At 55.5% G+C, this 57,671-nt stretch carries 51 protein-coding genes, 1 tRNA gene and 2 pseudogenes (1 of these 54 running past the window's edge); 26 read left to right on the plus strand and 28 right to left on the minus strand.

The genetic code is table 11. The features are described 5' to 3' along the window. Positions 1-564: pseudogene (gene gcvT / locus ACTG39_RS03840) on the minus strand (glycine cleavage system aminomethyltransferase GcvT); the annotation flags it as partial. A gap of 115 nt (positions 565-679) precedes the next feature. On the opposite strand from gcvT, the gene ACTG39_RS03845 reads away from it, so the two are divergent. After that, a complete protein-coding gene (locus tag ACTG39_RS03845) occupies positions 680-1,198 on the plus strand; it encodes a shikimate kinase (protein ID WP_439106212.1) in 519 nt (172 codons plus the stop codon). A gap of 415 nt (positions 1,199-1,613) precedes the next feature. Next, positions 1,614-1,832 (plus strand): PA3496 family putative envelope integrity protein, encoded by a 219-nt coding sequence (locus tag ACTG39_RS03850; protein ID WP_439106213.1) that lies wholly within the window; start codon positions 1,614-1,616, stop codon positions 1,830-1,832. Positions 1,833-1,913: 81 nt separating this feature from the next. Here the strand turns inward: ACTG39_RS03850 and ACTG39_RS03855 are convergent, their stop codons facing one another. Continuing rightward, complete coding sequence (locus ACTG39_RS03855; RefSeq protein ID WP_439106214.1) at positions 1,914-2,762, minus strand: hypothetical protein; 849 nt, start codon at positions 2,760-2,762, stop codon at positions 1,914-1,916. 4 nt (positions 2,763-2,766) lie between these two features. Next, positions 2,767-4,113 carry a glutamine synthetase family protein gene (locus ACTG39_RS03860; RefSeq protein ID WP_439106215.1) on the minus strand — a complete coding sequence of 449 codons (1,347 nt, stop codon included), beginning with the start codon at positions 4,111-4,113 and terminating at the stop codon, positions 2,767-2,769. A gap of 162 nt (positions 4,114-4,275) precedes the next feature. On the opposite strand from ACTG39_RS03860, the gene ACTG39_RS03865 reads away from it, so the two are divergent. The 5 genes from ACTG39_RS03865 to ACTG39_RS03885 all read left to right on the plus strand — a co-directional run bounded on the left by ACTG39_RS03865 (position 4,276) and on the right by ACTG39_RS03885 (position 9,124). After that, positions 4,276-5,556 carry an NAD(P)/FAD-dependent oxidoreductase gene (locus ACTG39_RS03865; RefSeq protein ID WP_439106216.1) on the plus strand — a complete coding sequence of 427 codons (1,281 nt, stop codon included), beginning with the start codon at positions 4,276-4,278 and terminating at the stop codon, positions 5,554-5,556. Further along, a complete protein-coding gene (gene epmB / locus ACTG39_RS03870) occupies positions 5,553-6,584 on the plus strand; it encodes an EF-P beta-lysylation protein EpmB (protein WP_439106217.1) in 1,032 nt (343 codons plus the stop codon). The genes ACTG39_RS03865 and epmB overlap by 4 nt, the downstream gene beginning before the upstream one ends. 126 nt (positions 6,585-6,710) lie before the next feature. After that, on the plus strand, positions 6,711-7,154 hold the full coding sequence (locus ACTG39_RS03875) for a hypothetical protein (RefSeq protein WP_439106218.1): 444 nt from the start codon (positions 6,711-6,713) through the stop codon (positions 7,152-7,154). An 18-nt stretch (positions 7,155-7,172) separates the two neighbouring features. Further along, on the plus strand, positions 7,173-7,544 hold the full coding sequence (locus ACTG39_RS03880; protein ID WP_439106219.1) for a hypothetical protein: 372 nt from the start codon (positions 7,173-7,175) through the stop codon (positions 7,542-7,544). Between the two features lie 26 nt (positions 7,545-7,570). Further along, positions 7,571-9,124 (plus strand): tetratricopeptide repeat protein, encoded by a 1,554-nt coding sequence (locus ACTG39_RS03885; protein ID WP_439106220.1) that lies wholly within the window; start codon positions 7,571-7,573, stop codon positions 9,122-9,124. A 221-nt stretch (positions 9,125-9,345) separates the two neighbouring features. Here ACTG39_RS03885 and ACTG39_RS03890 read toward each other — a convergent pair whose 3' ends face one another. After that, entirely contained in the window at positions 9,346-10,950 is a 1,605-nt protein-coding gene (locus tag ACTG39_RS03890; protein WP_439106221.1) for a SulP family inorganic anion transporter, read from the minus strand. A 148-nt stretch (positions 10,951-11,098) separates the two neighbouring features. Here ACTG39_RS03890 and ACTG39_RS03895 point away from each other — a divergent pair, with 148 nt between their 5' ends. From ACTG39_RS03895 to ACTG39_RS03915, 5 genes are all read left to right on the plus strand, one after another. Further along, complete coding sequence (locus ACTG39_RS03895; protein WP_439106222.1) at positions 11,099-12,028, plus strand: hydrogen peroxide-inducible genes activator; 930 nt, start codon at positions 11,099-11,101, stop codon at positions 12,026-12,028. Between the two features lie 129 nt (positions 12,029-12,157). Beyond that, complete coding sequence (locus ACTG39_RS03900) at positions 12,158-12,697, plus strand: hypothetical protein (RefSeq protein ID WP_439106223.1); 540 nt, start codon at positions 12,158-12,160, stop codon at positions 12,695-12,697. 63 nt (positions 12,698-12,760) lie between these two features. Beyond that, entirely contained in the window at positions 12,761-13,471 is a 711-nt protein-coding gene (locus tag ACTG39_RS03905; protein ID WP_439106224.1) for a crotonase/enoyl-CoA hydratase family protein, read from the plus strand. Beyond that, positions 13,471-14,082 (plus strand): tRNA-(ms[2]io[6]A)-hydroxylase, encoded by a 612-nt coding sequence (locus ACTG39_RS03910; RefSeq protein WP_439106225.1) that lies wholly within the window; start codon positions 13,471-13,473, stop codon positions 14,080-14,082. The genes ACTG39_RS03905 and ACTG39_RS03910 overlap by 1 nt, the downstream gene beginning before the upstream one ends. Beyond that, entirely contained in the window at positions 14,079-15,320 is a 1,242-nt protein-coding gene (locus ACTG39_RS03915) for a hypothetical protein (protein WP_439106226.1), read from the plus strand. Before ACTG39_RS03910 ends, ACTG39_RS03915 begins: the two co-directional genes overlap by 4 nt. Here the strand turns inward: ACTG39_RS03915 and ACTG39_RS03920 are convergent. The 10 genes from ACTG39_RS03920 to bioB form a co-directional block, all read right to left on the minus strand. After that, positions 15,311-16,417: a zinc-binding dehydrogenase gene (locus ACTG39_RS03920; RefSeq protein ID WP_439106227.1), complete on the minus strand. Its 1,107-nt coding sequence runs from the start codon at positions 16,415-16,417 to the stop codon at positions 15,311-15,313. The two genes, ACTG39_RS03915 and ACTG39_RS03920, sit on opposite strands and share 10 nt — an antisense overlap. Before the next feature lie 142 nt (positions 16,418-16,559). Next, a complete protein-coding gene (locus tag ACTG39_RS03925) occupies positions 16,560-17,186 on the minus strand; it encodes a LysE/ArgO family amino acid transporter (protein ID WP_439106228.1) in 627 nt (208 codons plus the stop codon). Positions 17,187-17,232: 46 nt separating this feature from the next. Next, positions 17,233-17,601, minus strand: a complete 369-nt coding sequence (locus ACTG39_RS03930) for a VOC family protein (RefSeq protein WP_439106229.1) — start codon at positions 17,599-17,601, stop codon at positions 17,233-17,235. A 124-nt stretch (positions 17,602-17,725) separates the two neighbouring features. Then, positions 17,726-18,202 (minus strand): arsenic resistance N-acetyltransferase ArsN2, encoded by a 477-nt coding sequence (gene arsN2, locus ACTG39_RS03935; protein ID WP_439106230.1) that lies wholly within the window; start codon positions 18,200-18,202, stop codon positions 17,726-17,728. A 45-nt stretch (positions 18,203-18,247) separates the two neighbouring features. Further along, a complete protein-coding gene (locus tag ACTG39_RS03940; protein WP_439106231.1) occupies positions 18,248-18,676 on the minus strand; it encodes an MAPEG family protein in 429 nt (142 codons plus the stop codon). A 101-nt stretch (positions 18,677-18,777) separates the two neighbouring features. After that, positions 18,778-19,143: a cupin domain-containing protein gene (locus tag ACTG39_RS03945; protein WP_439106232.1), complete on the minus strand. Its 366-nt coding sequence runs from the start codon at positions 19,141-19,143 to the stop codon at positions 18,778-18,780. Between the two features lie 165 nt (positions 19,144-19,308). Continuing rightward, positions 19,309-19,385 (minus strand) — tRNA-Pro (locus ACTG39_RS03950). A 43-nt stretch (positions 19,386-19,428) separates the two neighbouring features. Beyond that, on the minus strand, positions 19,429-19,662 hold the full coding sequence (locus ACTG39_RS03955) for a DUF3094 family protein (protein ID WP_439106233.1): 234 nt from the start codon (positions 19,660-19,662) through the stop codon (positions 19,429-19,431). 105 nt (positions 19,663-19,767) lie between these two features. Beyond that, positions 19,768-21,561, minus strand: coding sequence for an acyl-CoA dehydrogenase C-terminal domain-containing protein (locus tag ACTG39_RS03960; protein ID WP_439106234.1), 1,794 nt, complete (start codon positions 21,559-21,561; stop codon positions 19,768-19,770). A gap of 260 nt (positions 21,562-21,821) precedes the next feature. Next, positions 21,822-22,925: a biotin synthase BioB gene (gene bioB / locus ACTG39_RS03965; RefSeq protein WP_439106235.1), complete on the minus strand. Its 1,104-nt coding sequence runs from the start codon at positions 22,923-22,925 to the stop codon at positions 21,822-21,824. 60 nt (positions 22,926-22,985) lie between these two features. On the opposite strand from bioB, the pseudogene ACTG39_RS03970 reads away from it, so the two are divergent. The 6 genes and pseudogenes from ACTG39_RS03970 to ACTG39_RS03995 all read left to right on the plus strand — a co-directional run. Then, a pseudogene (locus ACTG39_RS03970) lies at positions 22,986-23,183 on the plus strand (double zinc ribbon domain-containing protein); the annotation flags it as partial. Positions 23,184-23,219: 36 nt separating this feature from the next. Continuing rightward, on the plus strand, positions 23,220-23,714 hold the full coding sequence (locus tag ACTG39_RS03975) for a ComF family protein (protein WP_439106331.1): 495 nt from the start codon (positions 23,220-23,222) through the stop codon (positions 23,712-23,714). 80 nt (positions 23,715-23,794) lie between these two features. Next, complete coding sequence (gene modA / locus ACTG39_RS03980) at positions 23,795-24,532, plus strand: molybdate ABC transporter substrate-binding protein (RefSeq protein WP_439106236.1); 738 nt, start codon at positions 23,795-23,797, stop codon at positions 24,530-24,532. Continuing rightward, positions 24,523-25,200, plus strand: a complete 678-nt coding sequence (gene modB / locus ACTG39_RS03985; protein WP_439106237.1) for a molybdate ABC transporter permease subunit — start codon at positions 24,523-24,525, stop codon at positions 25,198-25,200. The genes modA and modB overlap by 10 nt, the downstream gene beginning before the upstream one ends. Beyond that, positions 25,197-26,270 (plus strand): molybdenum ABC transporter ATP-binding protein, encoded by a 1,074-nt coding sequence (modC, locus tag ACTG39_RS03990; RefSeq protein ID WP_439106238.1) that lies wholly within the window; start codon positions 25,197-25,199, stop codon positions 26,268-26,270. Before modB ends, modC begins: the two co-directional genes overlap by 4 nt. Then, positions 26,267-27,247 (plus strand): serine/threonine protein kinase, encoded by a 981-nt coding sequence (locus ACTG39_RS03995; RefSeq protein ID WP_439106239.1) that lies wholly within the window; start codon positions 26,267-26,269, stop codon positions 27,245-27,247. Before modC ends, ACTG39_RS03995 begins: the two co-directional genes overlap by 4 nt. A 13-nt stretch (positions 27,248-27,260) precedes the next feature. On the opposite strand, the gene ACTG39_RS04000 is transcribed toward ACTG39_RS03995, so the two are convergent. Continuing rightward, complete coding sequence (locus ACTG39_RS04000; protein ID WP_439106240.1) at positions 27,261-27,986, minus strand: acyltransferase; 726 nt, start codon at positions 27,984-27,986, stop codon at positions 27,261-27,263. Positions 27,987-28,064: 78 nt separating this feature from the next. On the opposite strand from ACTG39_RS04000, the gene ACTG39_RS04005 reads away from it, so the two are divergent. Beyond that, positions 28,065-28,754, plus strand: coding sequence for an SAM-dependent methyltransferase (locus ACTG39_RS04005; protein ID WP_439106241.1), 690 nt, complete (start codon positions 28,065-28,067; stop codon positions 28,752-28,754). Between the two features lie 55 nt (positions 28,755-28,809). After that, positions 28,810-29,604, plus strand: coding sequence for a serine O-acetyltransferase (cysE, locus tag ACTG39_RS04010; RefSeq protein WP_439106332.1), 795 nt, complete (start codon positions 28,810-28,812; stop codon positions 29,602-29,604). 35 nt (positions 29,605-29,639) lie between these two features. Here the strand turns inward: cysE and hemE are convergent, their stop codons facing one another. The 10 genes from hemE to ACTG39_RS04060 form a co-directional block, all read right to left on the minus strand. Beyond that, complete coding sequence (gene hemE / locus ACTG39_RS04015) at positions 29,640-30,707, minus strand: uroporphyrinogen decarboxylase (protein WP_439106242.1); 1,068 nt, start codon at positions 30,705-30,707, stop codon at positions 29,640-29,642. An 82-nt stretch (positions 30,708-30,789) separates the two neighbouring features. Beyond that, positions 30,790-32,211: an FAD-dependent oxidoreductase gene (locus tag ACTG39_RS04020; RefSeq protein ID WP_439106243.1), complete on the minus strand. Its 1,422-nt coding sequence runs from the start codon at positions 32,209-32,211 to the stop codon at positions 30,790-30,792. A gap of 22 nt (positions 32,212-32,233) precedes the next feature. Beyond that, a complete protein-coding gene (gltB, locus tag ACTG39_RS04025) occupies positions 32,234-36,676 on the minus strand; it encodes a glutamate synthase large subunit (RefSeq protein WP_439106244.1) in 4,443 nt (1,480 codons plus the stop codon). A 144-nt stretch (positions 36,677-36,820) separates the two neighbouring features. Further along, positions 36,821-37,918, minus strand: a complete 1,098-nt coding sequence (gene aroB / locus ACTG39_RS04030; RefSeq protein WP_439106245.1) for a 3-dehydroquinate synthase — start codon at positions 37,916-37,918, stop codon at positions 36,821-36,823. A 33-nt stretch (positions 37,919-37,951) separates the two neighbouring features. Then, entirely contained in the window at positions 37,952-38,464 is a 513-nt protein-coding gene (gene aroK, locus ACTG39_RS04035; protein ID WP_439106246.1) for a shikimate kinase AroK, read from the minus strand. Positions 38,465-38,518: 54 nt separating this feature from the next. Continuing rightward, a complete protein-coding gene (pilQ, locus tag ACTG39_RS04040) occupies positions 38,519-40,705 on the minus strand; it encodes a type IV pilus secretin PilQ (protein ID WP_439106247.1) in 2,187 nt (728 codons plus the stop codon). 19 nt (positions 40,706-40,724) lie between these two features. Beyond that, positions 40,725-41,249 carry a pilus assembly protein PilP gene (locus tag ACTG39_RS04045; RefSeq protein WP_439106333.1) on the minus strand — a complete coding sequence of 175 codons (525 nt, stop codon included), beginning with the start codon at positions 41,247-41,249 and terminating at the stop codon, positions 40,725-40,727. 2 nt (positions 41,250-41,251) lie between these two features. After that, entirely contained in the window at positions 41,252-41,866 is a 615-nt protein-coding gene (locus ACTG39_RS04050; RefSeq protein WP_439106248.1) for a type 4a pilus biogenesis protein PilO, read from the minus strand. Positions 41,867-41,869: 3 nt separating this feature from the next. Then, positions 41,870-42,436 carry a PilN domain-containing protein gene (locus tag ACTG39_RS04055; protein WP_439106249.1) on the minus strand — a complete coding sequence of 189 codons (567 nt, stop codon included), beginning with the start codon at positions 42,434-42,436 and terminating at the stop codon, positions 41,870-41,872. Beyond that, the gene (locus tag ACTG39_RS04060; protein WP_439106250.1) at positions 42,436-43,500 is read right to left on the minus strand and encodes a pilus assembly protein PilM; all 1,065 of its coding nucleotides are present in this window, start codon (positions 43,498-43,500) and stop codon (positions 42,436-42,438) included. The genes ACTG39_RS04055 and ACTG39_RS04060 overlap by 1 nt, the downstream gene beginning before the upstream one ends. Positions 43,501-43,716: 216 nt before the next feature. Here ACTG39_RS04060 and ACTG39_RS04065 point away from each other — a divergent pair, with 216 nt between their 5' ends. Next, complete coding sequence (locus ACTG39_RS04065; RefSeq protein ID WP_439106251.1) at positions 43,717-46,146, plus strand: penicillin-binding protein 1A; 2,430 nt, start codon at positions 43,717-43,719, stop codon at positions 46,144-46,146. Here ACTG39_RS04065 and ACTG39_RS04070 read toward each other — a convergent pair. Together ACTG39_RS04070 and ACTG39_RS04075 are read right to left on the minus strand one after the other, a co-directional pair. After that, positions 46,131-49,259: an efflux RND transporter permease subunit gene (locus tag ACTG39_RS04070; RefSeq protein WP_439106252.1), complete on the minus strand. Its 3,129-nt coding sequence runs from the start codon at positions 49,257-49,259 to the stop codon at positions 46,131-46,133. The genes ACTG39_RS04065 and ACTG39_RS04070 overlap by 16 nt on opposite strands. A 4-nt stretch (positions 49,260-49,263) precedes the next feature. Next, positions 49,264-50,337, minus strand: a complete 1,074-nt coding sequence (locus ACTG39_RS04075; protein ID WP_439106253.1) for an efflux RND transporter periplasmic adaptor subunit — start codon at positions 50,335-50,337, stop codon at positions 49,264-49,266. 235 nt (positions 50,338-50,572) lie between these two features. Between ACTG39_RS04075 and ggt the strand changes: the two genes are divergently transcribed. Next, on the plus strand, positions 50,573-52,255 hold the full coding sequence (ggt, locus tag ACTG39_RS04080) for a gamma-glutamyltransferase (protein ID WP_439106254.1): 1,683 nt from the start codon (positions 50,573-50,575) through the stop codon (positions 52,253-52,255). A gap of 75 nt (positions 52,256-52,330) precedes the next feature. Here ggt and rpmE read toward each other — a convergent pair whose 3' ends face one another. Then, positions 52,331-52,546: a 50S ribosomal protein L31 gene (rpmE, locus tag ACTG39_RS04085; protein ID WP_439106255.1), complete on the minus strand. Its 216-nt coding sequence runs from the start codon at positions 52,544-52,546 to the stop codon at positions 52,331-52,333. Between the two features lie 244 nt (positions 52,547-52,790). Between rpmE and ACTG39_RS04090 the strand changes: the two genes are divergently transcribed. The 4 genes from ACTG39_RS04090 to hslV form a co-directional block, all read left to right on the plus strand. Continuing rightward, complete coding sequence (locus ACTG39_RS04090) at positions 52,791-54,983, plus strand: primosomal protein N' (RefSeq protein ID WP_439106256.1); 2,193 nt, start codon at positions 52,791-52,793, stop codon at positions 54,981-54,983. 131 nt (positions 54,984-55,114) lie between these two features. Beyond that, positions 55,115-56,797, plus strand: a complete 1,683-nt coding sequence (gene argS / locus ACTG39_RS04095; protein WP_439106258.1) for an arginine--tRNA ligase — start codon at positions 55,115-55,117, stop codon at positions 56,795-56,797. 6 nt (positions 56,798-56,803) lie between these two features. Beyond that, the gene (locus ACTG39_RS04100) at positions 56,804-57,355 is read left to right on the plus strand and encodes an SPOR domain-containing protein (protein ID WP_439106259.1); all 552 of its coding nucleotides are present in this window, start codon (positions 56,804-56,806) and stop codon (positions 57,353-57,355) included. A 104-nt stretch (positions 57,356-57,459) separates the two neighbouring features. After that, on the plus strand, positions 57,460-57,671 hold the start of the coding sequence (hslV, locus tag ACTG39_RS04105) for an ATP-dependent protease subunit HslV (protein ID WP_439106260.1). Its footprint extends 328 nt past the window's final position; only the first 212 of its 540 coding nucleotides appear in the window; its start codon is at positions 57,460-57,462; the stop codon falls past the right edge of the window.

Consider the following 57,671-nt stretch of genomic DNA (forward strand, 5'->3'; position numbering starts at 1 on the left):
GTACCCAGAGCATGTCACGTACAAAGGAATGCCATCCAATTCGCAATGCACACCCTGGAGAAACACCAGGTCTGCGGCCTCGGGCAGCAACTCGCCCAATACTTCTCTGGCCTGCGGGCCCTGTAGGGCCAACAGCCCCTGACCCTGAAGCTCCCGCAGGCTTTGGTCAGCTGTAAGCTTCGATTCGATCCATGCGCGGTCCTCGACCTTGCAGGACGCATTAACGACCAAAAAGAACTGCTCCGGACCCCAGCGGGTAATGATCAAATCATCTCGTACGCCGCCTTCATCATTGGTCAGCAGCGCATAGCTCTGGCGGTGCTCTCCCAGGACCTCAAGATCGACAGGGACCAGAGACTCCAGGGTTGCTGTGATTCCCGGACCTTCAAGAATCAGCTGCCCCATGTGTGACACATCAAAAAGTCCCGCGTGTTCACGGGTATGTCGGTGCTCCGCAATAATGCCGTCGCTGTATTGCACGGGCATGTCATAGCCCGCGAAGGGCACCATGCGGGCGCCCAGTTCTCGGTGCAGGGCATCCAGAGGCGTATGTTTGAGGCTCATTTCAATTCTTCCATATTTTTGCTGCCGACGCGGGGCGGAACTTTAACATGGGCTCAAAGAGCATTGAGCCTTTGCCAGAAGTCAGGATAATGCACTGCTGCAACAGGGACACACCATGAGCAATATCCGCACACAGTTTCAAACCATCAGCCTCATTGGCATGCCCGGCGTCGGCAAAAGCACCGTGGGCGTCATATTGGCAAAACTCATTGGTCTGGAGTTTACCGACACTGATCTGTCGATTCAGGCCCGTGAAGGTCGGACCCTGCAGCAGGTCATCGACACTGACGGCCATTTACAGCTTCGCGATATTGAAGAAGCCGTGCTGCTGAATGAGCCTTTGGACGGCCGGGTTCTGGCGACGGGTGGCAGCGTAATCTACAGCGGCGCGATTATGGCGCGTCTGCGCGCAGCAGGACCGGTGGTTTATCTTCGCGCAGACGTGGCAACCCTGATACAGCGCGTCTCGGCCAACCCCGACCGGGGCATTGCCAGCAGTGCCGATCAGACCTTCGAAGACATCTACAATGAGCGAACTCCCCTGTATGAACGCTTCGCATCCCACAGCGTCGATGCCGTTGGAGGCAGCGCAGACGCCGTGGCCTCGCTTATTGTGCAAGAGCTCTATTCCTGAGCGGCAACTTCACACTATCTGAGAGCGAACACGTTCGCGATACAGCTCGGTCCATGTTCACAGGCAAACTAGAACAATAGAGAGCGCTGAATCAGGCATCAAAAGCCCCGCTTTTCCGCTAAAAAACGCTTTTACTCACCCCAAAGGCCACTGGCACAGCCTTTGCAAAGTACAGAACGCGACCTCTTTAGGACGCACGACGAGGCTCCCGGACACGCGACCTGCAGGCTTGGCACATGGATGTGCCGCGTGAATTCATGGATGAAATCCGGGTTTGCCCGTCAATTTTTCATAAAAAATTGTGCATTTTGATCGTAATTTTTCATGTAAATCAGACATATAAACATATTGACTCGCTCACAAGGCTGCCCGATATTGGGAGCGTTGATGGCCCGTAATCATCAGGAGGTGGTTTGTGGGAGATCGCAATCAGGAAGCCGTCACTGACGGCATGGACGAAATGTTCGAGCCTGTAATCGGAGAGTTCTCAGAAGAGACCTATGAAGGTCTTAGTACGGAGTCCTCGGATAAGCACCAACTGGCAGAAAAACGCCGGCGTGCTGAACAGAGAATCGAGGAGCTTAGGCTCCGAGAGGAGCTCGGCGACTACGACCTGGAGTACGACGACTACTAAGCTAGCGTCTGGCGCTAGCTACGGTAACCGTCACCCCGTTCCGCGGTGTTTACGCGCGGCCTCAGTATTGCGCTGAAATACTCAAATCTGCACTCCGCTCTCCACAGAACCCTGTGTCTCACGCTGCCAGTCGAACACATTTAATTCGATGAAGATAAACGCGAATAGCCACAGACTCGCGTCATAGAAATCCAGAAACTTGCCCTCAAAACCCCAATACACTGCCGCGATAAACAGCGTGGAATACAGGCAGTATTTGAGATAACGCGTGCCGTCCAAAACTGCATTCGTAAGATTTCCCCGTAACTGCAATCGCACTTCAATTTCCAGTACCACGACGACCAGTATCCAGGCTGCAGCATTGATGACATCGGTCCAGGCCAGATAGCGCGTCGCGCGTAAAGTGTCCGCATCTGAGACGATATTGAAGTCACTGATGCGCAGCGCCGCATCGGCAACCACGAAGCAATTTTGAACACTCAGTGGCTCGTATTCATCCAAAGTCAGTAACAGCGACCAATCGTCAGCAAGTTGCGCACAACCGTTCCAAGCTTCCATGGGAGTCACTTTGTATAGAGTGATGAGCTCGGCGCAGTAACCTGTAAAAGCCCAAACGATGGCGCCACCGCAAAGGAGACGAATTCCGTGGAGTCCTAGCTTCACCCGGCCGCGAATTTTCTCGTCATCCAGCACCGAGGTCTCAAGCTCGAAGAGCAGCAGCAACACCACCCAAGCCGCCGTATCCAGCGTCGCCGCGAATACCTGAACGAACTGGTTAAGAGACATAGCGCCTGTAAAGGTATGCTCGAGGGAGCTCGTCTCCTCCTGCAGAAACAGGTAGACGTTACCCAAGAGCAACAGGTAAGTCAGATACTTAACCGCGGTAAAGACGCGCCCCCGCAGGCTCGACCCAAAAAACTCGCTGGTCATGCCCCTAAACCTGCAAGAGCAAGTGCTCTCGCTCCCAGGAACTGATTACCCGATTGAACTCCTCAAACTCATCAAGCTTCACCGCCGCATAGGCACGCAAAAACAGATCGCCAAAGAGCTCACGCAGCGCGGGGGTGCTTCCAAGGTTTCGCAAGCCTTCTTCCAAGGTTCGCGCCACCTCCACACTGTCCTCATTAGCCGTGCCCATGTGCGGAGCGGTGGGCGTCAGCTGCGCCTGCATGCCTACCAGACCACTCGCCAGGGATGCCGCAATTGCGAGATAAGGGTTGGCGTCCGCACCGGGAAAACGGTTCTCGACGCGCGTGGCCGCCAGGTCGCTGTGGGGCACGCGGAATGCGCAGGTTCGGTTATCCAGACCCCAGTTCAGATTGATGGGCGCAGATATATCAGGGGCCAATCGACGATAGGAGTTCACATTCGGGGCGTAGAGACTAATCAGCTCCGGAGTGTATTTCTGGAGACCCGCGATGTAGCTCAGGAAGGCCGGCGAGTGCTCGCCGTTTGCGTCTACGAAGATATTGTTACCCGATGCATCGAGGAGGCTTTGGTGAATGTGCATGGCACTGCCCGGTTCGTTCTTCATGGGCTTAGCCATAAAGGTCGCGTACATATTGTACTTATGCGCGGTCTCGCGCACGGTGCGCTTAAACACAAACACCTGATCGGCAAGCGACAAAGGGTCGCCGTGACGAAAGTTAATCTCCATCTGCGCAGCGCCGTTTTCGTGGATAAGCGTGTCCACATCGAGAGACTGGGCGTCGGCGTAGTCGTACATGTCCTCCACAAAATCTTCAAACTCCGCAACGGCATCAATACTGTAGGAAAGTCGCGCTGTTTCCCGGCGGCCGCTGCGCCCCAAGGGAGGAACCAGCTCGTTGTCCGCATCCTCGTTGCGCGCTACCAGATAGAACTCCATCTCTGGTGCGATCACTGGCTGGATTCCTGCCTCCTGGTAGGCATCGAGCACCTTACGCAGCACCGTACGGGACGCGAGGGGATGGAGCTCCCCCGCCTGGGTATAGCAGTCATGGATTATCTGCGCGGTAGGCTCTCGCGCCCAGGGCACGAGACGCATGGTTGACTCATCCGGGCGGAGCAACATGTCCGTATCTGTGGGCTCCACAAAATCCCAGTGCTCATCGCTGTACTCGCCCGTCACCGTCTGCACCAGAATGCTCTCTGGGAGCCGGGGGTCTCCATGAGAAATGAACTGATGCGCGGGAATAAATTTGCCTCGAGCATTGCCGGTCATGTCGGGCACCAGACATTCAATCTCGGATATCTGCTGCTGCTTGAGCCAGTCTGTGATGGTCTTGTGATTCGCTGTCATGCGATGTTTCCCTCGATTTGTAAAAGAGTATCGCAGTAGCCCCTTAGACCTCGCAATACCCATTAAAGGCTAGCTCAGGTCCGCGCTACTATTCGCGGGCGCAAGGGGGCTGCGCTACTATGCTCAGCTACAAAATCTTGGTTCGAGTCCATTCTTAGCGATATGAGTGAAGCACACGTCAATTCCTGGTACGCGGCAACAGCCAACTATCACGATAGCTTTCCAGCCCTTGCGGGAGACGAACGCTGCGACGTGTGCATTGTCGGCGGTGGCTATACGGGGCTGTCTGCCGCTATACATCTTCGCAAGCGCGGCTATAGCGTTACAGTACTCGAGGCCAACCATCTGGGATGGGGCGCGTCAGGTCGCAATGGCGGACATGTGGGCACAGGACAGCGCGCCGATCAGGACGCTCTGGAACGGCTGGTCGGTAAGCGCCACGCCAGAGCGCTTTGGGACCTGGGGCTCGAAGGCGTTGCCACGGTTTGCGAGCTCATAAAAGAGTTTGATATTCACTGCGAGCTAAAAGAAGGCAATCTCCACACCGCCTGCACAAAAAAAGCAGCACAAGAGCTACAGAGCGAAGTCGATCATCTTCAAGCGGTGTACGACTACGAAGACATCCGATATGTGGACGCCGGTGAGTTAAAGGCAATGACCTCGGCTCAGGGTTTTCATGGGGCCATGCTCGATACAGCTTCCCGTCACCTTCATCCGCTCAATTACTGCCTTGGTCTGGCGCGCGCCGCGCAAACGCTTGGTGTGGTCATGCACGAAGCTAGTCGCGTAACTCACTACGATGAAAGAACCCATGTGCATGTGCACACAGAAAACGGACAGGTAGAGTGCGAGCATCTGCTCCTCGCCTGCAACGGCTATCTCGGCAAACTCGAATCCCGAGTTGCTGGCCAGATCATGCCTATCAATAACTATGTTGTGGCCACCGAGCCCCTCAGTGAAGAAACCGCCAGGCGTTTGATTCGCGACGACACTTCCATGTCGGACTCACGCTTTGTCATCAATTATTGGAAGCTGTCGGCGGACAATCGACTGTTATTTGGCGGCGGCGAGTCCTACACCTCACGTTTTCCCAAGGATATACCCGCCTTTGTGCGGCCCCATATGCTGAGTATCTACCCGGAACTGGCCGACACCAGGATTGAGTATGGCTGGGGCGGAACCCTGGCGATCACCCTCAACCGCATGCCAGCGCTGGGACATGTGTCGCCTCGGGTTTTGTATGCGCACGGCTACTCTGGACATGGCGTTCCCATCGCTACTCTCGCCGGCAAACTAGTGGCAGAAAGCATTGCCGGCACGGCAGAACGCTTCGATGTGATGGCAAACGTTCCCACACCCCGGTTTCCCGGCGGCACATTACTTCGCTGGCCCGGCCTCGTAGCAGGAATGCTCTACTACAGTCTCCGAGACCGCCTGGGATGAGCGACGGTACAACATTACTCCGCGTGCAGCACATAGAGAGCTGGCAGGAGCAGTTACAGAATGCTCTGCGCTCACCTGACGAGCTTGCTGCTGCGGTGGGACTGGCTCTTGAGGACCTGCCGTATTCGACAGCCGCCGATGCGGACTTTCCGCTGCTCGTGCCCGAGGCTTTTGTCGCGCGGATGCAAAAAGGAAACCCCAAGGATCCTCTCTTGCGTCAAGTTTTGGCTGCAGAAGAAGAGACGCGGCAAGTCGAGGGATTCACCGATGATCCCAACGCAGAAACCAGCCTTTATGCGGGTGCGCCCGGTGTCATACAAAAATATCGTGGTCGAGCACTCTTGGTCGCAACCGGGCAGTGTGCGGTTAACTGTCGCTACTGTTTTCGCCGCAGCTATCCCTACGGCGACAATGCCCAGTCAAGCAAAGACCGTCTCGCCTCTATTGATCAACTCCTGAAAGATGCATCCATAGGCGAAGTGATCTTAAGTGGCGGGGACCCGCTGCTCCTGCCCGACGCGACCCTCGCTACCATTGCCCAGCGAATTCGCCAAAGCGACCGCGACGTCACACTGCGTATCCATACGCGACTGCCCATCGTCATCCCCGACCGAGTGACGTCTCAATTCATCGATGCGCTGACGCCAACACAGATGCGGGTCGTTGTAATCGTGCACAGTAATCACCCCAATGAAATTGATCATACAACCGCCAGCGCGCTGGACCGTTTACGCAGTGCGGGCATAACGGTACTCAATCAATCCGTGCTGCTCCGAGGCGTCAATGATGATGCCGAGGTCCTTGGGCAGCTAAGTGATCGACTCTTTGCTGCAGGCACCCTGCCCTATTACATCCATATGCTCGATAAAGTGACAGGTAGCGCCCATTTCGAAGTCGCGGAGTCTGAGGCGAAGCGGATACTGGGACAACTCGCAGGCATACGGCCGGGCTATCTGGTGCCAAAACTCGCTGCTGAGATACCAGGCGCAGACAGCAAGCGGGAGATCTCTCCAGCCTATGCAGCATAGGCGCGCACCGGAAGAGCCATAGAAAGCCATACCCCGAAGGACAGCTGAGCGCTCGCGACGGGCGTATACTGTAAAATGATGCAAGGCGAGCTTATCTGCCTGCTGGTTTCGAGGAATCCGATAATAATGATCTCAAGAATCTCCCTGTTTTGTTTGCTCAGTTCCGCCATTGGCGTGGGAACTGTGCACGCCGATGACACGTCAAGCGGCGGCGGAAGACACATAGATGATAAGCACAAAATCTCCGTCGGGATGACAAAGCAGTCCACCCAGATGACCATCGGTGCAACAACGGAGAATTTTGATCCGACGCCCATATCTCTTGACGATTTGGGTGTGGACACAAGCGATTACTCCTACTTTGTTGATTACCGCTATCGATTCAAGCCTCGCTGGTCGATGTTTGCGGGCGCATATTCGTTTTCCGGTGCGGGTGAGCGAATCAGTACGCGAGACTTCAACTTCGATGGCCAGGAATTTACCGCCCAGACGCGCATCGCTGCCAATCTTGATATTGATACCTACATACTGGATGTTTTGTATGCGGTACATCGCAGCGACAAGCTATAGGTACTCATTGGCGGTGGTTTGCATGCACTGGACTTTGGCGTCGGCCTCTCTGGCAGAATCGAAGTGGATGGCGACGACCGCGAAGCCGCGGCAGCCGGTACAACGCTACTTGCACCGGTGCCAAATTTACGCGGCTCAGCCAGCTGGGCAATGAACGACCGCGTATTTTTTACTTTGGTCGGGGGCTGGTTATCTGCAAACGTCGACGAATATGAGGGTAATTTCCGCTACGCTCACCTACGGGGTTTTTATCGAATGGGAAAGCAATTCGGCGTATCTCTCGGCTATCAGATCACGGACATAGACATCAAACAAACGCGGGCCCGCAGCACTATCGATCTTAACGCCCAGCTCGATGGACCCACAGTCACACTCACCTACAGTTTTTAAGCGGCACTACTAAGGCAATTAATCCCATGGCAAGACAGATAACTCGCGCTGAAGCGATGGACCAGGCGGCGCAGTTCGAAAAAATTGGCAACCTGGATGAAGCCAAACGCCTGTACGCACAGGTGCTCAGCGTTGAACCCGGGAATAAAAAAGCTAAAAAGGCACTGAAGGCGCTAACGGGCGATAGCAAGTCACCCCTAACACAGGCAGATTTTGAGCGGGTAGCGGGACTTGCCAATGCGGGCAAGCTTGACGCTGCACGCGCAGACATCAACAAGCTATGCCGACTTCACCCGGAGCAGCCGGCCCTACACAACCTTCGCGGCGTCGTGCTGAGTCGTCTATCAGAGCCAGAACACGCCATCGAGGCATACAAGAAGGCTCTGACCTTAGAGCCCGATTTTTCGGAAGCACTCAACAATCTCGCCACAGCCTTTACAGAACTAAAGCACTACAAAGAAGCTTTGGGCTGCTATCAGCAGTTAGTGAATCGCGGCGCTGCGGATGCTGAGGTTTATGCAAATCTCGCGAGAGCTCTTCGGGGTGCTGGGCAGCAGGACAATGCTCTGGAAGCGCTTCGACGGGCTTTGAAGCTCAATCCTCTTTACACCGATGCCTTTAACGACATCGGCAACTTGCTCAATGAGATGGGTCAGCACAGCGAAGCTGTAAAAGCCTACGAAAGCGCCTTAAACCTTGAGCCCACCCATCAAAAGGCTATGCTCAATCTGGCACAAAGCATGAGCGCTATGAATAAACCCGCGGCGGCTCTTGAGGTCTATCGCGAACTACTCGAGTTGACGCCAAACGATGAACGAGTGCTACGCGGTAGCGCCAATACCCTCCTTGCCCTTGGGCGTGATGAAGAAGCGGCCATACATCTTGAACATTTATTGAAACTTCTGCCAAACGACAAGCCCACACAACACCTGTTAGCCGCCGCAACCGGGGTAAATCTGACCCGCGGAGACGCCGCCTATGCTCGCGCAGTGTTTGAAGCCTATGCAGCAAACTTTGAAAAGCACCTCACTGAGGCGCTGGAGTACTCGGTCCCCGAGAAGATCCCCACGGTTCTGCAAAAGCTGGACGGCGAAAACGCCTGGTACAAAAACGCCCTGGATCTTGGCTGCGGAACGGGGCTCGTTGGCCTGCAGATTCGAAGCTACTGCGATCAACTAACCGGTGTAGACGTTGCATCTGCGATGCTCGATAAAGCGACCGAGAAAGCGGTCTACGATGAGTTGCTCTTAGGCGAGGTCGCCGCAATGTTACGCGATGCAGAGTCTAGCTATGACCTCATCGTCTGTGCGGACGTGCTCATTTACATCGGCGCCCTTGAGGAAGTATTCCATGGCGTCGCGAAGCGCTCCAACCCGGGCGCACGCTTCGTTCTCAGCACCGAAAAACTTGAGGGCGAAGATCTTAAACTCCAGAAATCGGGACGCTTTGCGCACTCTAGCGATTATGTTTTGCGCTGCGCAGGTGACGCGGGACTCACCCTGGTGCATCAAGAGGACATTCCGCTGCGTAAAGAGCGCGGTGACTGGCTGCCCGGTGAGTTTTTTGTATTCACTCTGTAAGTCACACTAAACTGAGCAAACCAACAGCGTAAGCATGCGACATTGTTGGGGTTACCCCGTGGCTAAGGCTGCATTCCATTGATCAAACAGCACCAGCATCTGTGAATCACTCACGTAGCTGCCGTTGTAGCGTAGTGTCAATCTAAGACCGCGACGGAATTCTAGCTCGCTGCCTGAGCATGCATTTAGGGTGTCGACATGGATGGATCATCGCTGCTGCTTTAGCGTTTCATAATCTCCTGCAACGCTTCGATTCGGGTATCAAAGTGTGCATCCTCGTGCAGGCTTCCGTCGGACCCAAGACTGCTCAGTGTGTTCCTTATCTCCTGAGCCATACCTGTAATGTAAACGCGCTTGCCTGCTTTATGGGCATCGTCAGCAATTGTCTCTACCGCTCGCGCTGCGGACACATCTAGAAAGGGAACGCGGTTAAAATCGAGGATGATGGAGTGGGTGGCTTTCTTGTACCGCTCTCTAACATGGTGACCCACGTCAGCGGCCGCCCCAAAACTCAAGGGCCCACCAAACTCAAATATGGTGACCTGAGTGCCGAGGGCCTCCAACAATGCCCTCTCCTCGTCTGAGGTTTGGGCATAGGGCCGAGAGGCTAGCTCTTCCAACTGGATCTTTGCGACCTGCTGTACATACGCCAAGGCGGCAAGAACAACGCCGGCGCCTACCGCAGTAATCAGATCTACAAACACTGTCAGGCCCAACACTAAAGCCATCAATGCCAGATCCCAACGAGGACCGCGATGGGCGCGCTTAAGATAGCTAAAGTCGATGATATCCATGCCCACTTTGACCAACACTCCCGCCAGCGCTGCGTGAGGAATGACTGATGCCACGGAACCGACACCCAGAACGACGGCGATCAACACCACAGAATGAATCATGCCAGAGAGGCGTGTAACACCGCCGGAGCGAATGTTAATCACCGTGCGCATAGTCGCGCCGGCACCCGCGATACCACCAAATAAACCTGCTACTGCATTACCAACACCCTGACCAATGAGCTCTTTGTTTGAGTTATGTCGGGTCCGCGTCATGTTGTCTGCGACCAGGGATGTCAGGAGGCTGTCAATGGAGCCCAGGACAGCCAGAATGAACGCCGCTTCGATCATCAGCATCATGGCCGATTGATCAAAGACTGGCATGTGGAAAGCGGGCAGACCCGACGGGATGTCGCCCAGAATCGGCATAGCAGGCATAAACAAGCTGAGTACCGTGCCTATCGCCAGCGCAGCAAGAGCGCCGGGGACGTACACGCCCCACTTTGTTGGCCACTTGTACGCGATGAATAAGGTCACGACACCCACAACTAGCGCGGAGTAATTGATATCCGAAAGTACCGTCGGCAGATGTGCCAAGGCATTCAAAGTACCCGACGGCGAGTCGTGACCAAAGAATGCATCGGCTTGAAGAATGATAATGATCACCCCGATGCCACTCATAAACCCTGAAACCACGGGATAAGGCACCAATCGAATGTAGTTACCGAACCCGATGGCCCCAAAAACAATCTGGAAGACCCCGGCAAGCACCACCGCGGTAAAGATAAGGCTTACATCGCCAGAGAGGCTGGCAAAGAGTCCCGCCAGTACCACCACCATAGGGCCCGTGGGTCCGGAAACGTTGGTGGGAGTCCCACCGAACATTGCCGCAAAAAATCCGACAATAATGGCACCGTACATGCCCGCGATGGGTCCCAAACCAGATGCAACGCCAAACGCCAGCGCAAGCGGTATGGCAACTACACCCGCCGTCAAACCGCCGTAGATGTCTCCGCGGAGGTGACTCAAATCAAACTTAAACAAAGACTTCATTTTTGGCCTTTTCCACCGCAATCGGGGAATTTCTACAATAGGTAGCAACTATGGCGCTTGCTAAACACAAAAGACATACAAGCTTTCGTTTTCTGTTATAGTTATTACCTATATACAACGCCTATATATTACGCGGACAGAGGCTTCAATGGCGACTATCAAGCAAGTGCAGTATTTTCAGGCGGTCGCAGAGTCGCAGTCCATCCGACGCGCCGCCGATCGTCTGGGTATCGCTCAGCCGACGCTCTCGACGCAGTTGGCGGCTTTAGAGAAGAGCCTGGGGGTCACCCTTTTTGAGCGCAGCCGACGGGTAACCCAGCTGACGCCAGCGGGGCGCCAGCTGTTGCCGGTCGCCAAACAGTTGATCGCCCAATGGCATGAAATGCAGGAGTTGGCACATACGCTGTCGGACATCGCAGCCTCCACGCACCGCATGGGCGTACCGCCAACACTGGGCCCCTATCTCTTGCCCAATATCGTGCCCGCAATCCACAAGCAGTTCGATCGCCTAAAGCTATATGTTCGCGAAGAACCTCCCAGTCAATTAGAAGCCGGCGTCAAAGAAGGCCGTCATGATCTGGCTCTAGTTCCTTTGCCGCTGCGATCAAGTAGCCTCGCTATCGACGTACTGTTCAGGGAGCCTCTACTGCTAGTCGCGTCAAAAGAGGCGGGGCTAGCGGTGGACGGCGTGCTTCAAGAGCAGGAGCTGGCTGGGATGAGTATTCTGGGCCTCGATGAACGCCATCAACTTCATCAGGAGGTGCAACGGATTTGCGAGCGCACGGGCGCGGTGCTCAATCGAGACTACGAAGGCACCAGCCTCGATACGCTGCGCCAAATGGTCGTCATGGGCATGGGCGTAGCTTTTCTACCAGCGCTCTACATACGATCAGAAATACATCGTCCGGAAGAGCTGGATGTAATCCGCATCGAAGGAGCACGACTGTATCGTGAGCACGCGTTGGTTTATCGAAGCGGCAGCCCGGTGCGTGACCTCTACCAGGCGCTGGCATCTCTCATTCGCGAGCGAATGACCGAATCCTTTAGCGATGTGGTGACACCCATTTTCGACCGCTGAATACCGAATGCCAAAACGCATCGCTTTCTACGCTTGCACAGAAGCAACATCCAACTTTTCCCCAGCCCCGATATCGCGTAGCATCGCGCTCCAAATACACAGCAAGTCCTTGTTTTGGAGTCGTTTTTCATGAGCCGCAGTTTGTTTATTTCTATCCACCTCTATCTCTCGTCATTCTTTGCAGCGGTTGTCGTGCTGGTCGCTTTTTCTGGTGGGATGTACCTGCTGGGTGTCAAAGGCTCCCTCGAGACGACAGAAGTGGGCAAAACAGGCGGCGGCGTTGCACTCATGGCGGACCCCAGCAAAGCAGCCGTGCTGGCAGCCCTTGCCACCACAGGCATCGAAGACTTCAGCTTTGATTACGTTATCACCCGTGGCGATACGCTCTACACCCGACCCACATCACGCACCTACTACGGTTTGACTGTGGATGGTGACAGCGTAACAGTGAGCCGCAACGAGCCCAGCTTCCAAAAGCGCATGCAGGAGCTGCACTTTGGTCACGGCCCGTCCATGTATCGAGAATTTCAGAAAGTCTTTGCCGCTGGCATGTTGTTTATTATCTTGAGTGGCGTGTGGCTCGGGCTCTCATCCTCGCGCCTGCGTGTAAGAACGCTCATAGCGGCGGGGAGTGGGCTGATTGTTTTTCTGGGTTTGGTGATGTCCTAAAGTAAAGCCCTTTGGTACTGCAAAGTACTGCAAACCCACGATACTTTTAGAGGGACATACACAATGACAGAACTCGTCACTGTTCAAGAGAGCGATGCCTATACGCTGCTCACCATGGATGATGGCAAAGCAAATGCATTGTCATTTGCGATGTTCGATGCCATCAACGCCGGTCTGGACACCGCCGAAGCAGCTGGCAAAGTAGTCATCATCGCCGGTCGACCGGGTAAATTCTCCGCGGGTTTTGACCTGTCAGTTATGGCAGCTGGCGGCGAGCCGATGATTAAACTGCTGCGCTGCGGTGCAGACCTGTCTAAGCGGTTTCTGACTTTCAGCACCCCCATAGTCCTTGCGGTGAGCGGCCATGCTCTGGCAATGGGCGCACTCCTATGTCTATCCGCCGACTATCGCATTGGCATAAAAGGTAATTTTAAGCTCGGCCTCAACGAAGTCGCTATTGGCATGACCCTGCCCTGGTTTGGTATCGAACTGGCACGAGCTCGCATTGCCAACGGTCAGATAAATGATGCCGTAGGCCTGGCTCATATTTATGATGCAGAGGGCGCAGTAAGTGCCGGATATCTTGACGAGGCGGTGGAGGGCGAACAGTTACTGGATCGCGCGGTGGAGCTGGCAACCGGCCTGAGTGCACTGAACATGGAAGCTCACAAAGCAACCAAGGCTCGGATTCGCGAGCCAATGCTTGAGAGACTGGAAGAAGCCCTACGCCGGGATTTTCAAGCGGGCGACTACGCCATCGCAGCCAGCAGTTAGTGGCATCATCACAAGCACAGCAACCCGAGTGCCCGCCTGGCAGCCCCCTATTGTGTGCAACGCCCGCCGAATGGGTTGAGCTTGTCCTCGGGGATTTTGATCGCTTTTTACTAGACCACGCCGCTGCCGAGAAAAAAGCCTCGGGAATGGCCATCTCTATGCTGTCCCATTACCCCGACCGCGTTGAGCTGGTTGAGGCAATGGCGGATCTCGCTATCGAAGAGCTATCCCACTACCGCGAAGTCGTGAAGTGGATACATCAACGGGGTGGACGCACCGGTGCTGACGAGAAAGATGCCTATGTCGGTCGGTTTCGTAAGTCGATTCGCGACGGCAAGGAGGCCTACCTTCTCGACCGTTTACTCACGGCAGGCATTATTGAGGCCCGGGGAGCCGAGCGATTTGCGCTCATCGCAGATGCTTTAGAGCCCGGTCCTCTGCACAAGTTTTATAGAGCGATAGCGCGGTCAGAAGAACGGCATTTTGAGCTGTTTCGCGAACTGGCTGAGCTCTACTTTGCAAAGGACGTTGTCGCTCAGCGCTGGCAGGAGTTACTGGAGGACGAGGCTGCCATAGTGCGCTCGCTACCTCTGCGCGCCGCACTGCATTGAAAGGTTTTGAGCAATACCTGCAGCGTTATGCCGTCGCGGAGGCGCGCGAGTTCAGAAAGCCCCTTCAGCTTAAGGACGACTGCCTGCGATTAGGCCGCTGGCATCGCGTGTTGGTCATCCCCGCCTACAATGAATCGCCCGCGCTCCTGGAAAACCTCAAGCGATACACAGATACGCTGCTAATCCTCGTACTGAACCGCCCTGACAACGACAGCGACTCGCAATGTAATGACGAACTTCGCAGCCACGTTCACGGCCTCACAGAGGAATTCTGTTATCCGAGCGCACACAGCACGCTAAGGCGCGCCGATAGTGGCAGCAGTAACCACATACTCCTCATCGAACGCCCCGATCCACTGCCCCATAAGGAGGCCGTAGGTTTAGCCCGTAAGATGGGCTGCGACCTTGCCTTAGCGTTGATCACAAACGGAGTTGTCGATAACTCCTGGATTCACTGCAGCGATGCGGACGCGACGCTGCCACCGGATTATTTTACCGCCAGTGAAAATTGCGATTCAGCCGCGGCCTTAACCTACCCCTTTGAACATGCCCCACCCGCCAACCCCCGCGAAAAAATCGCGATAGAGCTCTACCAAGATTACTTGCACGCGTATGTCGATGGGCTTGCGCGCGCGAGGTCACCCTATGCCTTTCACACCATTGGCAGCTGCATCGCGGTCAAAGCGGATGCTTATGCTGCAGTGAGAGGATATCCACGCCGCGCAGCGGGTGAAGATTTCTACCTCCTCAATAAGATCGCCAAACAGGGTGATGTGCAAGCGCCGAGGTGTGCGCCCATTTTGCTCTCTGCAAGACTATCCAGCCGGGCGCCCTTCGGAACCGGGCCCGCAATGAAGCAGTTGCTGGACGCAGACTCTCTGGAGTCCCTTCCATTTTTTTACGACCCCCGATGCTTCGACGGTCTCGCTGCGCTGCTTAGCTACGTACAAGAGCAGGGCGCGCCCAACAGTAAAATCTCGGAGTTTAGTGCGGGTCTACGCGGGCACACCGAACTTCTCGACGCTATCAAAGGATTGGGATTGGAGAAGTTTCTGGCTCATGCAGAGAAACAATGCGCCAGCAAAGACGCATTCATTCTTCAGTTTCACCAGTGGCTTGATGGCTTTCGTACGCTCAAGCTCATTCATGCCCTAAGCGATCGTTGGCCCAAGTTGACCGCGGCAGAGTTCGCCCTAAGACGAACTCACCAGGGATCAGTGCCTGAGGTTCAGGCGTGAGGTGTAACCAGGTACTTTTCACCGGTCTTCATGGTGCGGTAATCGGTGGCCGCTTCTTTAGTGAGCATCTCTTCCAAATTCACCCGGCTCTTGTAAGAGCTGGCAAAAGTAGTTGTCAGGCCCGCTAGCACGCGCTGACGCATACGACCCATAGTCTCCAAACCGGCGTTTGCCAAGAACGGTGTTAGCAACCAGCCCGACAGCGTCCAGCCAAAACCGTAAGCGGGCGTTAGCATAGTCGGAGTAAAGTCCAGACGACCATAGATGTACATTTTCTTGGCCTGCTCTGAACCGTAGCGTGAGAACTCGGTCATCTTGCTCACCGCGACCTGCTCCATCGCTTTGAAACAGGTATCGACCATGTTGCCACCGCCGATGGGGTCAAAGCCGTAGTAAGCACCCGTCGTTTCGATCGCACCTTTTAGCTGCTTGAAGTAATCATCGTCCGATGAGTTCACGACGTACGTTGCGCCAAGGCCCTTCAGCAGTGCCACGTGCTCTGCTTTACGGACGATGTTTACCAGTGGGATGTCATCTTCCTGACAGATCTTCACAAGCATCTGACCGAGGTTAGACGCTGCGGCAGTGTGGAGAATTGCGCTTTGACCTTCCATTTTTGCAGTCTCGACAAAGCCAAGGGCAGTCATGGGATTTACAAAAGCAGAGGCGCCTTGCTCTGAGGTGATGTCACCCAGAGGCAGACACATACCGGCGTCGGCATAGCAGTACTGCGAATAGGCATTGCCGGGTACGCAGGCCACTCGCTGGCCCATAAGCGCCTGAGCCGCTTCGGTATCACCGGCTGCGATAACGGTACCCGCGCCTTCGTTACCTACTGGGAGTCGCTGGCCGTGGCGTGCTTTTTGAGCGCTGTAAAACGGCTCGGGCATGTCGGCAACAAATTTACCCGGCGTATATTCAGCGTTATCGAGATCAGCCGCACTGGTGAGGATCGCAAGGTCTGAGGGGTTGATCGGTGCCGCTTCCATTTGAACAAGCACTGAGTTGCCCTGGGGGGCGGCGAACTCTTTTTCTACAACTTCGACAGTGAGTTTGCCATCCGCGAGGGTGCTGTATAGCTGCTTTCCTGTAGTCATCGACCAGTGTCCTTTTTAGCTACGAACGATAAGGGGCGAAGAGTATAAACGCCCGCCAGCAAAACTGCGCCCCCTGTTTGGGCGCAGTACCAAGACCGTTATCCCGCCACCAGCCCTGCCCCCTTGGGTAAACGAAATGTCGTCACGCCACTGCCAAAGCATGGCGGAGCAAAAGAACAGCAAGCACCCACATGATTATGCCAATCATGGCATCGAGCACCTGCCAGGCCGCCGGTCTTGCAAAGATTGGGGCAAGCAAGCGCGCGCCAAACCCTAAAGCGCCAAACCAGATAAAGCTTGCCGCACAGGCACCGAAAGCAAACCATGGCTGCAGCGCTGGTGGTTGCTGCGCCCCTGCGGTGCCAACCAGCAACATGGTGTCGAGATAGACGTGGGGATTCAGCAAGGTGAACGCTGCCGCCTGTGACAGCGCCGCTCCCCGACTGAGTGAGCTACCCGTTTGATCAACAATCAGCTCCCCAGGAGCTCTCGCCCGAGAGATCGCACGCCAACCATAAATTGCCAGAAAGATGGCTCCCGCCAAGGCCATACCCTTAGCTAGCCAGACGAACTCACCCAAAGCCTTTGCCAGACCAAAGACACCCGCCGTGATCAATAACGCATCGGCGATCGCACAAAGTAGAACGACGCTACCCACGTGCTCCCGTCGCAAACCCTGACGCAGCACAAATGCGTTTTGAGCGCCGATCGCTACAATCAGACCCAGGCCCAGAGAGAAGCCTTGGGCGACAGGAGAAAAGGCGGTCAATGCAAGCTCATCGCCCAAGGTAGAACAGTATTTGTGGTGGCAATCTTCAGCCCACGAAGAATGCTGCTAGTTTGTTGCCATCCAAATCGCGGAAGTAGCTCGCATAAAAACCATCGCCCCGCTGACCGGGCTCCCCTTCACATTGCCCGCCAAGTGCAAGAGCCTTGCTGTGAAGTTCTGCGACAACTTCTTTGGACTCAGCTTGAATCGCTGCCATGCCGCCATTCCCAACAGAAGCAGGCTCCTGATTAAAGGGTTTGGTCAGAGCGATGGCGCCCGCTTCCATGGACGTACCCCAGAGGATAAACCCCTCTAGCTCCATCAAGCGCTTGGCGCCACAGACCTCAAAAAGTTCATCGTAGAATGCCGCAGCGTGATCAAACTGATTTGATCCCAAGGTTACGTATCCAAGCATTATCTAGTCCTTATAGTTTGTTGAAGTTCGGTCGCACGGCACCGGGCCGAAAAGAGCATACAGGATCATCTTTCACTGCACGGCCACCGTCTGTGAGTTGGATATTAGCGCCTGAAAACGGCCATCACATGACCAGTCGCTTGGACATAACGGTCGCACTATCCGGGCAGAGGGATGAAAACTGGCGGCTTGCCCTGATCGCAGGAGGAACATCGGGCCGAGAGGTCTCTGAATAGCCTTTGGATTCAAAGTAGGCCCCTGCGGACTCCGTCAGGAGATACAAGCTTTTAAGACCCTGACTCACCGCGAGCTTCTCGAGCTCTTTGACCATCTCACCAGCAATTCCCCGTCCTCGCAAAGCGGGGGAAGTTGCTATGGAACGTATGAGCGCCGTGTCTCCACAGCGCTCCAGTCCACCGACAGCATCCATGGTTTGCGGTGTTCCCACAACTCGAAACAGCGATAAATCCTGCTCTATCAGGTCGCCTGTGGGTAGCCCGGACTCTGTAAGAAGCTTCTCTATCCCCGGTAACTCCGCTTTTACGGGCTGCCTCTTAACGTATTGCTCTCCCTGGTGCTTGGCACGCTGAGTTACTTTCAAAGTGTAGTTCGAACAGCACTCACGTGCCTTGGGTGTTACTAGCTATTAGTTGAAGGCTGCAACTGCCGCATTAAACGTCAAAACACCCAAAGGAATGTTAGATAGAAAAAAGATGGCGAAGCGAAGCTCAATTTTGTTAACCAACGCCTGCAAGAGACTGTGCACGACTCGCAACCCAACATATGTCCAAGCAGCGTAGATACTTAGCTCGGAGTTCGCACCGAGAAGAACCAAGGACAGCACAAGCGCATAGAAGACCGTTGGCTGCTCCATCAAGTGGTTGTAGTTATCAGCCTTCCACCGCACCTTGGGAGGTAACAGCGACATTTGCACGCCAGAGGGTGCGTCGGAGTCCATTTCCAATTTCATAGCGAAAATCGCGGGTATTCGCGTGGCGTACATCCATACCCACATCACGGCAGACCAAATCACCAGGGCCACCACCGGCTGAATTAATTGAGTGCTTGCTTCCATGAGTACTCCAAAGTGTCAGGTAAACGACTCAATAAGTCGCATTTGTTTATTGTTAGTAATCGACTACGTGCGCTCCAACGATCCGATAGCTTTGTCGGCCGCTAGATCCAAACGTCATTCTCTGCTGTTAAATCGCCACCGGCTTCACCAGTATTCACCACGCCCTTTGGTTCCACCAGCATGATCTTGCACTCTGATGAAGCCCGAGGCTTGTGCTCAACACCTTTAAGGACAACGTACATTTCTCCAGTTGCGAGTGTTACCTCTCCATCTCGGAACTCTATATCCAGCACCCCCTCAATCACTATGAAAACCTCATCCGTATCAGGATGCGAGTGCCAAACGAACTCATTCTGCACCTTGGCTATCTTGAACTGGTAATCGTTCAGTTCAGCGATGACTCTTGGAGACCAGTGCTCGGAGAACTGGGAGAACTTATCTTTTAGATTTATGGGAGTGCGAGGCATCGTTTCTCCGGGGCGGAAGTACTCAAGGCGGCGCACCCGCAAAAAGCGCCTAAACATGGATGGAGACGAGATCAATCTTCAAGATAGGTTATTTAAGACCGGAACTGTAAACCATGTGTCCGGTATAAAGTGTTAAGGGTGTCTCCGGTACGGACCCTCTAAAATTGGTCGGTGTGAGAGGATTCGAACCTCCGACCCCTTCCTCCCGAAGGAAGTGCGCTACCAGGCTGCGCCACACACCGACAGTGCTTTTGCGGGCAACAAAATCATAGCAAACTCAAATGATCAGTAAACGCCTGCTTGATGGGCTAGCCATTGACTGAAGAGACTCAAACCACCCACAACCACAATCAGCATCACGAGTAGGTATAGAGGCTTGAAAGGCTTTCTCTCGACGGAGTTCACGCCGCGCTTAAGAAACGCATCGACCTTGGCTTGATCTTCCGGGTACAGCTGGCGCTCCGGGCCTTCGGTTGCTGCTGCAGTCGGGACCTCTGGTTGCTCTTGTTCTTCAGACATCTTTTCGCCTCCTGGAAACGAAAACGGGCGCGAATTATCGCGCCCGTGAAGAGATATTGCACCCCCTGAACACTAACAACAGTATTTAGGAGGCTTTCAAGGTGATCAGAATGCGAACATCGCCTCAGGCATGTCCATGAGATTGTCCGCGCCAGAAAGCAGGGACTCTTTGTGCGACAGAGTACGGGGCAGGATACGCTGAAAGTAAAAACGCGCCGTCATAAGCTTGGCTTCGTAGAACGCGGTATCACCTTCGCCCGCCGCGATCTTCTTCTGCGCGACGATCGCCATTTGCGCCCAGAAGTAGGCCAGTACCACGTAGCCCGAGTACATCAGGTAATCCACGGAAGCAGCACCCGCCTCGTCAGGATTCTCCATAGCCTTGCCGCCCACCTCGAGAGACATGGTCAACCACTCATCCTTGTAGTGGTTAAGCGGTGCGACGAATTCCGCGTGGGACTCGTCGCCATTAGCGTCGGCAAACTCGCCCATCATTTCGGTGAAACCCATGAGGAGCTTTCCACCAGAACCCAGTACCTTGCGGCCGATAAGGTCCAAAGCCTGAATACCCGTGGTTCCCTCATACAGCGTGGCAATACGCGCGTCGCGGGCTATTTGTTCCATGCCCCACTCACGGATAAAGCCGTGACCGCCATAGATTTGGATGCCGTGGTTTGCGGCCTCGAGACCGACCTCAGTAACGAACGCTTTAGCGATAGGCGTAAGCACCGCCATCAGGTCATCGGCTTTCTTGGCGCTCTCTTCGTCTCCACGCTCAACAATATCGCCAAGCTGCGCCAGGTAATACAGCATCGCGCGGCTTCCCTCGGCAATAGACTTCTGGGTCAGAAGCATACGACGCACATCAGGATGCACAATAATGGGGTCAGCCGGGCCGTCGGGATTTTTTGGCCCTGTCAGGCTGCGCATGGCCAGACGCTCGCGGGCGTACTCAAGAGAGCCTTGATAGGACAGCTCGGCGTGAGCCAAGCCCTGGATCGCCGTACCGATACGCGCGGTGTTCATGAAGGTGAACATCATGTTCAGACCACGGTTAGGCTCGCCAATCAGATAACCCTTTGCACCGTCAAAGTTCATCACGCAGGTAGCGGACGCTTTGATACCCATCTTCTTTTCGATGGACGCGCAGTGCACGCCGTTGCGATCTCCAAGGCTGCCATCTTCGTTGACGTTGAATTTAGGTACTACAAACAGCGAGATACCCTTTGTGCCTTCGGGTGCATCCGGCATACGAGCAATCACGATGTGCACGATGTTGTCTGACATGTCGTGCTCACCGGCGGAGATAAAGATCTTGGTACCAGTAATCGCGTAGCTGCCATCAGCCTGTGGCTCGGCCTTGGTGCGAAGAAGACCCAGATCCGATCCGCAATGGGATTCAGTGAGACACATAGTGCCAGTCCAGTTGCCCGCTACCAGCTTGGGCAGATACTGTTCTTTCTGCTCCGGCGAGCCGTGTGCTTCAAGAGTCTTGATGCATCCGTGCGACAAGCCAGGGTACATGCCCCAAGACCAATTCGCTGTTCCGGTGAGCTCGCTAATTACGATGCCCAGCATGCTGGGCATATTCTGTCCGCCAAATTCGGGTTCTGCAGCCAGTGACGGCCAGCCATTATCCACATACTGCTTATAAGCGTCGGCAAAACCTTCTGGAGTCTTAACTCCCTCTTCGGACCATACGCAACCTTCCTCGTCGCCGCTTTGGTTCAGCGGTGAGAGTACGTTCTCAGCAAACTTAGCGCCTTCTTCGATGATGGCGCTCATGAGATCGGGTGTCGCTTCTTCGTAGCCTTTCAGACCGGCATACAAATTTTCTGTATCCAACACCTCGTTGATCACAAACTCGATGTCGCGCAGTGGCGCTTTATAAGTTGGCATAACTATCTCTCCCCATAGCGTCGGCGTGTGCACTCGTCATTTGCGAGGCCTTAGGCCTATGTGTTCAGTGTTAACTTCTGGGGGCATTATAGTCAAAATTGATGAATTTGCATGGATAAATTTGTGACATGACCAGCAAGAAGCTGGTCAAAGAATCGGTCAAATGCTGATCAAGAGCGGCACACTAATCCGGCCCAATTAAAAATAGCAAGCACTTACTTACCTCAAGAGCTACTAGTTTAAAGACCAATAAAGCTCGACTAGAGGTTCATGGCATTGTAAAAGCGGGGATCCGACGAAGGCTCATCCAGCACCTCCCGCTCTTCTGGATTGATACCCAATCGCGCAAACAGCGCCAAATCGGTGTTGGCCTCGGGATTGGCCGTCGTAAGTAACTTCTCGCCGTAGAAAATCGAGTTGGCTCCGGCCAAAAATGCCAAAGCCTGGGTCTGGTCATTCATGTCTTCGCGGCCCGCGGAGAGGCGTACATGGGACCGGGGCATGAGAATCCGCGCCACCGCTATGGTGCGCACAAACTCAAAAGGATCAAGATCGCTGGCTTCCGCCAGGGGCGTGCCTGGCACGCGTACCAGCATGTTGATGGGTACACTCTCAGGGTGCTCGGGGAGATTCGCAAGTTGTTGTAACAGTCCCACGCGATCACCGGCATCTTCGCCCATACCTACAATGCCGCCGCTGCAGACTTTCATGCCGGCGTCGCGCACATGTTCAAGGGTTTCGAGTCGGTCAGCGTAAGTCCGCGTAGTGATGATGTCGCCGTAGTACTCCGGCGAGGTATCGAGATTGTGGTTGTAGTAATCAAGACCCGCCTCAGCGAGAGTTTGCGCCTGCGTATCACTGAGCATTCCCAGCGTCATGCAGGTCTCCAAACCCAGACCCTTGACCCCTTCGATCATGGCAGTAAGGGCAGGTAAATCCCGATCCTTAGGAGATCTCCACGCGGCACCCATGCAAAAGCGAGTAGCCCCGGAACGACGAGCAGCTCTTGCCTGATCAAGCACCTGATTAACTTCCATCAACGCCTCAACGGACAAACCCGTATCAAAGCGCGTGCTTTGAGGGCAATAAGCGCAGTCTTCGGGGCAGGCGCCGGTTTTGATCGAAAGCAAAGTGCTCACTTGGACTTCATTCGGGTCAAAATATGCACGATGCATAGACTGCGCACGGAACAATAAGTCATTGAAAGATAAAGCAAAAAGTGCTCCCACTTCTTCGCGCTGCCAGTCGTGGCGGAGGAGTGTCGAATCAGGCTCAACCACAGCCGCGCGCTCACCAACCGGACCGCACTCGATACCGTCCGCAATAGGTGTCTGGGTCTCATTTGCTGACAGGGGCTTGTTCATAGGCGAGCTCTCGTGGGGAGCCCGCCATGGTAGGTCATACAAGCGCACTGTCAACTTTTTATGATCAACAAGGTTAACAGCGTGGTGACGACCTTTGGCGTAGCCACGATCGACTACTTGGCGCCACAGCGTTGCATCTACTGCGACCAGCCGAGCCATTGCAGCCAAGCCATCTGCGAGGTTTGCCAGGACGCGCTTACACCCAATGATCAACCCTGTCCCGGGTGCGCCCTTCCGGGAATGGGTAATCGGCTCTGTCCAGCTTGTCTGGAGACTGAACCCGTTTTAGCAAGCGTGACCGCTGCCTATGAGTACGATGCGGCTCTAGCGTACTTTATGTACCGCTGGAAATATATTGGGGAACAAAGACTGTCGGCAACGGCTGCTAAATTATTATTAAATGTAGATATTTGCATCAAAAATGCCGATATCGTGCTTGCAACGCCGCTCCATTGGCAGCGCCAACTTCGTCGTGGATTCAACCAGAGCGAGGACTTGCTCAGAGCACTGTGTGGGCTGCGATCAAGCCTTGAGCCAACGCCTAAAAAGATCGCCAAACTCAGCCGACACAAGGCTACCAAAGCCCAAGCCCGTGCCACTCGTTCTGAGCGTTTGGAAAACCTCAGCGGCGCCTTCACGATACAAGGCAACGTAAGCGGTTGTTCGGTAGCCATTGTTGATGACGTCTGCACCACCGGTGCAACGGGTAACGCCATGGCGAGGGTCCTGTTGGACGCGGGAGCCAGTGAAGTTCATCTCTATTGTCTTGCCCGCACGCCTTCGCGTTGACCTACAATGGGGTGATGTTTTCTACGCCACACTTCTCCGTCATTCTCTTTAAATTTTTTAGCTTTATCGACGCCCTCCGCTTGAGCCGTATCAAACTATCAAGACCCCGTGCATCATTGGTTTTAAGCGCGCTACTCGCAGCAGGGCAAGCCTTTGCAGCTGACGTGCCGTCATTGAACGTAGCCGTTGCCGCCAACTTCCGCGTTGCCGCCCAGAGTCTGGGCGAGAACTTCACCGCCCACACCGGGGTGTCAGTGCAGATCAGCAGTGCATCGACGGGTGTACTGGCTGCACAAATGCGTCGAGGCGCACCCTTTGACGTGCTTTTGGCGGCCGATTACGCAAGACCTCAGGGACTCGTCGACGATGGAACCAGTCCCGATCCAGCCCAGTGCTACGCCGAAGGCTCGCTGGTTCTTCTGGGAGCAGATGCCATCGGGCCAGCTCTCGCTGACGCCAGTAAAAGCATAGCCATAGCCAACCCGCGATCGGCGCCCTACGGCACAGCGGCCTTAGCCGTTTTAGCCCGCGACGGTTTTGCGAGCGCCGCCGAGCGTCGCGTCGTTCGCGGCAACAATGTACAGCAAGCCCTGCAGTTCTATCTAAGCGGTGGTGCGGATTTAGCGCTCGTCGCCCGATCTTTGAGTCCGAACTCGGGAACAACAATCCCTCGCTCCTGGTATCCACCGATTGAGCAATTCGCCGTACTCAATGCCGAGTCTGAGAACCTCAAGACCGCTCGAGCATTTCTTGACTATCTTTTGAGTCCTGAGGCTACGCCGGTACTCGAAAGCTTTGGGTACAAACAGTGCTCTTAAGTACCCCGGAGTGGCAGGCGGTATTTCTGACTCTGCGTCTGGCAGCGGTGAGCACGGTGATTCTTATTGTGTTGGGTACTCCGCTGGCGTACTGGCTGTCGCGTCAGCGGGGTTCCTTCGCCGCTCTCATCGAAGCGCTTGTGGCCTTGCCATTGGTGCTGCCACCAACGGTACTCGGCTTTTATCTGCTTTTGGCGTTGGCTCCCAGTGCCCTGCCGGGTCAGCTATGGCAAACGGTGACGGGAACACAACTGGCCTTTAGTTTTTCGGCGCTTGTCGTGGGTTCGGTGATTTATTCGCTACCCTTCGTTGTCCAGCCGTTACAGCAGGCGTTCAGTCGCGTTCCGGACACGCTGCTGCAGGCAGGGGCGACATTGGGAGCAAGTCCCCTAGAGCAGTTTCGCGCTATCACCTTGCCATTGTGTAAACGCAGCTTTGTCATAGCGGGCGCTCTCGGCTTCGCTCATACCGTGGGTGAGTTTGGCGTCGTACTCATGATTGGCGGCAATATTCCGGGGGAGACACAAGTACTCTCTATTGCCCTCTATGATCACGTCGAAGCTATGGACTACGGCAGCGCGCATCAAATCGCTATCGGCCTGGTCGCATTTTCCCTACTACTGTTGTTTTGGCTATACCGTGATCGCGGTTGGCGGATCGGTCGATGAGCCATCTCTCAATTAACATCGAGCACCGCGATGCGTCGGGGTTTTATCTCAGTATCGAAACGCAGATTCAGCTGACGGGTGTAACCGCGCTATTTGGTCCCAGCGGTAGCGGCAAGACCACGATCCTCAACTGTATTGCGGGGCTTCGGCCCGACATCGCAGAAGCCACTATCACCTTCGACAACGACAGGTGGCAAAAAGAAAAGCAGCACACGCCGCCCTGGCAGAGGTCCGTAGGCTATGTGTTTCAGGATGCGCGATTGTTTCCCCACATGACGGTCGCTCAGAATACGGCATTTGCAGCAAAGCATGCCACGGCACCCCCCAATAGTATCGAAATCGCCAGATGGATGAACATTGAGTCATTAATGGATCGACTACCGGAGACTCTGTCCGCTGGGCAACAGGCACGCGTTGCCATCGCCCGGGCGCTCATGCGCGATCCACAACTACTGCTGCTAGATGAGCCCCTGGCGAATCTGGATAAGGCCGCAGCGGCACAATGTCTGGCGTGCCTTGCGCGTATTCATCGGGAAAGAGATCTGCCCATCATTTACGTTAGCCATCAGATTGAAGAGGTCAGTACCATCGCGGATCAGATCCTGCTCATCGAAGATGGAAAAATCACTGAACAAGGGGCGCTGCTGGAACTGGCCAGCAAACTGGATACACAACTTGCCGAGGATGACGCCGCCGCCAGTCTGTTGTCGGTGGAAGTGGTTGATACGGACACAAACTTTGGACTCACAGAGCTTAGTGTGGACGGGCAGTCGCTCTGGGTTGCGGGAGACGAACATCGTGGCAGCACTCGACGCTTGCGTGTGCCCGCCCGGGATGTAAGTGTCTGCCGTGAGTGGCCGATCGACACAAGCATCCAGAACATATTGCCCGTGACGCTTAGGGAAATCAGGCAGCTATCAAACGCGCACTGCCTCCTGCGACTGCAACTATCCGAACAATGCCTGCTAGCGCGTATTACCCGGCGCTCTCAGGAAGATCTCAAACTGCAACCGGGTGATCACCTGTTTGCGCAAATCAAAAGTACGGCCTTACTGGGCGACACGCGATGAGTAGCCACCCCTTTGATGTCCTCACTCCCGACGCAATCATAGACGCGGTAGAGGCTGCTGGCTTTGTCAGCGATGCACGACTACTCGCACTTAACAGCTACGAGAATCGCGTGTATCAGGTGGGTATCGAAGACGACACACCGCTCATCGTGAAGTTCTATCGGCCGGGTCGTTGGACCGAGGATCAACTGCGCGAAGAGCATAGTTTTAGCGAAGAACTAGTAGAGGCGGAGATACCCGTCGTGGCACCGCTCATCTCTGAGAATGGAGAGACCGTCCATCGTTGGGGCGAGCTACTGTACACGTTGTTCCCTCGACGCGGCGGACATGCACCCGAGTTCGACAATCTCGATAACCTGCTTGTTCTGGGTAGGACACTGGGCCGTATCCATGCCATTGGCGCGACCAAACCTTTTAGTCATCGTCCCCGTTTAGAGGGACAGGCAATAATCGATGAAAGCCGCGACTTACTGCCCGAGAACTTCATACCGGCAGAGCTGAAGACTGCGTACATCACACTGCTTGATGACCTTGAACGGGAACTCTCTCCGAAGATTGAACAAATCGAAGCGGCGGGAGGAATCCGTGTGCATGGCGATTGCCACGGCGGAAACATTCTCTGGCGCGACGACACGGCGAACTTTGTGGACCTCGATGATTGTATGACCGCCCCCGCAATTCAGGATCTGTGGATGTTTTTATCCGGCGAACCCCACGAGCAAGAGATCCAGCTCGGCGAGGTCATCGCCGGATACGAAGAATTTTTTGAGTTTGACCCGAGGGAGTTGCACTGGATAGAAACGCTGCGGACTCTGCGCATCATCCGTTATGCCGCCTGGCTAGCACGGCGCTGGGACGATCCGGCCTTTCCTAAGGCCTTTCCGTGGTTTAACACCGAGCGTTACTGGTCGGATCATATTTTGGAACTACGGGAGCAGTTCTCGCGATTACAGGAGCCGGTACTGAGACTGCTTTAACCACTGGCGCAACTTAGGCCCTGCGCGACGCTGGATACACAACACTCCACAGCCAAGCCCAAAATCCATTCTTGCCAAGCACCATCCGATCCACCTCATCAAAAAAGCGCAGCTGCCCTTCGGGGTCCGAAAAGTAATCAAGGCGAGTAGTCATTTCTCGGTCTGCGTCGAGCGCTTTGACGACCTGCGCAGGGTTTCCAGCCACTATTACATTAGAAGGCACATCTTTGGTCACCACGGACCGTGCAGCCACCACACTGTTTTTACCAATGGTGACGCCCTTAAGCACCGTAGCGTGATCTCCTAACCAGACGTTATCCCCGATGTGCACCGGCGTCACCCGCTCGCTGCGCTGGGTACGATCGTAAATTGTGTGCCAGTCCGAATCAGTAATGTAGGTACCGTTGGCCATCATGACGCCATCCCCAATGGTGATTTCGTCGGATGCGCTGAGCCGCGAACCCGGACTCATCAACACGCCTCGGCCAATGCGGATAGATCCCGCTCCGGCCTCACGACCCCAGACGCCTATCTCTACGCGGTGCATCGGCTCTGCGACGGCGGTAAAACACTCTCCGATATGAATATTTGGCCCGGAGATAATCACGTAACGCGGCTTCATAAAAGTCGAGTAATCGCCCAGGCTCGCGCACTCGGGACGTAAAAAGTAATCGACGTACCATCGGCGATAACGCAGGTAGGCTTTTTTGACCCAGTAGGGCCTCAGATCATCACGCATGCAGAGACAATAAGTTTGCGACTTTCGAAGCGCTAACCGTATCATCTCCAGCCCGATTCCAACCAATCACCCTTGGCGATGCAGTCACCTTCCCGGCAGATACAGAGCAGTCAGCGCGGCGTCCATTCGGGACTGCCAGCGCTGATTCGTCGTCACCAGCAACATGCCTGGCAAAAACCGGTTCAAGAGGTAGATCTGCCGGCTCTCGAGCACTTGGACAGTGCGCTAGAGAGTCATAGGGGAGCCGTGGTTCTCGACTCTTTTTGCGGAACTGGTCAGAGCACCGCGCTGCTTTGCCAGCGCTACCCAGACGCTCTTGTCATCGGCGTAGACAAATCCTCTCACAGGCTGAGCCGGCGGCCAGCTTTGCCGGAGAACGGTGTGCTACTTCAGGCACATTGCGAGGCGGTGTGGCGGCATCTTGTCGAACGCGAGACGCAACTTTCAGCCCATACCATTCTGTATCCCAATCCCTGGCCAAAGCCCGGACATCTGGGACGCCGCGTCCACGGTCATCCCGCTTTTCCATTACTGCTGGCGCTCGGCGGTGCATTGGAACTGCGTAGCAACTGGCAACTGTATGTTGAAGAGTTCGGTGTTGCGCTAAGCCTCCTCGGTTACCCATCTCGGGTGGCCACAGTGCCATCAGAGGAGGAGCCGCTAACACTGTTTGAGGAGAAATATCGGCAGAGCGGGCACGCCTTGTGGTCACTTACCGCCCGCATTGGGTCGCCAGCGCGAACACAGATTACCCAAGATCACGCATGAAGACTTCACTGCAATCGGCTACCCTTAGAGCTATGAAACGAGGAACAAGCCTATGATGCCCGGAATCGATGATCCGATCTGGCAGCGAATCTGTGAAGAGACGCGGCAGCACTCGCAGGATGAGCCTGTGCTCGCCAGTTACCTGCACGCCACTATACTTAATCACAAACGGATTGAGCGTTCCCTAAGCTTCTTGCTGGCGAACCAGCTGGATAGTCCCGCGGCCTCATCGTTACTCTTACGTGAGGTCATGCTAGAGGCCTTTGAGGCAGATCCAGAGATCTTGGACGCAGTTCGCGCCGATCTCCTCGCGGTTCTCGAGAGAGACTCCGCGACGCATGAGCTTTACACGCCGTTTCTGTACTCGAAAGGTTTCCATGCCCTCGAGGCACACCGGGTATCGCATTGGCTTTGGACTAATGGCCGGGAAGCCCTCGCGCTTTTCTTCCAGAATCGCGTCAGCACCAAGTTTGCGGTCGACATTCACCCCGCCGCGCGTATCGGCAAGGGAATCATGCTCGATCACGCTACGGGTCTGGTCATTGGCGAAACTGCCCGCGTGGGTAATAACGTATCGATACTGCAATCCGTGACCCTGGGCGGCACCGGTAAAGAGGATGGCAATCGTCATCCAAAAATCTGCGACGGCGTTTTAATCAGCGCAGGAGCCAAGATCCTTGGAAACATCTGCGTAGGTGAAGGGGCCAAAGTCGGCGCTGGCAGCGTTGTGCTGGAACCCGTTGCGCCGCATACGACTGTCGCCGGCGTTCCCGCCAAAGTCGTGGGTAAACCGGCTACCGATCAGCCGGCTCTAGACATGGATCACGCCTGGCCCTGCTGCGACGATTGAGATTGATCGCCTGCGCGTCTCGCCACAGTTCGTTCTCAATCTCGATGATACTGGGGTGACAACTCAATCACTGCATCAACGAACGCCGACACATGATCGGGATTTACCCCCGGCGTGATGCCGTGACCGAGGTTGAAGATGTGGCCACTGCCGTGTCCAAAGCCAGCGAGGATACTGGCGACTTCTTCGCGAATTCGCTCAGGTGATGCAAACAGCATCATGGGATCCATATTGCCCTGTAGTGCCACGCGATCACCCACAAGTTTCTTCGCTGTGGCGATATCGGTCGTCCAGTCGATGCCCACAGCCTGAGCACCGCAATCAGCAATCGTCGGCAGCCACTGCCCGCCACCCTTGGTAAACACGATAACGGGTACGGGGCGGCCATCAGCTTCACGAGGCAGGCGCGACACAATGCGCTGCATGTATTTGAGGGAGAACTCCTTGTAAGCCGCCGCGCTCAGGCTGCCGCCCCAGGTATCAAAAATCTGCAAAGCCTGCGCTCCGGCCTCAACCTGCGCCGTGAGGTAATCGGCAACGGCATCTGCCAGTAGGGTGAGCAGCTCATGCATCAACTCCGGTTGATCGTAAGCCATAGTCTTCACCCGGGAGAAGTCTTTGGACGAGCCGCCTTCTACCATGTAGGTGGCCAGCGTCCAGGGCGAACCCGAAAAACCAATGAGAGGAACCGAACCATTAAGCTCCTTACGAATGGCACTGACCGCATCCATAACGTAGCCCAGATCATCACTCGCCTTAAAAGAGTTCAGTCCCGCAAGATCCTCGGCGCTGCGCACTGTTTTTCTAAAACGTGGTCCTTCACCGGTCTCAAAATAGAGTCCCAGTCCCAAGGCATCTGGAATCGTAAGAATGTCTGAAAACAGAATCGCCGCATCCATCGCGTAACGACGCAGCGGTTGCATGGTTACTTCGCAAGCAAGCTCAGTGTTTTTACACAGATCCAAAAACGACCCGGCCTGTTCTCGGGTCGCTCGATACTCAGGGAGATAACGACCGGCTTGGCGCATCATCCAAAGGGGTGTGCGGTCCACAGGCTGACGCATTAATGCGCGTAAGAAACGGTCGTTTTTCAGTTCACTCATCGTTATTTTTTTCCTCAATCGGTCTTTTGAGACCCCTGATTTACAAACTCAATGTGGTTTCGAGTAACTCTTGGCTGGGAGACTAAACCTCCAGATAATCCAGAATACCCTCAGCGGCCTGGCGACCTTCCCAGATTGCGGTCACGACGAGATCCGAACCGCGGACCATGTCGCCACCGGCAAACACCTTGGGATTACTGGTCTGAAAGCCAAACTTCTGATGTTCCTGTGCGACCACGCCGCCCCAGTCATTAACAGCTACGCCCACGTCGTCGAACCACGGTGCAGGGCTTGGCTGAAAACCAAAAGCCATGATCACGGCATCAGCCTCCAGCACTTCTTCGCTGCCGGGAATCGCTTCGGGACGTCGGCGACCGTCAGGACCGGCTTCTCCCAGTCGCGTCTCAACAGTCTTAACACCGCAGGCATCGCCAAAATACTCAACGACTTCCACGGGTTGGCGATTAAACAAAAACTCCACACCTTCTTCACGCGCGTTCGCAACTTCCTTGCGAGAGCCGGGCATGTTTTCCTCATCGCGACGGTAGGCGCAAATCACGTGTTCCGCTTGCTGGCGCACCGCGGTACGAACGCAATCCATGGCAGTATCGCCGCCACCTAGAACAACGACACGTTTACCTTTTAGATTAACGTAGGCGTCGGGATGTTGCTCAAATCCGAGATTATTGTTGACGTTACCAATGAGGTAATCGAGGGCCTTATGCACGCCTGGCAGATCCTCTCCAGGGAAGTTTCCCTGCATGGGCGTGTAGGTTCCCATGCCCAGAAAAACTGCATCGTAATCCTCAAGCAGAGTTTCCATACCAATATCGCGGCCAATCTCGGTATTCAGCTGAAACTCCATGCCCATTTCCGTGAAGATCTCGCGGCGGCGCATCATCACCTGTTTTTCAAGCTTGAATTCGGGAATACCAAAAGTGAGCAGACCGCCAATCTCCGGGTAGCGATCAAAAATCACCGGCTTAACACCTGCGCGAACCAATATATCAGCACAGCCTAGCCCGGCAGGCCCCGCGCCAATAATCGCGACGCGCTTATCTGTGGGTACCACGTTCGAGAGATCAGGTCGCCAACCCATGGCCAGGGCGGTGTCAGTGATGTATTTCTCTGCCGAGCCAATGGTCACCGCACCAAAACCATCATTAAGGGTACAGGCACCCTCGCACAAACGATCCTGAGGACATACGCGACCGCATACTTCCGGCAGCGTGTTGGTCTGATGACTAAGCTCTGCGGCTTCAAACAGATTGCCGTCGCTAACCAGCTTTAGCCAGTTGGGAATAAAGTTGTGAACCGGACACTTCCACTCGCAATAGGGATTACCGCACTCGAGGCATCGATCACTCTGATCCTCTACCTGCGTCTTGGTAAAGGGGTCATAAATCTCGACATACTCGGTCTTACGAGCGGGCATATGCTTTTTATCGGGATCGGCACGGCCGACATCGATAAACTGAAAGTTGTTACTTACGCGTCCACTCATAGAGGTCGCTCCGGTCTGTATCCTAGTCAGTCTCTCGCAGGCGGCTCAGCAGTTGCTGAAGATCGGCGGCCTTGGGTTTCACCAGCCAGAACTTGCCTACGTAGTCTTCAAAATTTTCCTGAATCTCTCGACCCCAGGCAGAGTCTGTCTCCGCCACATGTTGGGTGAGAATATCCATAAGGTGCGTTCGATACGCCTCCATATACTCGGAGCTCACACGATGAATCTCGACCAGCTCGCTGTTATAGCGGTCGATAAACTGGCGCTGCTGATCCAGTACGTAGGCAAAGCCGCCCGTCATACCGGCACCAAAGTTGACCCCGGTATCACCCAGTACCGTCACGCAACCACCGGTCATGTACTCACAACAGTGGTCTCCGGCACCCTCTACTACTGCATGGGCGCCCGAGTTACGCACCGCAAAGCGCTCGCCAGCAATACCCGCGGCGTAAAGCGCTCCACCCGTTGCACCATAAAGGCAGGTGTTGCCAATAATGGTGGTTTCCTGGGAGGCGTATCTACTGTTGGCCGGAGGATAGATAACCAGCTTGCCGCCAGCCATTCCTTTGCCGACATAGTCATTGCTGTCGCCCTCAAGATACATATGCAGGCCACCGGCGTTCCAAACGCCGAAGCTCTGACCTGCCGTACCACTGAGCCTGAGAACTACTGGCGATTCTTCCATGCCCATGTTGCCATGATGTCGGGCGATCTCCCCCGACAATCGTGCACCGATAGACCGATCGCAATTGGTCACGGTAAATGCAAACTCACCGCCGCTGCCGGCCTCGATCGCAGACAAAGTCTCGGTCAGCATGGCCTCAGCTTTCTCACCGCGATCGAAGGGATCGTTCGAGGCAACCATACAAAACTCCGGCTGCCCTTCTGCATCCTCTGACTTATGCAAAATCGGCGCAAGATCCAGAGACCGCTGTCTAGGCGTATCGCCGGGCAGTCTGTGCAAAAGATCCGTGCGGCCAATCAACTCCTCCAGAGAGCGCATACCCAGGCTTGCCAACCACTCGCGGGTTTCCTCAGCAACAAAGGTGAAGAAGTGCACCACCATTTCTACCGTGCCGTTGAAATGATCGTCGCGCAGATGCTCGTTCTGGGTGGCCACGCCGGTAGCGCAATTATTCAAGTGGCAAATACGCAGGTACTTACAGCCCAGTGCAACCATGGGCGCGGTACCAAAGCCAAAGCTCTCTGCCCCGAGTATGGCTGCCTTTATGACGTCTAAGCCGGTCTTCATACCACCATCCGCCTGCAGGCGAACATTGCCGCGCAGCCCATTCCCCCGGAGGGTTTGCTGAACTTCTGCAAGGCCCAATTCCCAGGGAGAGCCCGCGTGACGAATTGACGTCAGCGGACTGGCCGCCGTTCCGCCGTCATAACCACTGATGGTGATGAGGTCGGCATAAGCCTTGGCAACGCCAGCTGCAATCGTTCCCACACCGGGCTCAGAAACCAGTTTTACAGAGACTAGGGCCGTCGGATTGACCTGCTTAAGATCGAAGATCAGCTGAGCCAGATCTTCAATGGAGTAAATATCATGATGGGGCGGCGGCGAGATTAGGGTCACGCCCGGCACTGAATAACGCAATCGGGCAATCAGCTCGTTAACCTTGCCGCCGGGTAGCTGCCCACCTTCTCCGGGCTTAGCGCCCTGAGCAACCTTGATCTGAAGCACCTCAGCGTTCACCAGATAATGCGGCGTGACACCAAAGCGACCGGAGGCGATCTGCTTGATCTTCGACACACGCTCGGTGCCAAAGCGCGCGGGGTCTTCACCGCCTTCGCCTGAGTTTGAACGAGCCCCTACGCGGTTCATCGCGGCCGCCAAGGCTTCGTGGGCCTCTGGGCTCAAAGCGCCCAGGGACATGCCCGCCGAGTCAAAGCGCTTCATGATCGCTTCTACAGGCTCCACCTCATCAATGGGTATGGGGCCGGTGCTTGCTACCGGGGTAAACAAATCTCTGAGCGTCGCGACCGGACGTTCGTTAACCAGCTTGGCGTAACTCTGATAGCGGGAGTACTCGCCGGTGGACACAGCTTGCTGGAGCGTCGTAACGACATCAGGATTAAAAGCGTGATACTCCTGCCCATGGACGTACTTTAAGAGGCCGCCCTGGCTAATCCCTTTACGATGACTACTCGCCCATCGCGCCAGAGCTTCGGAGTCTTCCTGAAGATCGACAAATCGTGCGCCTTCGATGCGGCTGGCCACACCACAAAAGGCCAGGTCGACAACTTCTCTCGCCAAACCCACCGCTTCAAAGAGCTGTGCACCGCGATAGGAACTCACCGCAGAGATGCCCATCTTGGACATAATCTTGAGCAGGCCTTTGTTCAGTCCGCGCCGATAGTTTTTGTAGCAAACACCCGGATCACCCAGCAGCTCACCGCTACGCAAGAGCTCTTCCAACACTGAGTAGGCGAGATAGGGATACACCGCGGTGGCGCCAAATCCGAGCAAGCAGGCAATCTGATGCGAGTCCCGGGCACTCGCAGTCTCCACCAGCAAGTTGGCGTTGCAGCGTAAGCCCACCTGAATGAGATGATGATGCACAGCGCCTGTGGCCAGCAGACTGTGAATAGGAAGTCTGTCATCCTCGATGCGCCGATCTGACAGCAACAAAAGCGTGTTGCCATCGTTTACCGCGGCTTCGGCCTGTAGCTTGAGTGCTTCGACAGCACTTTTAAGATCGGTCTCTTTGGGGTCGAAGCTGCAATCGAGTTCCCCTATCTGAAAACCCGGACGATCAAGGTTGATCAGCGTATTGAACTTTCCTTGAGACAAAACCGGAGAAGTCAAAATTACCCGGTCGGCGTGTTCTGGCCCCAAATGGAACAGGTTTCGCTCTACGCCAATCGCTGTCTCCAGCGACATCACGATGGCTTCTCGCAGGGGGTCAATAGGCGGATTGGTTACCTGGGCAAACTTCTGGCGGAAATAGTCATACAGTGAGCGCTGTTTTAGCGACAACACGGCCATGGGCGTATCGTCACCCATGGAACCCACAGCCTCGTTGCCGGACTCCGCCAGCGGGCGCAGTACCTGTTCCCGCTCTTCAAAGCTGACCTGAAACATCTTCATGTACGCGTCAAGGTTCTCGGGGTCGATACCCTGAGCGCCCTCGTCTTGAAAACTCCCCACGATGCGCTGGGAACTCTCTTTGAGCCAGCGCTTGTAGGGGTGCGCCGACTTCAGACGATTGTCGATATCGTCGGTCTGTAGAAACTCTCCCGTGTGCGTGTCAATAACCAATAGCTGGCCGGGCCCCACACGTCCCTTCGCCACAACGTCCTCGTTCCGGTAGTTGTAAGTACCTACCTCGGACGCAACGGTAATAAAGCCGTCGGTGGTGCGCACCCATCGCGCAGGACGCAGACCGTTTCGATCCAGCAAGCACACGGCATAGCGACCATCGGTGAGCACGATACCCGCGGGTCCATCCCAGGGCTCCATGTGCATGGAGTGATACTCGTAGAACGCTTTGAGATCAGGATCGATGGATTCGATGTTCTGCCAGGCGGGCGGAATCAGCATGCGCAGAGCCCTGGGCATATCGACGCCACCGGTGAGCAGAACGTCCAGCATATTGTCCAGACTCGAAGAGTCAGAACCGCTGCGGTTCACCAGCGGGGCAATATCCGCGATGTCCGGCAAGCGGTCATTTTCAAACAACGCCGTGCGAGCAGTCGCCCAGTTCCGATTGCCATCAATCGTGTTAATCTCGCCGTTGTGTGCGAGGAGCCTGAAGGGCTGTGCCAGGGGCCAGCGAGGCATGGTGTTTGTCGAAAAACGCTGGTGGAAAACGCAAATCGCGGTGCACAGGCGCTCGTCAGACAGGTCATGATAAAAACGCGGTAAATCTACCGGCATGACCAGGCCTTTATAAGCAATCACCCGTGAAGAGAGGCTGCAAATATAAAACTCGGCGTCGTCGGCGGTCGCGATCTCAGTTTTTCGACGCACAACAAACAGCGCCGTGGATAGCTGGTCCTGCGTTAAGTCTTTTGCATCCACAAAAACCTGTTCTATGCGCGGTAGTCCGGCTAAGGCGATTTCACCACATACCGATGTGTCGACGGGCACTTCGCGCCAGCCCACAACTACCAGCCCTTGGTCGCGCAGAGCGGTCTCTAGAGCGTCACGACCCGCTTGAGCCGCGGCGGCATCCTGATTAAGGAAAATCTGCCCGACGGCCAAGCGGCCAATGTTGTCGGCATCAAAATGCTCTTTAGCGAGGGCACGCATGAACGCTTCGGGCATTTGCATCAGCAATCCACAACCGTCACCGGTGCGCCCGTCCGATGCGATACCGCCACGGTGGGTCATGCAGGTCAGGGATTCGATGGCCACCTGCAACAGGCGGTGACTCGCATCTCCGGACATATGCGCGATAAGACCGAATCCGCAGTTGTCGCGGAATTCCTCAGGACTGTATAGGCCTGCGCTCATACTCAGGTTTTATTCCTTTCAAAAACAATAACTTGTGGTCGTTCTCAAGACCAAGAGCGTCGACCGATACCTGCTGCTGCGTGGTTTTTATTGCAGGCGGGGGGGAGCAAGTTTACACAGATGCTAAAAGCGGAACAAACCCGTTTAAACGGTCGAAAAAGGCGTGAGAAATGACTCTAATTCAGCCTCGGAAACATCATCAACTATGCAGGCTTGTCCGATCTCCTCCAGGAGTACCAGCCGCAGCCTGCCATCCACAACTTTTTTGTCGCGCAGCATGTGCTGTTTCCAACTAGCGGTGGACATATCTACTGGCGGAGACGTCGGCAGAGACATTGTTGACAGCCACGTCACAAGACGCTCCACGTCTTCATCGGTAATCCAGCCGCGACTCACCGAGAGCCGGGCAGCGAGAACCATACCTGCGGCCACCGCTTCTCCGTGAAGCCATTGGCCATAACCCTGAGCAGCTTCGATAGCGTGTCCAAAGGTATGACCCAGATTTAGGGTGGCACGTATGCCTCCCTCGCGCTCATCTTCCGCGACGACCCGCGCCTTGGCAGCACAGCTGCGCTTGATAGCCTCTCGCAGAACAGCCTTATCCCGAGCTAACAAATCCGCACTATGCTGGTGCAACCACTCATAAAAAGCCGGGTCACAAATCAGGCCGTATTTGATCACCTCGGCAAGTCCTGCTGAGTACTCCCGCGCAGGCAAACTATCCAGAACATCCGGGTCGATAAAAACAGCCTGTGGCTGGTAAAAGGCGCCGATCATGTTCTTGCCAAGCGGATGATTTACACCGGTTTTGCCGCCGACACTGGAGTCCACCTGGGCCAGCAGAGTGGTGGGAATCTGCACAAAGCTAACCCCGCGCTGATAGCTTGCCGCTGCGAAGCCGGCCATATCGCCTACTACGCCGCCACCGAGAGCGATAAAGCTCGTACTGCGATTGTGATTGTCCCTAAGCGCGGTATCAAAGATCTGCTCAAGGGTCGCGAGGGTCTTGTGCTCCTCGCCATCGGGCAGCAGAACTTGAGACACCTGCAGCGATGGGTCTAAACCGGCGAGCAACCGATCAAGGTACAACGGCGCCACGGTGGTATTGCTAACAACAACGACCTGATTGCCTTTGATATGCCGCTTAAGACGCGCACTGTCATCCAGCACCCCGCTTTCGATATAAATCGGGTAGCTACGCTCAGCGAGTTGGACATTAAGGGTCGTGTTGGGGGTACTCATGGACAAATGGACCGCGCTCTAATCTGTGGCGCGCTAAGGTAACTGCGCAAGCAGCCTCTGTGCAATCACCTTGGGACTACTGCTGTCGGTATCAATCACGTAATCCGCAATATCGCGATAAAGGGGGTCGCGCAGCTCAAACAACTCTCGGAGGGTCGTTTCGGGGTCATTGCCATTGAGTAAAGGCCGGCTGCGGTCACCGCGCGTCCGACGGATTTGCTCATTAAGGGTTGCGTGGAGATAGATGACAAAGCCGCGGGACGCAAGGACGCGACGATTAGCTTCGCGCATGACGACTCCCCCTCCTGTAGCGAGGACGGTGTGATCGAGAAGGGTCATCTCTTCAATGACAGATTCTTCGCGGTTGCGAAAACCTTCCTCGCCCTCAACGTCAAAGATCCACGCAATATCGGCGCCGGTGCGGTTTTCTATTTCGGAATCACTGTCAGCAAAGCCCAGCTTCAGGCCGCGCGCAAGGAGCTTGCCAATGGTTGTTTTGCCGGCTCCCATGGGGCCCACAAGAAAAACGCGGTTGAAATTACTCACAAAGCGCTGCTCACAAACTCAGTGCCGACAAGCCCTGGCGGCACCAAGCATGCATTAATCGAGCAATGTATCGGCGAGAATCCGTGGCGTTATGAAGATCAATGTCTCGGTCTTTGTACGCTGACTAGACTCGTTTCTAAACAGCGCTCCTACATACGGCAGGTCGCCAAAGAACGGCACCTTGCTGGTCGTCTCCAGGTTCTCAGTACGGAACACGCCGCCGAGGACAACCGTCTCACCGTTACCCACCAGCACTTGTGTCGTCAACTGCGTCGTATCGATCGCAGGAATCAAACCGCCCTGCCCCGAGGGCACCAGGTCACCCACAGAGTCCTGGTTAATGATGAGATCCAGCAAAATACGATCATCGGGAGTGATGTTAGGAGTAACTTCCAACTTCAACACAGCCTCTTTAAACTGCACCGCGGTGGCACCACTGGCTGCGGCCTGCTGGAAAGGAATCTCGGTACCGGACTTAATCGTTGCTTGCTGCTTATCCCCGGTAATCACCTTCGGCTGCGATACAACTTCACTTTTGCCCGCGGCTTCCAGTGCTGACAACTCAGCTGTCAGATAAAGACTATTAGAGGTAAAGCCCACCGCAAATCCGCTGGTCGCCGACCCAGAACCCAGGTCCACAAGGAGAGCGCCCGGATAGGAGAGATTTGGCTGTGTCCCGTTAATCACGGAGTTATTGAGACCAACTGCGTTAGCTGCATCGCCCGATACCGACAAAACATTGCCGTTGACGTCGGGGTCCAGATAACCGCCACCCCACTGGATGCCCAGCTCTTTTTCAAGATCTGACTGCGCAATGACAATACGCGACTCGATCATCACCTGGCGAATGGGAATATCGACGCGATCAATGAGATCTCTGATCTCAGCGAGCTTTGAAGAGGTCTCGGTAACGATCAAAGAATTAGTACGCGCCTCGACAATCACCGAACCGCGAGAGGAAATCAGGCTGCCACCGTCCTCAGAACCTGCTTGAAACAGGCTGACGAGATCGGCGGCGTTGGCGTAGCGGATACGAATAAACTCGCTGCTCAGCGGCGCAAGCTCCGCGATTTGCTTGTTCGCCTCGATTTCCTGGCGCTCACGCTCCGCGATTTCTGCAGCGGGCGCAACCATCAACACGTTGCCAACCTGACGCTTATCCAAGCCCTTGGTTTTCAGAACCAGCTCTAGAGCTTGATCCCAGGGAACGTTCTTCAATCGCAAGGTAATTCTACCGGACACCGTGTCACTGGCGACAAGGTTTAGCTCCGTAAAGTCGGCGATCAACTGCAGCACCGCACGCACTTCAATGTCCTGGAAATTCAGCGAGATACGTTCGCCAACATAGGTAAACTCGTTGCGTCGCTCTTCGGCCTCTTTCTCGCTCAGCGGTTTAATACTGACCACGTACTCATTGTCCGTTTGATAGGCGAGGTAATCAAAAGGGCCCGTGGTTTTGAGGGTCAAAGAAGTGCCGCGTTCGGACGTATTGACGTCTACAGTGTTCACCGGTGTGGCAAAGTCTGTGACGTCATAGCGGCGCAGCAAACGCTCGGGGATATCGGTATCAAGAAACTCAACCTTGATGTCGCCGCTCTCACTGAAAACGTTCACATCGACGGAAGGGTCTGTGAGATGAAGAATCAAACGGCCCTCACCCTGCGGGGAGCGCTGAAACTGCAGATCATCGATACTTGAGCGAACATCGGCAACGGGTTCGATCTTGGTCTTGACCGTGTTTGCTTCCCCTTCCGCCTTAAAGTACTTGGCGTCTGTGTCCTGGCCAACCGTTAAAAACAAGCTATTACCGTCAACGCGAGTTTCGTAGGGCACCAGCTTCACAAGATTAAGTACCAGGCGCGTCCGGTCACCGGACTCCAGCACCAAAACACCCGTAGCGTTGCCATAGGGGAGGCTGTAGCGTCGGCGCTCGAGCTCCGAGGTAGTGTTAGGGAAATCAATAGAAATACGCGCTGGTTTTTCGATCGTGTAGGACTGCAACTCCGAAGGTGGAGCCTCGTCAAAATCCAGGCGGACTTCGAACTTACTGCCAGGCCGCGAGCTGAATTCAATGTCCGTCACCGCAGTGGCCAGTGCCTGAGCACTGCCCAATAAGGCAAGCGTAGCGGCAGCAATGCGCAGAGCAGATCCGCCAAGGACATTGCGCCATAGCATCCCGCCAGCGTTACCACGCTTTGCGTTCACAGCCACCTCAGCCCTCGCAGTTTGCATTCCATTCATGGTCTTCACCCAAGGCGACCTACAAGCCGCTCAGTTCTATGGTGCGCGGTCGTTCCACCCAACCGTCGCTTGTGCCGTCAGTAACGATTTCTACCACGGCCAAATAGGTATCGGTCATCGCAATAATCTTGCCGTGGTTGCGGCCGAGATAGTTACCCACCTGTACTCGATGTATACCCCCTTCAGGATCTCTTACCAGACACCAGTCATTGGGGCCTCTCTCCAGGGTCCCCACCATCGCGAGAGAGTCAAAGGTGTACTGTTCGAGAAATTCCTTAGCGCGATCTTCGTCAGGTTTGACGGCGCTTACGGACTGCAGCTGCGTAATTTCACGAACCTCAATGGGTCGATCAAAGGGACTGCGCAAGCGGGTAGCGCTGTAGGCAAACGCCTCATAGGCCTTGAACGTCGGAATCGGTGCAATGATGCCGCCCGGCCTAGCATCCTTCTCAGCCATAAAGCTGTCTAAGTCAGAGAAATCCCGGGAGGAACAACCTGCCACCAAAACAAGCGGCAAGAGCAGGGCCAGACAGTTACGCACCATCATCAGCTCTCCCCATCCTTGTAGCGATAGGTTTTCGCAGTGATGCGCATGTTTAATGCTGCGGAGTTATCGCCGTTTACAGTAATCGTGAAGTCGTGCAGAGTCACAATCCTCGGAAGCCCTGCCATGCCGCTTACGAAGGCGCCGAGGTCGTGATAAGAGCCGCTCGCAACAATGGCGATGGGCAGCTCAACATAGAACTCGCGACTGACCTCTGGCTGCAAATCAATACTGCTGATGGTGAGGCCGTTAAGGAGTCCCTTGTTCGTGATGTCCTCGAGGAGACCCGGCACCTCGGTATCTGAAGGGAGCTGGCTGATCAAAGCGCCAAAGGATTCTTCCATCTCGAGCATTTGCCGACGATAGGCATCAAGGTTAGCCACCTGAAAAGCTTTCTTTTCATATTCCTGTTTTAGGGTGGCTTCGCGGCTTTGCACAGTCGCAAGCTGCAGCTGTAAATCCTTGATGTGATAGTAATAGCCACCCGCAAGAACAAGACCCAGCAGTATTAGACACAGCAAAACCTTAAGCACCACCGGCAAGGAGCCGATGTTGTCCAGGCTGATGTCATTGACATCAAACTCCCGGAGCGAAAGCAGCGTGTCTTCTAACGCCATCGATCAATCCCCCGACCCATCATCTTTGGCAGGCAAATCCACCTTCACGCTCAGATCGAAGGTGTTTGCCTGATCACCATAGAGCGGCGCAGCGCGAACGGCATCCAAATTAGGGTCCTTCAACCAATCGGAGGCATCCAGACGGCGCATCAGGCTGGATACACGATTGTTTGATTCCGCGACGCCATTGACTCTGAGATCGATGCCTCGGGCACTAACATTGGTGTAAAAGACGCCGTCAGGCACCGTGCGGACCATCTGATCCAGAATACGCACGATAATAGGCCTGTTGCCCTGCAGTTCCTGAATCACCCGCATGCGCTCAATGAGTTGATTGCGCTTGCGCTGGAGGTCTTTGATCTCTGCTACCTGCTTATCGAGTTCGCGAATATTGGCCGAAATGTAGTCGTTACGCGCCTTCTGGCCGTCGATTTGCGAGTTAACAATGCGGTCTCCAGCCAAAACCAACAAAGCGCCCGCGACAACGACGAGACCCAAAATACTCAGAAACGCGCGCCTAAGCTCTTCGCGCCGCGCTTCTCTCCAGGGAAGTAAATTAATACTCGCCATCAGTCGAAGCTCCGCAACGCCAAGCCGCAGGCAATCATCATCGCAGGCGCATCACCACCCAGGGCTACCGCATTAACGCGGGGAGATATCGTCATTTCAGCAAAGGGGTTGGCAACCACCGTTGGTGTGCCCAGCTGCTCCTGCACCAGGTCCGACAGTCCGTCCATAAAGGACACTCCGCCCGCCATAATGATGTAGTCCACATCGTTGTACTGGCTTGAAGAGAAAAACAGCTGTAGCGAACGGGTCACCTGCTGGACCACGGCTTCCCGAAACGGATTGAGCAACTCGGGCTCGTAATCATCTGGCAAGCCGCCCTGTTTCTTGGCCAAGCCGGCTTCTTCGAGGGGTAAACCATAGCGGCGCATGATTTCATCGGTGAGCTGCTTACCGCCAAACAATTGCTCCCGAGTGTAAATAGTATTGCCGTTCTTCAAAACGCTGAGCGTCGTCATCGTGGCGCCAATGTCCACAATGGCGACGACACTGTCTTCTTTGAGCTCGAGGTGTTCTCGAATAAGCGCGTAGGACCGCTCCATGGCGTAGGCTTCGACATCGACCACTTTGGGTTCCAGATCCGCGCTTACAATCGCCTCAACGCGTAGGTCAATAGTCTCCCGCCGACAGGCAGCCAGCAGGACTTCCACCATATTGTCTCGCTCAGGCGAGGGGTTTTGCACCTCAAAGTCCAGCGCGACTTCTTCCAGAGGGTAGGGAATATACTGATCTGCTTCGAGAGTAAGCTGCGTCTCCATCTCATCGTCGGAGAGTCCTACCGGCATATCAATAAGCTTGGTAATCACCGATGAACCGGCTATCGCCGTCGATACGGTCTTCACTTTTGAGCGCGATTGGGCGACTACGCTGCGCACAGCGTTTGCTACGCCATCAACATCGTTGATGGCTTTCTCAACTACCGCGTCCTGAGGAAGTGAAGTCACCGCGTAGCTCTCCACGCGATACTTATCCCCAGTGCGACTGAGCTCCAATAGCTTAACCGTCGTGGAGCTAATATCGATCCCCAACAGCGGCGTCTGCTTACGTTTTCCTAGCAACCCAAGCAAGTCGTTTTCCTATAATTTTCAAGGACTTAGCTTTACTTTGTGTTCTTATACTTCAATATTAAGCGTTAAGATAGCCTACAATGCAATCAAAACACAAAAAAAGCATATAATTACCATCAACAAACATCCACTGTCTCGCGCGAAATACGCTGAAGCAACCGCCTCTGACGGCGATTGGCAGCAAAATCGAGCGAACCATACTATTCCGGAGACACTGTGAAATTGCTGCGCTGGCCCCTGCGTCTGTCGGTGCTGGGTTTTCTGGGTGGCTGCTGGCTCTTCGCCGGCATATACCTATACCTCAGCCCCAACCTGCCGGATGTCGAAACGCTCCGCGACGTTCGGCTGCAGACGCCTATGCGCGTTTACACCCGCGATGGTGACCTAATAGGTCAGTTCGGTGAGCAAAAGCGTAACCCGCTGACCTACGACCAAATACCCCAACAGTTTGTCCAGGCTTTGCTATCGGCAGAAGACGATGGTTTTTTTGAGCACGGCGGCATTGATTTTGGCGGTCTGCTCCGCGCGGTGTCTGAATTGGTACTCACCGGCGAAAAAGGCTCCGGCGGTAGCACGCTGACTATGCAGGTTGCGAGAAACTACTTCCTCACTCTTGATCGCACCTTTATGCGCAAGTTCAACGAGATTCTCCTTGCGATCGAAATCGAACGACGACTCTCAAAGGAAGAAATTTTTGAACTCTACGTGAACCGCGTGTTCCTGGGCCATCGTTCTTACGGCTTCGAGGCGGCTTCTCAGGTCTACTACGGCAAGGGCATTGGCGAGTTAAGTCTTGCCCAGCACGCGATGCTAGCCGGGATCCCCAAGTCCCCGTCGCGCAACAATCCCATCAGCGGCCCCGAGGCGGGCAAAGACAGACGCAATTGGATTCTTCGCAGAATGCTCACCCTGGGGTATATCGAACAATCAGCCTACGAAGAAGCCATAGGTATGCCAGTACTGGCAACGCAGCACGGCGCACGCATTACTCTCGAAGCACAGTATGCAGCGGAAATGGCGCGCCGGCAGATGGTAGAGCGCTATGGTATGTCTGCCTACAACGAGGGCTATAGCGTTTACACCACTCTGGATAGCCGCTTGCAGAAGGTCGCGGGCGCGGCCGTGGTTGACGGGCTAATCACTTACGACACCAGACATGGGTATCGCGGACCTGAACAGCAGTTGCTTGAGTCCGAGTTGGCTCCCGAAGCACCTCTACCGCTCAAAGACTGGCTAGAAACACTCACCAAAACCCCCGTTGTTGCGGGCCTCCAACCAGCGGTAGTAACCGGCATTGATGACACAGGCATTCAGGTGTTGCTCAGCAGCAGCCAGCAAGTTCGCGTCGAGTGGGAAGATGGCCTGCGCCAGGCACGTCCCTACATAAGCGAGGACCGCATGGGTTCGGCGCCCGGGACACCCGCCGATGTTGTTGCCCTGGGTGACTTGATTCGCGTGACACCCAATGGCGAAGAGGGATGGCGCTTTGCTCAGGTACCCGATGCCCAGGCTGCACTGGTATCGCTTAACCCCAACAATGGCGCCATCGTCAGCCTGGTAGGCGGAATTGGCTTCGAAAAGAGTAAGTTTAATCGCGCCACGCAGGCTCAGCGGCAGCCGGGCTCAAACCTGAAACCGTTTTTATACAGCGCTGCGCTTAACTCGGGCTTTACCGCCGCAAGTATTATCAATGACGCGCCTATCGTCATGCAGGATCGCTCGCTGGAAGGGGTGTGGCGGCCCGAAAATGACAGCGGTAAGTTCTTTGGACCCACGCGATTGCGCTGGGCCTTAACCAAATCCCGTAATCTGGTCTCGATTCGCCTGCTCCAGCAATTGGGTATCCGGCGATTCATTAACTATGCGGATCAACTGGGCTTTGATACGGACGACTTTGCCCCAGATCTGTCGCTGGCGCTGGGCACTCACGCCGTGAATCCTCTGGAGCTTGCTGGTGCCTATGCCATCCTTGCGAACGGCGGCTACCGCGTAGAGCCCTTCCTCATTCAGCGCATTGAGAATCTTGCGGGAGAGACCGTCTTCGAAGCGCGTCCTGCATCGGTCTGCCAGGATTGCGATATCGCCAGCGTGGCGCCCTTGGACGAAAGCGAGCTATCCATGGAAGAGATCCTGTCGGCGCCCGAAAACTCTTTTCCCGTCGCCGAGCGCGTCATGGATGAGCGGGTTAACTTTATCATCAACAACATCCTCCAGGACGTAATTAAACAGGGTACGGGAAGACGTGCGCTGGTATTAAAACGGGATGATCTCTCTGGCAAGACGGGAACCACAAACGGTCCTATGGATGCGTGGTTCTCCGGCTATAACCCGGACGTAGTTACCACCACCTGGGTGGGTTTTGACAACTACACCCCTCTGGGTCGACGGGAGTTCGGCGGCACAGCCGCGCTGCCCATCTGGATCAACTACATGCGCGAGGCGCTGGACGGTTTGCCCGAAAATCCTCGCAGACTCCCCCCCGGCATCAGTTATGTGCGCATCGACCCGGAGACGGGACTTCTTGCTGCAAGCGATCAGCGCAATGCCATTTTTGAGTACTTCCGCAACGAAAACCTGCCAGAAGAAGGCGAGGGAGACGGCGCCGGGCCCACGGGAACCGACGACCTGATTCAGGAGATTTTCTGAGCCTCTGCAGGGGGCGCTTCATCACGGTCTGCTGCAAGTTCGCGCATTTCCCTGGCGATAGACTCTGGCGAGCCCGTACCTCTGGCAACAATGCTGTAGATTGCAGGCACTAGATAAAGTGTAAACAAGGTCGCCACACTCACGCCGAACAGCACAACGATTCCCAGCACATTTCGGCTCATAGAACCCGGACCTTCCATCAACACCAGTGGCAGAGTACCCACAATGGTTGAAACCGCTGTCATGAGAACTGGCCTGAGTCGCAGCACCGACGCTTTTACGATTGCTTCACCAAACTCCCAGCCTTCATCGCGTACCTGATTAATAAACTCCACGAGAAGGATGCCGTTCTTGGTGGCAATCCCAATGAGCATAAGCAGCCCAATCTGACTGAACAGGTTGAAGCTTTGCCCGGTCAAGAATAAGCCCAGCAATCCGCCACCTAAGGCCAGAGGCACGGTGACCATGATGACCGCCGGATGGACGAAGCTCTCGAACTGCGCAGCCATAACCAGGAACAGCACTAACAGCGCCAAAGCGAACGCAAAATAAATGTCTCCGGAAGACTCTTTGTAATCAAGGGACTGTCCCTTGTAATCAACCTTCGCATTGGTCGGAAGATTGTCATCGACGGTCTGCTCCAAAAATGCCAGAGCATCCCCCAGACTCACATCCCCGGCGAGGGTCGCGTTAATGGTGACCGCCCTTAGTCGGTTGTAGCGCTGAAGCTCGGCGATACCCGCAACATTATCCGCATCAAGAAGGTTCGATAGTGGGATAAGCTCACCGCTGGCACTGCGAACTCGAACATTGCCGATGTCGTCCGGCGTCGCTCTTTGATTGTCCTGCAGCTGGACAATGACCGGGTACTCCTCCTGATCCACGGAGTAGGTTGTTACCTCCTGCTCGGTCATCAGCGCCTGTAGCGTCTCTGCGACGTCACGCGCGCTCACGCCCAGAGAAGCCGCTCGCGCGGTATCAATACGCAGATGGACCTGCTGCTGAGTTTCCTTAAGGTCCGAGTTCAACATGCCGAAGAGGCCGCTCTTACGTGCCTCGTCCATGACGATATCGCGCCACTGGGCAAGGGTCTGATAATCCGGTCCCTGGAGCACAAACTGCACGGGAGTATTTGGCCCTCTTTGGCCCAGTCCCGCAGGTACAAAAGTCATGACACGGATTCCCGGTACATCTCGCCAGGTCGCTGCCATCTGGTCCCGTAGTTCAAAAGCGCTGTAATCGCGCTCGTTCCAGGGCACCATAGAAATGCGCGAGAAAGCGGTAGACGTCGATGTGGAGTTACGAAAAGGCGCAACGAACAACACCCGCGTGAGCGACCCAGCCTTCTCAAGTTCCAGAAGCGGCGGCTGCAGCTGTTCGATGATTCCCCGCATGGATTCTATATTGGTGCCTTCCTGCGTATTGATGATCGCCATGATTTGATCTTGATCTTCAACGGGCACATATTCCTGCTTAAGCTGCTGAAACAGGAGCGGCAGCATCACAAAGGCTAAAGCGGCAACCAGCAAAGATATCCATGCGTGGCCCAGCAAATAACGCAAGCTTGTTTCGTAAGCAGATCGAAGCTTTGTCATAGATGCCTCGACAGCTCTATCAAGGAAACTATGCGAAGTCTTACGGCGTAGCACCTGGCTGCAGAGCATGGGGACGAGGGACAAGGCGAGGACCGACGAGATACAAACAGCCACAGAAATAGTCACCGCCAGTTCCACAAACAAACGCGAGGACGCGTCCTGCAGGAACACCACAGGGCTAAACACTGCCAACAGCACCGCCGTTGTCGCAATAACGGCAAAACCCACTTGTTGAGCCCCACCCGCCGCTGCGAGCAATGGCGGCTCACCGTCTTCCACCCTACGGAAGATGTTCTCCAACACCACAATGGCATCGTCGACGACCAGCCCTACGGCCAGCACCATGGCCAGAAGGGTGATGAGGTTCAGGGAATAACCCATGGCCTGTAGAGCAATGACTGCCCCAAGCAACGATACGGGAATGCACACCACCGGAATCAGTGTGGCTCTAATAGTTCCGAGAAACAGCAAAATCACGAAAGACACCAACGCGATAGTCAGCGCAATAGTCGTGTAAACACCATTGATCGCGGCTCGGATAAACGCTGAAGCATCACCAGAAGATGCGACCCCCATACCATCAGGAAGGTCGTCCTCAATCGCACGCATCTCTTTTTGGACCTTATCGAGAACCTCTACGGTATTGGCATCCGACTGTTTTACAACGCCCACAGACACACTGTTCTCACCATTTGAAAAGAACAGCCTTCGACGGGTAGAGGGGCCTTCTTCAACGCGTGCGACCTCTGCAAGACGCACGAGGTGGCCATCATCACCGCGGCGTACAACGAGACGACGGAAATCCATAGCGCTGCGATAACTGCGCTCAACACGCACGGGAAGCTCCATGTACTGGGAGTCCAACCGACCTGCGGGTAGTTCTACGTTTTCCTGACGCAGGGCGGCCAGCACATCACTCACGGCCAGTTGCCGAGCACTCAGTTTCTGACGATCCAGCCAAATCCTCATAGACCGGGGCGCGCCGCCAAACACACGCACCGATGCGACGCCAGGAAGCACTGCAAAACGATCAACGATGTAGCGCTCGGCATAGTCGGTGATATCCATGGGCGACATGCCCTCACCGGCCACACTGATATAGACAAGGGGGGTGGTTTCGCTGTCGGCCTTGGTCACCTGAGGCCGCTCGGCCTCCTCGGGGAGACGACGACTGGCGCGGGAGACGCGGTCTCGCACATCGTTCGCTGCCGCGTCTATGTCGCGACCTAGCTCAAACTCCACAGTGATCGTGGATCGCCCGTCGGCACTACTACTGCGGATCGTCCGTATGCCCTCAATACCACCGATCTCATCCTCGATGGGCTGGGTAATCCGTGTTTCCACTACATCTGACGCTGCGCCCTCGTAGTTAGTGACGATGGACACCTGCGCGGGCGACATATCCGGGTACTCCCGAGTCGACAGCTGAAGAAAGGCCATCACGCCGAAAGAGACGAGCAACAGAGCAATTACCGTGGCAAAGACGGGGCGCTGTACAGAAATTTCAGGGAGTCGCATCTAATTACGCCCCGATAACCGCCAGAGAGTCCGCTTCTGACACCAGGTTAGATTCACGAACTTTTACGCCCGGCCTGAGAGTCATCTGTCCATTGCGCACAACGCGATCGCCCGGGGACAAACCCGAACGTATTTCTATGAGTCCCGGCATGCGCCTACCAATCTCCACGGTAACCCGTCGGGCAATCGACTCGTCGTCCACGATAAACACCGAACTTTGGGCGCCGCTTTGTATCAGCGCCGTTTCTGACACAACGATACCCGGAACCTCGCCCAGAGATACGTTCACGGCCATTAGCATACCGGGGCGCAGGCGGGCCTCTTCGTTATCGATGAGCGCACGGACAGAAAAAGCCCGCGTGGCAGGATCAACCCTGCTACCAATCTGCGTCACCTCCCCGGCAAAGGACTCCCCGTCCCAGGCAGTGCTCTTTGCGTCGACGGAGTCGCCAATATCGATCTGCGACAGATAGTGCTCCGGTAGCGTGAAGTCCAGTTTCATGGGATTGACGTCATCAAGCTCCGCAATAACCGTCCCCGGCGTGAGCAAAGCGCCGACGCTAATGCGGCGCAAGCCAATAACACCATCAAAAGGCGCTCGGATAGTGCGATCGGCAATGCGGGAACGCAGTGCCTCCAGCAGAGCTGCATTAGCGTCGACCCGTGCTCGTGCAACGTCAATCTCTGCAGCGGTAGCGATGTCCTTGCCCAAAGTCAGAAAACGATCGAGCTGCAGCTGGGTTTCCCGAAGCTTGGCTTCGGCCTCTCTTAGCAGCGCTAACTGCTCAACATCAATCAACTCGACAAGCACAGCGCCGGCTTCAACGAGCTCGCCCCCTTCAAAATGTACGGCGCTGACCTGCTCCGTAAGCTTCGCGGTGATGGTCACGGACTCATTGCCCACTAACGTACCCACAGATTCAGCATCCCGGACGATCAGCGCAAGTTCTGCAATTTCAGTCTCGACCAGTACAGGGGAGCCCGCACCGGGGCGTGCAGCCGTTGGGGCATCAGGGTCTTCGCAGGCACTCAGGACCAATACCGTAAAGACACCGAGCAGCCATGGCATGCTTCGCATTTTGTTCTCCTAACTAGGGGCTTGTGCTACAAATAACGTGAGCGGATACAGCTCTTATTATAGGCTGTATCATGTTATCACCGCTGGACATTTCGGCGTTTCCTCAACTCACTGCGACCGTATTATGCCTTTCACGATCAAATCTCTGCGGAATCTGAGCCCCACGCCGCTTCTTCTGCTGCCAATTCTGTCCTCACTACTTGCCGGGTGCACGCCGGGCTCGCAGGTTCAAGAGGTGGCAAGCACTCCAGCAAAAGCCATGGCGACTCTTGGCGATGCAATGGTGGTTACAGCCAACCCCGTCGCTACGAGCGCGGGAGAAGAGATACTTCGCGCGGGGGGCAACGCCGTTGATGCAGCCATTGCCATTGAGTCTGTACTCAGTCTGGTAGAACCCCAAAGTTCCGGCCTCGGCGGCGGTGGCTTCATGGTCTACTACCATGCCGCTGATCAGAGCGTGGAAGTTTACGACGGCCGGGAAAAGGCTCCTGCCGGCGCCCATAGCGATATGTTTTTGCAGGCGGACGGCACGCGCTATGGCTACATCGAGGCAAAGAACAGCGGTTTATCTATTGGTGTCCCGGGCATGGTGTCGCTCCTCGATCTGGCACACCAGGAGCGCGGCAGATTGCCCTGGGCCGAGCTGTTTGAGCCAGCTAAAAAGCTGGCCCTTGAAGGTTTTACCGTGTCACCTCGGCTGCGATCATTTTTCGAGAAGTACGGAATGCGGCTAATCCCCACCACCGAAGAGCAGGGGCCTCTGGACGCCTACGAGTACTTTTTTGACGAAAGCGGCACGATCCGGGATCAGATTGAAAACCCGGAATATGCCGAGACCCTTGAGTTAATTGGCAAAAACCCGGCAGATTTTTACCGCGGCGCTCTCGCTGAGGAGATCGTCGCCGCTGCTCATCATGCACCGCGCGCTGGATCACTCAGCCTGGAAGACCTGAGCAGCTATTCTGCTCGTAAGGTTGATCCCCTGTGCATGGATTATCGGGAACTCACGCTCTGTGGCCCACCACCGCCGTCTTCCTGGGTAGCGGTAGGCATGACTTTGGGAATGCTTGAAGCCACCAACTTTCCTACCGGCGATGAAATGACCGACTGGGCAATGTTCACAGAAGCCCAACGTCTGGCCTACGCCGACCGGGACTTCTATGTCGCGGACGACGATGCTGTGCCCGTACCCCTCAGTGGAATGCTCAATCGAGATTACCTGGCGCAACGCGCTGCCTTAATCAGCCCCGACGGCGCGGCAGAAAAAGTACTCGAAGGAGACCCTTGGGCATTTGATGTCGAACGCACTGCAGCACTTCCCGGAAGAGACACCACGATCGACTATGCCGGTACCACACACTTCGTGGTCGTGGATAAGTGGGGCAACGCTGTCTCAATGACCGCGACGGTAGAGAGCATATTCGGGTCCACACGCATGGCCGGCGGCATGTTTCTCAACAACGAGCTCACGGATTTTGCCAAACAGCCCCGAGATGACGAGGGCGTATTGGTCGCCAACCACCCCGCAGCTGGCAAACGTCCGCGCTCCTCCATGTCCCCCACCATCGCGCTCAACAGCGACGGCAGCTTTAACATGGCCACGGGGTCTCCCGGCGGCAACTCGATCATCGCTTACACGCTCAAAACCCTCGTGGGAGTCATCGACTGGGGACTGACGCCACAGGAGGCGGTGAATCTGCCAAACGTGGTTGCTCGCGGCGACACCGTCCGAGTAGAAAGCTCGCTAGCCTCCGCCGAGATGCTTGAGGCCATGCGCGCCTTTGGATTTCAGATCAAAGAGTCTGCCGGTGAAAACTCGGGATTAAGCGTTATCTTGCGTCACAATGATGGCAGCCTCGAAGGAGGCGTCGATCCCCGTCGTGAGGGGACTATTGCGACGATTACGCCTGAATCGTGAGGCACAAAAAAACCCGCAGGCACATGCCGGCGGGTTTTTCTGAGAAGTGGCTCTGACACCACTTCAGCAGTCTTTCTATCGAGCGGTACCACGAGCGCCAAAGCGCTTCTTGAATCGATCTACGCGACCGCCACTATCGACAATCTTCTGCTTCCCGGTAAAGAAAGGGTGGCAGTTAGAACAAACGTCGATGTTGAAGTCCTGACCCAGCGTCGAGCGGGTCTGGATCTTGTTGCCACAGCTACAAGACGCAGTCACGTCCTCGTAACGGGGATGAATTTCAGCTTTCATGGTGTATCTCCAGTATGTTGATGCCGCCACCCGAACCCACACGCCTGCTTCCATGAAGCCGGTCGCGCTATGCCAGGCACCGCATCCGGGAGTCACCTACTCTGGGCGTAAAGCACCATGGGTAGGTAAACGGGGCGCGGAGTTTAGCAGAAACTGTGATTGGTGCAATACACCGGCAACGTAAGTAATAAACGATACAGATTGCTCCGTCGAGCCGTCGACGCTTTGCTATGCTCGCCTCATCGTGACCCATACCGAAAAACCAGTGGTCCTTCGCGTAGCGGCCCCCGTTCCTCTGCGAAGACCCTTTGACTACCTCGCTCCCGAGGGCCAAAGCCAGGGTTCCCTTCGCCCGGGAATGCGCCTGCGCGTGCCTTTTGGCAAACGCGAGATAACAGCGATTCTGCTGGAGGTCGTCGAGGAGGCTAGCGTCGATGCCGAGCAGCTGCGACCGGCCCTAAGCACTCTGGATGCAGAGCCTCTGCTTGGCCCCAGCATGATTGCCCTGTGCAGCTGGTCGTCGGACTACTATCAGCATCCCATCGGCGAGGTGTTCAGCGCTGCGATCCCCAAAGCGCTTAGGGAAGGCCGCGGACTATCTGAGACGCACTGGCGCCTCACAACGCAGGGGAAGGGCTTACCGGAGGGTGCCCTTAGCCGCGCTCGCTCTCAGGCCAAAGCACTGTCGTTGTTGCAGCGCGGCGAGCAAATGTCCGAATTACTAAAAGACGAAGGCGTGTCCAGCGCAGTGCTCCGTGAGCTGGCCACCAAAGGCTTGATCGAGCGCTGTCGCGAGCCAGCGAGCATACCCAGCGCAGCTCTGGAGCAAGAGGGCCCGCCCTTGGGCGCCGAACAGGCACAAGCTGTCGAGGCCGTTGAGTGGGATGGTTTTAGCTCCCATCTGCTGCAGGGCGTAACCGGTAGCGGGAAGACCGAGGTGTACCTACAGCTCATCGCTGCCTGTCTTGAACGCGGGCAGCAAGCACTGGTGCTTATTCCAGAGATCGGCCTCACACCACAAACGGTTGAAAGATTCGAGGCGCGCTTTCAGGCTCCGGTAGCTGTGCTCCATTCCGGCTTGTCTGATGCCCAACGTTTTGCCGCATGGCAGGCCGCGCAGGCGGGGACCGCCGGTATCGTCATGGGAACGCGGTCTGCGATTTTTACACCCCTGGCCCGCCCAGGGCTCATCGTCGTCGATGAAGAACATGATGGCTCTTACAAGCAGCAGGATGGCTTTCGTTACTCCGCCCGCGACGTCGCCGTCAAACGGGCACAGCTGGAGAGCTGTCCGGTAATTCTGGGTAGCGCAACGCCCTCCCTGGAATCTCTGGAGAATGCCCGGCGGGAGCGCTATGCGCACCACTTTCTCAGGGGACGTCAGGGCGGTGGCGAATTGCCAATGCTCGAAACGGTGGATTTACGCGGCCTGCATCTCAATGCAGGCATCAGCGATTACCTCATGGCAGCCATTCGCGACACCATAGAAAACCAGAAACGGCAGGCGCTCCTTTTTCTGAATCGCCGGGGCTTTGCGCCGACGCTCCAGTGCCACAGTTGCGGATGGGTTGCCGGGTGTGATCATTGCGACGCTCGACTTACGGTACATCTGCGCAAACGCTGCCTGCGCTGCCATCACTGCGCGGCTCAGCGTGCTTTACCTGCCCAATGTCCGGACTGCGGGGGCACCTCGCTTCTGACTCATGGACTGGGCACTGAACAAACCGAGGATTTTTTACGCAGCGTACTTCGTTGCCCGGTGCACCGTGTAGACAGCGACGCCATGCGTGGCACCGAAGCCATGCAGTCACTCCTTGAGGTTGCCCACGGTAAAGAGCCCTGCGTGATTCTTGGAACCCAAATGCTGACTAAAGGTCACCATTTTCCCGCCGTGCAGCTAGTAGGCGTTATTGATGCCGACGCCCTGCTCTACTCCGCGGATTTTCGTGGCGAAGAGCGCATGGCCCAACTTGTCGTGCAAGTAGCGGGACGGGCTGGTCGTGAGTCCGCCGGTGGAAAGGTGTTGATCCAGACACACTACCCCGATGACCCATTGTTCGGTGCACTACGGGGTGGTCACTTCGAATCCATAACCAGCTCTTTGCTGGAAAAACGTCGAAGCTCGGGACTGCCCCCTTACGGTCAGCTCATGCTCCTGCGCAGTGACGCTCGCAACGAAGCTGATGGCGAAGCATTTTTGCGGGCCGTCCAGAAAGAAGCCAAACCCTATCTCCCCAGCGACTGCCAGCTTATTGGCCCTCTACCCTCGGCGATGCCCCGACGTGCCGGTCGCTTCCGTTGGCAGCTATGGTGTCTGGCCGCCTCCCGCCGCAGCGCTATCGTCGCTGCGCGATTGTTGGTGGATCGCGCCGAAACTCTCAAAAAGCCGCGGGAATTGAGCTGGTTCATCGATGTCGATCCCAGCGATGTGCTGTAAACGCGCCAACAGCCGTTAAAAAAGCGGGCAGCGAAAGAGACAAAGGCCGCGGCAAATCTGGCAAAGGCGGGAGTGAAGCGGGATAATGCCCCCGCGCGTCGTCTGCGACGCACCATCGACGGAAGCCCAGCATGAAAGATACCGTTGCCGCACTGTTGAGTGAGGCACTACAAAGCATTATCACCGCCAGAGGCGCACAAGTGAGCGTGCCCGCGATTCAGGTCGAGACCACTCGCGACCCTGCCCACGGCGACCTGGCCAGCAATGTCGCGTTGGCCAGCGCCAAACTTCTCAAAATGCCGCCGCGGGAACTTGCTCAGGCGATCTGCGACGCCCTGCCAGACAACCCGATCATTGACCGCACGGACATCGCCGGTCCCGGATTTATCAATTTGTTCTTATCCAAAGACAGTCAGGCCGCGGCACTGCAGCAAGTACTTCAGGAAGGTGACAGCTTTGGGCGCAACGACAGCGGGGCGGGCCGTAAAGTCCAGGTGGAGTTTGTCTCCGCCAATCCTACCGGACCCTTGCACGTAGGCCACGGACGGGGCGCCGCCGTAGGCGATAGCCTCGCTCGAATACTCGATGCCTGCGGCTGGGAAGTTGTTCGGGAGTTTTATTACAACGATGCCGGCGCGCAAATCAATAACCTGGCCCTCTCCGTTCAGGCACGCTGCAAGGGTTTGAGCCCGGAAGACGAGGGCTGGCCCGCAGATGGCTATCGCGGTGATTACATCACTGAACTCGGACAAGCTTATCTGGCCGGAGAGAGTGTCGAGGCCAGCGATAAGTCCGTCACCGCTTTGGGCGATGCGGACAAGCTCGCGGCTATCCAAGAATTCGCTGTGGCCTGGTTGCGTCGAGAGCAGGATTTAGATCTGCAGAGTTTCGGCGTCGCCTTCGATATCTTCTTCCTGGAGTCATCGCTGTATGAGTCCCGCGAAGTCGATACCACCGTCGAGCGCCTGATAGAGAGTGGCAACACTTACACGAGTGATGACGCTCTTTGGCTGCGCACTACCGACTATGGCGATGATAAAGATCGCGTCATGCGTAAAAAGGATGGCGGCTACACGTATTTTCTTCCCGATGTCGCCTACCACCTGAACAAGTGGCGACGCGGCTTTGAACGCGTCATTAACGAACAGGGTGCCGACCATCACAGTACCGTCACGCGCGTTCGCGCCGGTCTCCAGGCTTTGGGCGAAGGTATTCCCGAGGGCTGGCCTGAATATGTGCTTCACCAGATGGTCACCGTGATGCGCGACGGCCAGGAGGTCAAACTATCCAAACGGGCCGGCAGCTATCTCACCTTGCGGGATCTGATCAACGAAGTGGGCCGCGATGCCACGCGCTACTTTCTTGTCGCTCGTTCACCTAACTCGCAGCTGACCTTTGATATCGATCTGGCGCTTTCCCAATCCAATGACAACCCGGTGTTTTATATTCAGTACGCTCACGCCCGTGTATGCAGCGTGCGTCGCAAGTTTGTTGAACAGGACCTGTCCTTGGATCTGGATCTTGAAACCCTTGCTCTGGAGCGTTTGATCGAACCGCAGGAGATCGAAGTTCTCAAGCAAATCGCCCGTTTCCCGGAGGTTGTCGCCAGAGCGGGAACTAGTGCCGAGCCCCAGCAGATCGCCAACTACCTGCGCGAACTTGCCGGGGAATTTCACGCTTACTACAACGCGCACAAAGTTATCATTGATGACGCTGAGCTCCGCCAGGCACGCCTCGCTTTAACCACCGGTGTGGGCCAGGTGATTGCGAATGGCCTGGCGCTTCTTGGCGTGTCAGCCCCGGAGAGCATGTAGCGTCCCATGGCAAACTCCCGAGCAAACCGGTCTCAGTCGCGCAAAAGCACTCGCGGGGCGAGTCGTCAGCATGAGCCTTCGCATAGTGGTGCGGGCTTAAAGTGGTATGCGGCGGGCGTTGCTACGGGTCTGTTTATCGCCTTTATGTTGTACCTGGTAACGCTGCCTGCCGAACCCGGATCCGCCCCAGAGCTTGCTGGCAGTCCCACAGTGAACACGCCGGAGCCAGAGTACGAATTCTTTGAGGTGCTGCCCAACCAGGAAATCACCGTTGATGTTGATCCGGCGGATCTCCCCAAGCCCCGCAGCGCGGGTAGCGGCAAACAATATTTGCTTCAGGCGGGCTCGTTCCGACAGGCCGCTGACGCGGATCGTCGTCGCGGCGAACTATTACTCCTGGGCCTTAACCCTAGCGTCGAAGACACTCGCGGGGATACAGGTCGCTGGTATCGCGTGGTCCTCGGCCCCTTTGACAGCCGCTCAGCCATGGCGAAAGCGCGCTCTCTAACCGCTCAGCAAGACATCGATACGCTGCTTATACAGCGCAATTCAGGTTAACAGCGGTCCTTCGGCGCAACTCGCCGTCGACCCCCGCAGGAAACAACGCTTGAACTTGCGCTGCACGCCCCCATAAACGTAGTTCAAGGGCGAAGGAAATCACCGTGGAACAATTCAGAGGCACCACCATCCTGTGTGTGCGCCGGGGCAACAGCGTTGTCGTGGGCGGAGACGGTCAGGTCTCCATGGGCAACACCATCATGAAAGGCAACGCGCGAAAAGTACGTCGCCTATACAAAGACCAGGTGCTTGCAGGTTTTGCCGGGGGTACAGCTGACGCTTTCACCCTCTTCGAGTTATTCGAAGCACAATTGGA

The organism is Congregibacter sp., from assembly GCF_965662665.1.
GTDB lineage: Bacteria > Pseudomonadota > Gammaproteobacteria > Pseudomonadales > Halieaceae > Congregibacter.

Coding starts and splice junctions, on each gene's coding strand:
- ACTG39_RS03845 (WP_439106212.1), top strand. CDS start 680: ATGAGCAATATCCGCACACAGTTTCAAACCATCAGCCTCATTGGCATG.
- ACTG39_RS03855 (WP_439106214.1), bottom strand. CDS start 2,762: ATGACCAGCGAGTTTTTTGGGTCGAGCCTGCGGGGGCGCGTCTTTACC.
- ACTG39_RS03860 (WP_439106215.1), bottom strand. CDS start 4,113: ATGACAGCGAATCACAAGACCATCACAGACTGGCTCAAGCAGCAGCAG.
- ACTG39_RS03865 (WP_439106216.1), top strand. CDS start 4,276: ATGAGTGAAGCACACGTCAATTCCTGGTACGCGGCAACAGCCAACTAT.
- epmB (WP_439106217.1), top strand. CDS start 5,553: ATGAGCGACGGTACAACATTACTCCGCGTGCAGCACATAGAGAGCTGG.
- ACTG39_RS03875 (WP_439106218.1), top strand. CDS start 6,711: ATGATCTCAAGAATCTCCCTGTTTTGTTTGCTCAGTTCCGCCATTGGC.
- ACTG39_RS03885 (WP_439106220.1), top strand. CDS start 7,571: ATGGCAAGACAGATAACTCGCGCTGAAGCGATGGACCAGGCGGCGCAG.
- ACTG39_RS03890 (WP_439106221.1), bottom strand. CDS start 10,950: ATGAAGTCTTTGTTTAAGTTTGATTTGAGTCACCTCCGCGGAGACATC.
- ACTG39_RS03895 (WP_439106222.1), top strand. CDS start 11,099: ATGGCGACTATCAAGCAAGTGCAGTATTTTCAGGCGGTCGCAGAGTCG.
- ACTG39_RS03900 (WP_439106223.1), top strand. CDS start 12,158: ATGAGCCGCAGTTTGTTTATTTCTATCCACCTCTATCTCTCGTCATTC.
- ACTG39_RS03905 (WP_439106224.1), top strand. CDS start 12,761: ATGACAGAACTCGTCACTGTTCAAGAGAGCGATGCCTATACGCTGCTC.
- ACTG39_RS03920 (WP_439106227.1), bottom strand. CDS start 16,417: ATGACTACAGGAAAGCAGCTATACAGCACCCTCGCGGATGGCAAACTC.
- ACTG39_RS03930 (WP_439106229.1), bottom strand. CDS start 17,601: ATGCTTGGATACGTAACCTTGGGATCAAATCAGTTTGATCACGCTGCG.
- ACTG39_RS03940 (WP_439106231.1), bottom strand. CDS start 18,676: ATGGAAGCAAGCACTCAATTAATTCAGCCGGTGGTGGCCCTGGTGATT.
- ACTG39_RS03945 (WP_439106232.1), bottom strand. CDS start 19,143: ATGCCTCGCACTCCCATAAATCTAAAAGATAAGTTCTCCCAGTTCTCC.
- ACTG39_RS03955 (WP_439106233.1), bottom strand. CDS start 19,662: ATGTCTGAAGAACAAGAGCAACCAGAGGTCCCGACTGCAGCAGCAACC.
- ACTG39_RS03960 (WP_439106234.1), bottom strand. CDS start 21,561: ATGCCAACTTATAAAGCGCCACTGCGCGACATCGAGTTTGTGATCAAC.
- bioB (WP_439106235.1), bottom strand. CDS start 22,925: ATGAACAAGCCCCTGTCAGCAAATGAGACCCAGACACCTATTGCGGAC.
- modC (WP_439106238.1), top strand. CDS start 25,197: ATGAGCCATCTCTCAATTAACATCGAGCACCGCGATGCGTCGGGGTTT.
- ACTG39_RS03995 (WP_439106239.1), top strand. CDS start 26,267: ATGAGTAGCCACCCCTTTGATGTCCTCACTCCCGACGCAATCATAGAC.
- ACTG39_RS04000 (WP_439106240.1), bottom strand. CDS start 27,986: ATGCGTGATGATCTGAGGCCCTACTGGGTCAAAAAAGCCTACCTGCGT.
- ACTG39_RS04005 (WP_439106241.1), top strand. CDS start 28,065: ATGCAGTCACCTTCCCGGCAGATACAGAGCAGTCAGCGCGGCGTCCAT.
- cysE (WP_439106332.1), top strand. CDS start 28,810: ATGCCCGGAATCGATGATCCGATCTGGCAGCGAATCTGTGAAGAGACG.
- hemE (WP_439106242.1), bottom strand. CDS start 30,707: ATGAGTGAACTGAAAAACGACCGTTTCTTACGCGCATTAATGCGTCAG.
- ACTG39_RS04020 (WP_439106243.1), bottom strand. CDS start 32,211: ATGAGTGGACGCGTAAGTAACAACTTTCAGTTTATCGATGTCGGCCGT.
- gltB (WP_439106244.1), bottom strand. CDS start 36,676: ATGAGCGCAGGCCTATACAGTCCTGAGGAATTCCGCGACAACTGCGGA.
- aroB (WP_439106245.1), bottom strand. CDS start 37,918: ATGAGTACCCCCAACACGACCCTTAATGTCCAACTCGCTGAGCGTAGC.
- pilQ (WP_439106247.1), bottom strand. CDS start 40,705: ATGAATGGAATGCAAACTGCGAGGGCTGAGGTGGCTGTGAACGCAAAG.
- ACTG39_RS04045 (WP_439106333.1), bottom strand. CDS start 41,249: ATGGTGCGTAACTGTCTGGCCCTGCTCTTGCCGCTTGTTTTGGTGGCA.
- ACTG39_RS04050 (WP_439106248.1), bottom strand. CDS start 41,866: ATGGCGTTAGAAGACACGCTGCTTTCGCTCCGGGAGTTTGATGTCAAT.
- ACTG39_RS04055 (WP_439106249.1), bottom strand. CDS start 42,436: ATGGCGAGTATTAATTTACTTCCCTGGAGAGAAGCGCGGCGCGAAGAG.
- ACTG39_RS04070 (WP_439106252.1), bottom strand. CDS start 49,259: ATGCGACTCCCTGAAATTTCTGTACAGCGCCCCGTCTTTGCCACGGTA.
- ACTG39_RS04075 (WP_439106253.1), bottom strand. CDS start 50,337: ATGCGAAGCATGCCATGGCTGCTCGGTGTCTTTACGGTATTGGTCCTG.
- rpmE (WP_439106255.1), bottom strand. CDS start 52,546: ATGAAAGCTGAAATTCATCCCCGTTACGAGGACGTGACTGCGTCTTGT.
- argS (WP_439106258.1), top strand. CDS start 55,115: ATGAAAGATACCGTTGCCGCACTGTTGAGTGAGGCACTACAAAGCATT.
- ACTG39_RS04100 (WP_439106259.1), top strand. CDS start 56,804: ATGGCAAACTCCCGAGCAAACCGGTCTCAGTCGCGCAAAAGCACTCGC.